Source organism: Providencia sp. PROV255, assembly GCF_028478065.1.
In the GTDB taxonomy this organism is placed as follows: domain Bacteria; phylum Pseudomonadota; class Gammaproteobacteria; order Enterobacterales; family Enterobacteriaceae; genus Providencia; species Providencia rettgeri.
In genome coordinates, this window is sequence record NZ_JAMPMI010000018.1 from 169,123 (window position 1) to 222,780 (window position 53,658).

At 41.3% G+C, this 53,658-nt stretch carries 52 protein-coding genes, 1 tRNA gene and 1 pseudogene (1 of these 54 only partly in view); 30 read left to right on the forward strand and 24 right to left on the reverse strand.

Annotation, left to right across the window (positions count from 1 at the left end):
* Positions 1–3,076 carry the 5' portion of a trifunctional transcriptional regulator/proline dehydrogenase/L-glutamate gamma-semialdehyde dehydrogenase gene (gene putA, locus PR725_RS16815; RefSeq protein ID WP_110731843.1) on the reverse strand. The gene continues 908 nt to the left of window position 1, outside the view, so only the first 3,076 of its 3,984 coding nucleotides appear in the window; it begins with the start codon at positions 3,074–3,076; its stop codon lies off the left edge, out of view.
* A 498-nt stretch (positions 3,077–3,574) separates the two neighbouring features.
* Between putA and putP the strand changes: the two genes are divergently transcribed.
* On the forward strand, positions 3,575–5,059 hold the full coding sequence (gene putP / locus PR725_RS16820; RefSeq protein WP_110731844.1) for a sodium/proline symporter PutP: 1,485 nt from the start codon (positions 3,575–3,577) through the stop codon (positions 5,057–5,059).
* A gap of 69 nt (positions 5,060–5,128) precedes the next feature.
* On the opposite strand, the gene cycA is transcribed toward putP, so the two are convergent.
* On the reverse strand, positions 5,129–6,529 hold the full coding sequence (cycA, locus tag PR725_RS16825; RefSeq protein WP_109911099.1) for a D-serine/D-alanine/glycine transporter: 1,401 nt from the start codon (positions 6,527–6,529) through the stop codon (positions 5,129–5,131).
* 255 nt (positions 6,530–6,784) lie between these two features.
* On the opposite strand from cycA, the gene PR725_RS16830 reads away from it, so the two are divergent.
* Positions 6,785–6,860 (forward strand) — tRNA-Lys (locus PR725_RS16830).
* 14 nt (positions 6,861–6,874) lie between these two features.
* Here PR725_RS16830 and PR725_RS16835 read toward each other — a convergent pair.
* From PR725_RS16835 to PR725_RS16845, 3 genes and pseudogenes are all read right to left on the reverse strand, one after another.
* A pseudogene (locus PR725_RS16835) lies at positions 6,875–7,069 on the reverse strand (integrase); the annotation flags it as partial.
* 116 nt (positions 7,070–7,185) lie between these two features.
* A complete protein-coding gene (locus tag PR725_RS16840) occupies positions 7,186–8,181 on the reverse strand; it encodes an acetyltransferase (protein ID WP_227024184.1) in 996 nt (331 codons plus the stop codon).
* Between the two features lie 482 nt (positions 8,182–8,663).
* Positions 8,664–9,116 (reverse strand): hypothetical protein, encoded by a 453-nt coding sequence (locus PR725_RS16845; protein WP_004909821.1) that lies wholly within the window; start codon positions 9,114–9,116, stop codon positions 8,664–8,666.
* Positions 9,117–10,763: 1,647 nt separating this feature from the next.
* Between PR725_RS16845 and flhD the strand changes: the two genes are divergently transcribed.
* From flhD to PR725_RS16910, 13 genes are all read left to right on the forward strand, one after another.
* Positions 10,764–11,114 (forward strand): flagellar transcriptional regulator FlhD, encoded by a 351-nt coding sequence (gene flhD, locus PR725_RS16850; protein ID WP_004909823.1) that lies wholly within the window; start codon positions 10,764–10,766, stop codon positions 11,112–11,114.
* Positions 11,111–11,701: a flagellar transcriptional regulator FlhC gene (flhC, locus tag PR725_RS16855; protein ID WP_004909826.1), complete on the forward strand. Its 591-nt coding sequence runs from the start codon at positions 11,111–11,113 to the stop codon at positions 11,699–11,701. The genes flhD and flhC overlap by 4 nt, the downstream gene beginning before the upstream one ends.
* A gap of 97 nt (positions 11,702–11,798) precedes the next feature.
* Entirely contained in the window at positions 11,799–12,686 is an 888-nt protein-coding gene (motA, locus tag PR725_RS16860) for a flagellar motor stator protein MotA (RefSeq protein WP_004909829.1), read from the forward strand.
* A gap of 7 nt (positions 12,687–12,693) precedes the next feature.
* The gene (motB, locus tag PR725_RS16865; protein ID WP_004909832.1) at positions 12,694–13,611 is read left to right on the forward strand and encodes a flagellar motor protein MotB; all 918 of its coding nucleotides are present in this window, start codon (positions 12,694–12,696) and stop codon (positions 13,609–13,611) included.
* Between the two features lie 103 nt (positions 13,612–13,714).
* The gene (cheA, locus tag PR725_RS16870; protein ID WP_109911152.1) at positions 13,715–15,784 is read left to right on the forward strand and encodes a chemotaxis protein CheA; all 2,070 of its coding nucleotides are present in this window, start codon (positions 13,715–13,717) and stop codon (positions 15,782–15,784) included.
* Between the two features lie 16 nt (positions 15,785–15,800).
* Complete coding sequence (gene cheW, locus PR725_RS16875; RefSeq protein ID WP_004909833.1) at positions 15,801–16,298, forward strand: chemotaxis protein CheW; 498 nt, start codon at positions 15,801–15,803, stop codon at positions 16,296–16,298.
* 104 nt (positions 16,299–16,402) lie between these two features.
* Positions 16,403–18,088, forward strand: a complete 1,686-nt coding sequence (locus tag PR725_RS16880; RefSeq protein ID WP_109911153.1) for a methyl-accepting chemotaxis protein — start codon at positions 16,403–16,405, stop codon at positions 18,086–18,088.
* A 116-nt stretch (positions 18,089–18,204) separates the two neighbouring features.
* A complete protein-coding gene (locus PR725_RS16885) occupies positions 18,205–19,773 on the forward strand; it encodes a methyl-accepting chemotaxis protein (protein ID WP_272569884.1) in 1,569 nt (522 codons plus the stop codon).
* 133 nt (positions 19,774–19,906) lie between these two features.
* Entirely contained in the window at positions 19,907–20,743 is an 837-nt protein-coding gene (locus tag PR725_RS16890) for a CheR family methyltransferase (protein ID WP_004909839.1), read from the forward strand.
* Positions 20,743–21,810: a protein-glutamate methylesterase/protein-glutamine glutaminase gene (locus PR725_RS16895; RefSeq protein ID WP_004909841.1), complete on the forward strand. Its 1,068-nt coding sequence runs from the start codon at positions 20,743–20,745 to the stop codon at positions 21,808–21,810. The genes PR725_RS16890 and PR725_RS16895 overlap by 1 nt, the downstream gene beginning before the upstream one ends.
* 41 nt (positions 21,811–21,851) lie before the next feature.
* Positions 21,852–22,244, forward strand: a complete 393-nt coding sequence (gene cheY, locus PR725_RS16900) for a chemotaxis response regulator CheY (RefSeq protein WP_004909843.1) — start codon at positions 21,852–21,854, stop codon at positions 22,242–22,244.
* Positions 22,245–22,268: 24 nt separating this feature from the next.
* Complete coding sequence (locus PR725_RS16905) at positions 22,269–22,907, forward strand: protein phosphatase CheZ (RefSeq protein WP_109911155.1); 639 nt, start codon at positions 22,269–22,271, stop codon at positions 22,905–22,907.
* A gap of 86 nt (positions 22,908–22,993) precedes the next feature.
* The gene (locus tag PR725_RS16910) at positions 22,994–23,311 is read left to right on the forward strand and encodes a helix-turn-helix transcriptional regulator (RefSeq protein WP_249215141.1); all 318 of its coding nucleotides are present in this window, start codon (positions 22,994–22,996) and stop codon (positions 23,309–23,311) included.
* Between the two features lie 51 nt (positions 23,312–23,362).
* Here PR725_RS16910 and PR725_RS16915 read toward each other — a convergent pair whose 3' ends face one another.
* Positions 23,363–23,920, reverse strand: a complete 558-nt coding sequence (locus tag PR725_RS16915) for a hypothetical protein (RefSeq protein WP_110731848.1) — start codon at positions 23,918–23,920, stop codon at positions 23,363–23,365.
* A 15-nt stretch (positions 23,921–23,935) separates the two neighbouring features.
* Complete coding sequence (locus tag PR725_RS16920; protein WP_227024189.1) at positions 23,936–24,076, reverse strand: CcdB family protein; 141 nt, start codon at positions 24,074–24,076, stop codon at positions 23,936–23,938.
* Positions 24,077–24,359: 283 nt separating this feature from the next.
* On the opposite strand from PR725_RS16920, the gene flhB reads away from it, so the two are divergent.
* The 3 genes from flhB (at position 24,360) to PR725_RS16935 (ending at position 27,986) form a co-directional block, all read left to right on the forward strand.
* Positions 24,360–25,511 carry a flagellar biosynthesis protein FlhB gene (flhB, locus tag PR725_RS16925; protein WP_109911158.1) on the forward strand — a complete coding sequence of 384 codons (1,152 nt, stop codon included), beginning with the start codon at positions 24,360–24,362 and terminating at the stop codon, positions 25,509–25,511.
* Positions 25,504–27,603: a flagellar biosynthesis protein FlhA gene (gene flhA / locus PR725_RS16930; protein ID WP_004909858.1), complete on the forward strand. Its 2,100-nt coding sequence runs from the start codon at positions 25,504–25,506 to the stop codon at positions 27,601–27,603. The genes flhB and flhA overlap by 8 nt, the downstream gene beginning before the upstream one ends.
* 191 nt (positions 27,604–27,794) lie before the next feature.
* Positions 27,795–27,986 (forward strand): hypothetical protein, encoded by a 192-nt coding sequence (locus tag PR725_RS16935; protein WP_231136804.1) that lies wholly within the window; start codon positions 27,795–27,797, stop codon positions 27,984–27,986.
* Positions 27,987–28,160: 174 nt separating this feature from the next.
* Here the strand turns inward: PR725_RS16935 and PR725_RS16940 are convergent, their stop codons facing one another.
* The 3 genes from PR725_RS16940 to flgA all read right to left on the reverse strand — a co-directional run bounded on the left by PR725_RS16940 (position 28,161) and on the right by flgA (position 29,953).
* A complete protein-coding gene (locus PR725_RS16940) occupies positions 28,161–28,601 on the reverse strand; it encodes a flagella synthesis protein FlgN (RefSeq protein WP_109911332.1) in 441 nt (146 codons plus the stop codon).
* Between the two features lie 11 nt (positions 28,602–28,612).
* The gene (gene flgM / locus PR725_RS16945; protein WP_004909864.1) at positions 28,613–28,915 is read right to left on the reverse strand and encodes a flagellar biosynthesis anti-sigma factor FlgM; all 303 of its coding nucleotides are present in this window, start codon (positions 28,913–28,915) and stop codon (positions 28,613–28,615) included.
* 369 nt (positions 28,916–29,284) lie between these two features.
* A complete protein-coding gene (gene flgA / locus PR725_RS16950) occupies positions 29,285–29,953 on the reverse strand; it encodes a flagellar basal body P-ring formation chaperone FlgA (RefSeq protein ID WP_123382092.1) in 669 nt (222 codons plus the stop codon).
* 206 nt (positions 29,954–30,159) lie between these two features.
* On the opposite strand from flgA, the gene flgB reads away from it, so the two are divergent.
* From flgB to flgL, 11 genes are all read left to right on the forward strand, one after another.
* Complete coding sequence (gene flgB / locus PR725_RS16955; protein WP_004255669.1) at positions 30,160–30,573, forward strand: flagellar basal body rod protein FlgB; 414 nt, start codon at positions 30,160–30,162, stop codon at positions 30,571–30,573.
* Between the two features lie 5 nt (positions 30,574–30,578).
* Positions 30,579–30,983 (forward strand): flagellar basal body rod protein FlgC, encoded by a 405-nt coding sequence (flgC, locus tag PR725_RS16960; RefSeq protein WP_004909868.1) that lies wholly within the window; start codon positions 30,579–30,581, stop codon positions 30,981–30,983.
* Positions 30,984–30,995: 12 nt separating this feature from the next.
* Entirely contained in the window at positions 30,996–31,853 is an 858-nt protein-coding gene (locus PR725_RS16965; RefSeq protein ID WP_004909870.1) for a flagellar hook assembly protein FlgD, read from the forward strand.
* Between the two features lie 27 nt (positions 31,854–31,880).
* Positions 31,881–33,149, forward strand: a complete 1,269-nt coding sequence (gene flgE / locus PR725_RS16970) for a flagellar hook protein FlgE (protein WP_004909872.1) — start codon at positions 31,881–31,883, stop codon at positions 33,147–33,149.
* A gap of 15 nt (positions 33,150–33,164) precedes the next feature.
* Positions 33,165–33,920, forward strand: coding sequence for a flagellar basal body rod protein FlgF (locus PR725_RS16975; RefSeq protein ID WP_109911160.1), 756 nt, complete (start codon positions 33,165–33,167; stop codon positions 33,918–33,920).
* An 18-nt stretch (positions 33,921–33,938) separates the two neighbouring features.
* Entirely contained in the window at positions 33,939–34,721 is a 783-nt protein-coding gene (gene flgG / locus PR725_RS16980; protein ID WP_004909875.1) for a flagellar basal-body rod protein FlgG, read from the forward strand.
* A 70-nt stretch (positions 34,722–34,791) separates the two neighbouring features.
* On the forward strand, positions 34,792–35,574 hold the full coding sequence (locus PR725_RS16985; RefSeq protein ID WP_004909879.1) for a flagellar basal body L-ring protein FlgH: 783 nt from the start codon (positions 34,792–34,794) through the stop codon (positions 35,572–35,574).
* 35 nt (positions 35,575–35,609) lie between these two features.
* Positions 35,610–36,713, forward strand: coding sequence for a flagellar basal body P-ring protein FlgI (locus PR725_RS16990; protein ID WP_109911161.1), 1,104 nt, complete (start codon positions 35,610–35,612; stop codon positions 36,711–36,713).
* Positions 36,713–37,693 carry a flagellar assembly peptidoglycan hydrolase FlgJ gene (flgJ, locus tag PR725_RS16995; protein WP_004909883.1) on the forward strand — a complete coding sequence of 327 codons (981 nt, stop codon included), beginning with the start codon at positions 36,713–36,715 and terminating at the stop codon, positions 37,691–37,693. Before PR725_RS16990 ends, flgJ begins: the two co-directional genes overlap by 1 nt.
* Before the next feature lie 141 nt (positions 37,694–37,834).
* Positions 37,835–39,478: a flagellar hook-associated protein FlgK gene (flgK, locus tag PR725_RS17000; RefSeq protein ID WP_110731852.1), complete on the forward strand. Its 1,644-nt coding sequence runs from the start codon at positions 37,835–37,837 to the stop codon at positions 39,476–39,478.
* 28 nt (positions 39,479–39,506) lie between these two features.
* Positions 39,507–40,442, forward strand: coding sequence for a flagellar hook-associated protein FlgL (gene flgL, locus PR725_RS17005; RefSeq protein WP_109911164.1), 936 nt, complete (start codon positions 39,507–39,509; stop codon positions 40,440–40,442).
* A gap of 929 nt (positions 40,443–41,371) precedes the next feature.
* On the opposite strand, the gene fliR is transcribed toward flgL, so the two are convergent.
* The 13 genes from fliR to fliF all read right to left on the reverse strand — a co-directional run bounded on the left by fliR (position 41,372) and on the right by fliF (position 52,327).
* A complete protein-coding gene (gene fliR / locus PR725_RS17010; protein WP_117162049.1) occupies positions 41,372–42,151 on the reverse strand; it encodes a flagellar biosynthetic protein FliR in 780 nt (259 codons plus the stop codon).
* 2 nt (positions 42,152–42,153) lie between these two features.
* Positions 42,154–42,423 (reverse strand): flagellar biosynthesis protein FliQ, encoded by a 270-nt coding sequence (gene fliQ, locus PR725_RS17015; RefSeq protein WP_004255630.1) that lies wholly within the window; start codon positions 42,421–42,423, stop codon positions 42,154–42,156.
* Between the two features lie 22 nt (positions 42,424–42,445).
* Positions 42,446–43,189: a flagellar type III secretion system pore protein FliP gene (gene fliP / locus PR725_RS17020; RefSeq protein ID WP_004909893.1), complete on the reverse strand. Its 744-nt coding sequence runs from the start codon at positions 43,187–43,189 to the stop codon at positions 42,446–42,448.
* A gap of 13 nt (positions 43,190–43,202) precedes the next feature.
* The gene (gene fliO, locus PR725_RS17025; protein WP_272569885.1) at positions 43,203–43,661 is read right to left on the reverse strand and encodes a flagellar biosynthetic protein FliO; all 459 of its coding nucleotides are present in this window, start codon (positions 43,659–43,661) and stop codon (positions 43,203–43,205) included.
* A 22-nt stretch (positions 43,662–43,683) separates the two neighbouring features.
* Positions 43,684–44,100, reverse strand: coding sequence for a flagellar motor switch protein FliN (gene fliN / locus PR725_RS17030; RefSeq protein ID WP_004255621.1), 417 nt, complete (start codon positions 44,098–44,100; stop codon positions 43,684–43,686).
* Positions 44,093–45,100, reverse strand: coding sequence for a flagellar motor switch protein FliM (fliM, locus tag PR725_RS17035; RefSeq protein WP_004909898.1), 1,008 nt, complete (start codon positions 45,098–45,100; stop codon positions 44,093–44,095). The genes fliN and fliM overlap by 8 nt, the downstream gene beginning before the upstream one ends.
* A 5-nt stretch (positions 45,101–45,105) precedes the next feature.
* Positions 45,106–45,585, reverse strand: a complete 480-nt coding sequence (gene fliL, locus PR725_RS17040) for a flagellar basal body-associated protein FliL (protein ID WP_109911167.1) — start codon at positions 45,583–45,585, stop codon at positions 45,106–45,108.
* Between the two features lie 162 nt (positions 45,586–45,747).
* Entirely contained in the window at positions 45,748–47,115 is a 1,368-nt protein-coding gene (locus PR725_RS17045) for a flagellar hook-length control protein FliK (RefSeq protein ID WP_123382089.1), read from the reverse strand.
* Positions 47,116–47,559, reverse strand: a complete 444-nt coding sequence (fliJ, locus tag PR725_RS17050; protein WP_004909907.1) for a flagellar export protein FliJ — start codon at positions 47,557–47,559, stop codon at positions 47,116–47,118.
* 11 nt (positions 47,560–47,570) lie between these two features.
* Positions 47,571–48,935, reverse strand: a complete 1,365-nt coding sequence (gene fliI, locus PR725_RS17055) for a flagellar protein export ATPase FliI (RefSeq protein WP_004909909.1) — start codon at positions 48,933–48,935, stop codon at positions 47,571–47,573.
* The gene (gene fliH / locus PR725_RS17060) at positions 48,932–49,660 is read right to left on the reverse strand and encodes a flagellar assembly protein FliH (RefSeq protein ID WP_109911169.1); all 729 of its coding nucleotides are present in this window, start codon (positions 49,658–49,660) and stop codon (positions 48,932–48,934) included. The genes fliI and fliH overlap by 4 nt, the downstream gene beginning before the upstream one ends.
* Positions 49,653–50,645, reverse strand: a complete 993-nt coding sequence (gene fliG / locus PR725_RS17065; protein WP_004909913.1) for a flagellar motor switch protein FliG — start codon at positions 50,643–50,645, stop codon at positions 49,653–49,655. Before fliG ends, fliH begins: the two co-directional genes overlap by 8 nt.
* Entirely contained in the window at positions 50,642–52,327 is a 1,686-nt protein-coding gene (fliF, locus tag PR725_RS17070) for a flagellar basal-body MS-ring/collar protein FliF (protein ID WP_164528946.1), read from the reverse strand. Before fliF ends, fliG begins: the two co-directional genes overlap by 4 nt.
* Before the next feature lie 246 nt (positions 52,328–52,573).
* On the opposite strand from fliF, the gene fliE reads away from it, so the two are divergent.
* Positions 52,574–52,885, forward strand: coding sequence for a flagellar hook-basal body complex protein FliE (gene fliE / locus PR725_RS17075; protein ID WP_004909916.1), 312 nt, complete (start codon positions 52,574–52,576; stop codon positions 52,883–52,885).
* A 438-nt stretch (positions 52,886–53,323) separates the two neighbouring features.
* On the opposite strand, the gene PR725_RS17080 is transcribed toward fliE, so the two are convergent.
* Positions 53,324–53,455 carry an entericidin A/B family lipoprotein gene (locus PR725_RS17080; protein ID WP_109911171.1) on the reverse strand — a complete coding sequence of 44 codons (132 nt, stop codon included), beginning with the start codon at positions 53,453–53,455 and terminating at the stop codon, positions 53,324–53,326.
* Positions 53,456–53,658 lie beyond the last annotated feature (203 nt).

Consider the following 53,658-nt stretch of genomic DNA (forward strand, 5'->3'; position numbering starts at 1 on the left):
CAAAAATCTCTTTTTTCAGCTCACTAACATCATCAAGTTCTATCAATGTCGGCTTAACATAGGTTCCTTCCATTTGTTCTTGTTGATCATCATGATTTTCAAATGCGGCTTGGAAGACGACTTTCCCTTTGCTGCGCATTTTTTGAATATGTTGATCGATATTTTCTTTTGCTTCACGGTCAATCACCGGGCCAATATCAGTTGATAAATGTTCTGGATTCCCCATGCGGCACTCTTCCATTGCGCCTTTTAACATACGAATTGTTCTATCTGCGACATCTTCTTGGATACATAGAATGCGCAGTGCTGAACAACGCTGACCTGCGCTATCGAATGCAGATGCGACAACATCAGTGACAACCTGTTCTGTTAATGCAGAAGAATCAACGATCATTGCATTTAATCCGCCCGTTTCTGCAATCAGCGGGGTTGGTCGGCCCTGTGCATCTAAGCGTCCAGCGATATTACGTTGAAGTAATCCTGCAACTTCAGTTGACCCCGTAAACATGACTCCACGAACACGGCTATCACCAACGAGTTGGGCACCAATCGTTTCACCTTTACCCGGTAAAAATTGCAGTACATCGCGTGGAATACCCGCTTGATGCAAAATGGAAACCGCAATAGCACCGATTAATGGTGTTTGTTCTGCCGGCTTCGCGAGTACGGTATTTCCTGCCGCGAGAGCAGCTGCAATTTGGCCTGAAAATATTGCTAACGGGAAGTTCCATGGACTAATACAGACCACAGGCCCTAAAGGACGGTGCGTATTGTTATCAAAATCATTCTTGACTTGAGTTGCATAGTAATTAAGAAAATCTACCGCTTCTCTAACTTCCGCAATTGCATTGTTGTAGGTCTTACCCGCTTCACGAACTAAAATATCTAATAGTGGCTGTAACTGTTGCTCCATAAGGTCAGCGGCTCGTAATAAGATAGCTGCTCGTTCAGAAGGCGGAGTTGCGAACCAGATAGTACCCGCATCGTTAGCGGTATTTAATGCATGTTCAGCTTCTTGCTCTGTTGTTTCACGAACATGGCCAACAATATCTTTATTACAGGCAGGGTTTATAATTGGTGTTGCTTCAGGTAACGTTTGCGAAGCTTGGAAATTGCCCCCTAACAGCGGTTCTGCTATTTTTTGCTGCATACCCGCACTCAGTAGGGCACTTGATAAAGAAGCGAGTCGATGTTCGTTTGATAGGTCAAGCCCCATCGAATTTACTCGTTCTTGGCCGTATAAATCACGTGGTAACGGAATTTTTGGATGCGGTAAGCCAATTTGACCTTCAGTTTTAGACAGTTCTAAGACATCTTTAACTGGGTCAGCAACTAATTCATCTAGCGGAATAGTGGCATCAGCAATACGGTTTACAAATGAAGTATTTGCACCATTTTCTAATAATCGACGCACCAGATAGGCAAGTAGTGTTTCGTGAGTACCGACAGGTGCATAAATACGGCAAGGGCGGTTTAGTTTGCCATCAGCGACTTTACCAACCACCTGTTCATAAAGTGGTTCACCCATTCCATGTAGACATTGGAATTCATATTGGCCTGGGTAGTAGTTTTTACCTGCAATTTGGTAGATAGCAGAGAGAGTATGTGCGTTGTGCGTTGCAAACTGCGGGTAAATTAAATTGGGAACCGACAACAGTTTTCGTGCACAGGCAATGTAAGAAACGTCAGTATACACCTTACGCGTATAAACTGGGTAACCTTCTAGCCCATCCATTTGCGCGCGCTTGATTTCACTGTCCCAATAAGCCCCTTTTACCAGACGGATCATTAAACGACGTTGGCTGCGTTCAGCTAAATTTATGATTGAGTCAATCACAAATGGGCAGCGTTTTTGATAGGCCTGGATAACAAAGCCAATCCCATTCCACCCCGCGAGTTGTGGTTCAAAACAGAGTTTTTCTAGTAAATCTAAAGAGATTTCTAAGCGGTCGGCTTCTTCTGCGTCAATATTAATCCCTATATCGTATTGATGCGCTTGTAATACTAGGGATAACAGGCGTGGATAAAGCTCTTCCATTACGCGAGAGTATTGTGCACGGCTATAACGTGGATGTAATGCTGATAGCTTAATTGAAATACCAGGGCCTTCATAAATACCGCGGCCATTTGATGCTTTACCAATCGCGTGGATAGCTTGTTGGTAAGACACCATGTAATCTTGTGCATCTTTTTCCGTTAATGCGGCTTCGCCCAGCATGTCGTAGGAATAGCGGAAGCCTTTATCTTCGAGTTTTCGTGCGTTAGCGAGCGCTTGGGAAATAGTTTCGCCAGTAACAAATTGCTCTCCCATAAGGCGCATCGCCATATCAACGCCTTTGCGTACCAGCGGTTCACCACTTTTACTAATGATGCGATTAAGTGAGGTTGAGAGTTTAGCTTCATTATGCGTAGAAACTAGCTTACCCGTAAATAGCAGACCCCAAGTCGCAGCATTGACAAACATTGAGCTACTTTGGCCAAGGTGTGATTGCCAATTCCCATTGCTAATTTTATCGCGGATGAGCGCATCTCGAGTTGCTTTATCAGGAATGCGCAGTAAGGCCTCTGCGAGACACATTAATGCGACACCTTCTTGAGATGAAAGTGAAAATTCTTGGAGTAGACCTTGAACTAAACCTGAGCGGCCGATGCCATTTTTTTGATTGCGTAGTTTTTCAGCTATTGAATAAGCTAATTTATGAGCGGCTTCAGCTTGTTCTGTAGGGAGCTGTGCTTGCTGTAACAACATTGGCACGGCTTGTGTTTCAGGAATTCGGTAAGCAGAAGTAATTGCAGAGCGTTTTACAGATTGTGGTAAAATGTGCTCTGCGAAATCTAAGAATGGTTGATAGTTAGATTCAACGGTGGTGTCTTCATCAGAAGTTTGATTTTCTTTTACATCGATACCCGGTGAGAGCTCTGGAAAGGCTTGGCCATTATCGAGTTGTTCTAGGTAATTATAAATAGCTTGTTTGATAAGCCAATGTGATGTGCGGTCAAGACGCTGAGCGGCATTTTTAATGCGTTCACGAGTTGCTTCATCAAGTCTCACACCCATAGTTGTAGTGCTACTCATCTTAATTCCTCTAGGTCACGAGTCATTTTAATCAAAAAGTTACACCACATTATCTTAATGTTGCAACTTTGTGCAACATTGTTACGTGTGATTTCTGAAAGAAATGTGAAACATATCGAGTTTTTTGAGTTCTAATAATTTCAATTAAATTGGTATTCATTTATTTATTATATTTTACATGTAGTTATATTTATCATCTTTAGATGAGGCGATTAAACATCTGATTGTGAATTTAAGTTTAAATTTTAACATTTGTGATATGGATTCTATTTATGCAATAAAAAATAGTTAATTTCTTGTTAATTTAATACGACTCTGTCTAGGATGTGGCAGTTAAGATATTAAGTTAGTGCAACACAAACAATCACAACCTATTTGGTGTTTGCGCAGATAAATTAAATATGTGCAATAAAGTGCAACACCATGAAGTTACAAGTTATCAGCGGTCACTTATAAAGATAACTAATAATTTTAAAGCTACTCAATGGAGAAAACAGGATGACTGTAAGCACTCCGATGATCATTATGTTCGTCGTATACATTACTGGCATGTTATTAATTGGTTATATGGCCTATCGCTCAACGAAAAACTTTGACGACTATATTCTGGGTGGGAGAAGTTTAGGCAGTGTTGTAACTGCATTGTCTGCTGGTGCCTCAGATATGAGCGGTTGGTTACTCATGGGGTTACCAGGTGCGATTTTCTTGGCCGGGATTTCTGAAAGTTGGATTGCTATCGGTTTGAGTCTCGGTGCATATCTTAACTGGTTATTTGTTGCTGGGCGTTTACGTGTCCAAACAGAAAAAAATAATAATGCGTTAACATTACCGGACTACTTTACTAGCCGTTTTGAGGATAACAGTAAGATTTTACGTATTATTTCTGCTGTTGTTATTTTAGTTTTCTTTACGATTTATTGTGCGTCAGGTGTGGTCGCAGGTGGCTTGTTATTTGAAAGCACATTTAATATGAGCTATGAGAAAGCGATGTGGTTAGGTGCACTCGCGACGATTGCTTACACGTTTTTAGGTGGTTTCTTAGCTGTGAGTTGGACCGATACTGTTCAAGCTTCATTAATGATCTTCGCATTGATTCTTACACCTATTGTTGTGATCCTTTCTTTAGGGGGAATTGATACCTCTATTGAAGTGATTAAATCTAAGAATCCTGAATACCTTGATATGTTTAAAGACATGAATATCATCGCAATTCTGTCATTATTAGGTTGGGGATTAGGCTATTTTGGGCAACCTCACATTTTAGCGCGTTTTATGGCAGCAGACTCTGCTCGTACTATTCGTTCTGCTCGACGTATTAGTATGACATGGATGGTGTTATGCCTAGGTGGAACGATTGCGGTTGGCTTCTTTGGTATCGCTTATTTTGAAAATAATCCGGCTTTAGCGGGTTCGGTCATGCAAAATAATGAGCGTATATTCATGGAGTTAACGGGGCTTTTGTTTAACCCATGGATCGCTGGTATTTTATTATCAGCCATACTAGCCGCGGTAATGAGTACGTTAAGTTGCCAATTATTAGTTTGTGCGAGTGCGCTAACGGAAGACTTGTATAAGCCTTTTATTCGTAAGAGTGCTAGCCAAAAAGAGTTAGTATGGGTCGGGCGTTTTATGGTGTTGTTAGTCGCTGCAATTGCCATTTACATTGCTCGTGATCCAAATAATAAAGTTTTGGCATTAGTGAGTAATGCATGGGCTGGTTTCGGTGCCGCATTTGGTCCTGTTGTTTTAATCTCTGTAATGTGGAAACGAATGACGCGTACGGGCGCACTCGCAGGAATGTTAGTTGGTGCAGTGACAGTACTCGTTTGGATAAAATACAAATGGTTTGATTTGTACGAGATCATCCCAGGTTTCTTATTAGCAACAATCGCGATTGTTGTTGTCAGCTTGATAACTAAAGCACCAAGTGCAGCTGCGCAGGCTCGTTTTGATGAAGCCGAGGCAGAATATAAAGCAAGTTAATCGAGCGAGTTTATAAACTAAAAAGGCCGAGTAACAATACTGTTATTCGGCCTTTTTGCTTATTTTTCATTAATGGTTCTTTTTGCGCTTAGCGAATTGGTAACCAATGAAGAGCAAAATAAACCAAACTGGTGTTGCTATTAAGGCTTGTCTTGTATCGTGCTGAAATGCCAATAAAACAACCATAAAGGCAAAAAAGGCGAGGCTTAACCACGACATCACAATACCCGCAGGCATTTTATAATGGGATGCTTTGTGCATCTCAGGTCGCTTTTTACGGAAATTTAAATAGCTATATAAAATCATGCTCCAAATAAACATGAAAAGAATTGCAGACACGGTTGTGACTAGTGTGAATGCATGCATGATATCAGGAATAAAATAGATCAGAACAATACCAAAACTGAGGCAGATACAGGTAAAAATTAACCCAGTAGCGGGTACGGCTTTTTTCGATAATTGGCTGAACTGTTTTGGTGCATCCCCTTCTTTTGAAAGCCCAAAAAGCATTCGACTGGTGGAAAATACACCACTATTTGCAGAAGAAGCTGCAGAAGTTAAAACGACAAAGTTAACAATACTTGCTGCTGCAGGTAAGCTTATCAGGACAAACATTTCTACAAATGGGCTTTTATCGGCCAATATGGTTCGCCATGGGGTAACTGCCATAATCACAATTAAAGATAACACATAGAATGCAATGATCCGGATAGGTATCGCGTTGATAGCTTTCGGTAAAGATTTTTCTGGATCGCGTGTTTCAGCGGCTGCCGTTCCGACTAATTCAATCCCAACAAACGCAAAAATAGCAATTTGGAAGCCAGCAAAGAAGCCGCTGATCCCCATCGGAAACATTCCACCATCATTCCAGATGTTGCTTAAAGATGCCGTATGACCCGCAGGGGATTGAAAATTCATGGCAATTAGTGTGCCACCTACTGCAATGAGAGCCACTATGGCAACAATCTTTATCATAGCGAACCAAAATTCGAGCTCACCGAAAAGCCTGACAGAAACCAGGTTGAGTGTTAATAAGGTGACTACGCAGATAAATGAGGTTACCCATTCAGGAAAATCAGGAACCCAAAAGCTCACATAGGCTGTTATGGCAATGATATCGGCAATACCTGTGATAACCCAGCAAAACCAGTATGTCCAACCGACAAAGAAACCTGCCCATGGGCCGATAAGGTCAGCAGAAAAATCACTGAATGATTTGTAGTCCAGATTAGAAAGTAGCAGTTCACCCATTGCGCGCATCACAAAAAATAGCACAAAGCCGATTATCATATACACAAAGATAATTGATGGGCCCGCAAGTGAAATGGTTTTACCAGAACCCATAAATAAGCCTGTACCAATTGCGCCACCAATAGCAATAAGTTGTATATGGCGGTTACTAAGACTACGTTTTAGCTGATTACGATCAGCGTTGGGTTGTGTTGATAGTGAATTCGCATTTTCTTCCATACTAAAGATGTCCGTAGTGGTTTGTGATAATTAGCCACAGTCTTTTTTATAATTTTGTGGTTATGTTTGCGTGAAATATTGTGACACAAATCTCAATTAGAGTAAGGAAAAGTTATCTTGTTAGAAACGAAGTGATGTTTATTCAAGCGATAGTTTTCTTAAATTTTACATTCGTAACTTTAAATTAACTTAGATAATAAAAATAGCAGAATCATATTGACTGTAGCAATTGTAAGGCGTTAAATAATTTGTATCGGGTTGTTAGCTCAGTTGGCAGAGTAGGTGACTCTTAATCATTAGGTCGGGGGTTCGAGCCCCCCACAACCCACCAAGATTTTCAATGAGTTATGAGCATTCTGCGGAACCTATACTGACTGTATGGGACGTATTTGGGACGCAAGCATTAAATATTGCATCAATTTGCTTAGCATGTTTGGCTAAGTGATCTGGGGCTCAGTGAGCATATCGCAGAACCATCTCAATACTTTCCTAGCCGCCCATTTTTTGAAGATCAGACAGCGGGACGCCGGATTGAACTAACTAGGATTGCAAGGAATTTAAACAGCGTTTCAAACTAACCTGCTGAGGTGATTTTTTATCTTTTTTAATTAGTATTCAAATAGCATTGATTGTTTATGAGTTAGGCTTTTACCTCATTATTTCAATTTATTAGAGTAAAAAATAGGATCTATAAACCAATGAATAATTGGAATTGATGCTAATAAAAGTGCTATACAAATGGTTAGTAGAGTAAATGTTATTATTAATAATAAATTAAGCTCTATACCTAAAAAAACTAATGTTTGTAATATAATAAAACAAATAATTGGGTGGATTAAATAAACACCTAAAGCATTGTTTGATGTTTTCGCATATTTATCAGTTGATAAGGCAAAGTAAATAATGCTTGACCCTAACACTAGACTTATAGAAAAATTTAAAATATGAATAATAAATTCGTTGAAGAATAAATAGGAGTTGATACCGCTGAGCATTTCACTTAAGAAAGCATCTCGATAATGAAGGAATAAAATAGCTGAAATTGTAATACAAAAAATTACCATGGTAGGTTTTTTTCTTAACGAAGATATACTTTTATTATTAATAAAATAAGCGATGACAAAAAATGGAAAATATAGAATAATTGAGAAGAAACTAGAAAATGGCATAAGGTAAGTTTTTGTTATATAAGAAATTATCAATGATAATGTTAAAATTATAGAGAGGTAGAATTTATTTAATTTAAAGCTTTTCGGTAATAATAAAAAAATAGCTTGCCAGATAGGCGTTGCTAAGAAAAACCAAACTCCGTATTGAGGAGAAAGTAAATAGGTTCTTAAAGTTAACTCACCGGTGAAATAAAGTGGGATCATATCGATTGTTTGGAACGTAAAATAAATGATAACAGCAGGAAGAAGATGAGATTGTAACCCTTTCCATGTCGTATTTTTTGTTATAAATGCAACTATAAATACAAACATAGGGATTAATGTTAATTCAAAAGTATTAATAAGCAACGCATATTTGTTTTTATCAACTAAATTTAAATAAAAATCAAAAACAATTAATGAACTCAATATAAGCTTTAGTGTAGGCCAGTATGGTTGGTTATTATCTTTTATATTCGAGATTAAGTGATTTTCATTTTTCATACATATACCCTATATAAAAACTCACTTATTGTACCTCATTGAGATTTTTATTTAAAATAAATTATTTTAGGGATTATGAAAGGGAAGGTAATACGTCAAATATTGATGAGTCTTATTAAGTTAAATGTTACTCTTAATTCGAGTTAACTCATGATTTAGTAACCGGATATAAGGCTACAATATCCTTTATTCATCATTTAAGAGTACGATAAAAATCACAGATGCTTAAGACATGAAACGTGATAGACACCCCAAGGAATCTGTATTGGGGTGGAAAAGTATGATTTGGTTGAATTGCGAACAATTTAAAGAGACTATTTTTTAATATGGAATGTACCTAAGAAGTGATTGCAATTACAGGGTTTGAGACATGAGGAAAATAAAATTAACTCAAGTCTCTGCCATTTCATCAACGCCTAACAATCAGTATAGGTAAATAAAGGTGTTTCAGGCTATTTCGGCGCTATTCTTATCAATGATGATCAGTTCATGCTGTTATCAACCAATTTTTGGGTGATTGTAATTGAAGCTTCAACGCCTAATATATATAAAGCCTGCTCTAAAAGTTCAATTTTAGATGCGTAATGAATATCGAGTAAGCGTTCTATCTGTTGTGCATTGATGTTCAGCCTGCGAGCGAGGTCGATGCGTTGTGTTGCAGAATTGAGAATCGCGTTATGCAAGGCAATTTTTAAGCAGCAGATTATGGGTAAATAAACAGTAAAGGTTGCTTCACTTTTTGTTTGTGTTGCTAATGGAATAGGTTTTCTGAGTTCAATTAGTTCAGCAAAAGAAGCGAGCAAAATTTCTTGGGCTTCTAACTCAACATCTTCTTTACAATAGCTAACGCCCTGTAGCCCAGAAAAATCACTAAAGTTGATTTCATATACGTTTTCTTCCTCAATGAAGTCTACAGTTGCTTGATAATTGAACATGCTTTTCCTTAAAATTATATTTTAGTGTGCTCAGTGTTGCATTGGTGCATGAGGAAAACAAGTTTATCACTTCACTGGCCTTGTCATTTTTTCATCATTTTGTCTATATTGATCCTACATAGGACTTAGAGAGCATTGTAAGCAATATTAATGTGATCTTCTTAACATAAATATATCAATGAGAGTATCGTTTTATTCGGAAATTATTGAGAAACAAAGAAAACAAGTGTGAAGACTGTCGCAAATTGGAGAATATTTTTGCTCATAAAAAGCACAATAAATTTGTTTGTTTTATAAGCAAGCTTCTCACTGAATTATTTTAACTAAAAGTCATTTTTTTCTATTCCTTCATTATTGGATTAAGCAATTTTACTTAAGTTAGGATGATGATTAGGGTATTTTGTTAAAATAAAAGTATATAGTAATCAAAGGTTACTATAACCTTGGTTAATCAAATTTGTTGTCATTGCGTGAAAACAGCTAGAACGGATAAGCATGAAGACATGTAATAATACGCTTAGTCGTTTTTATTTTAAGTGCCAATCGAATGTTTTAAAAGTGATATGAAAAATATATATAAAATGGAATGTTCTTAATTGAAACCTTCATTTTTCACCCTTAACACAAAAGTGATTGGTTAACGTAGGTTGATCTTTTTATTAAAAAAAATGAAATCTCAGCTACTTTATATAAAAAAACAAATATTAATTAATCAAAAAAAATTACTTTAATGAATTAATAACAAAGTGATTACTTAAAATATTAAAAAAACAAAAATAACCAGTAAAAGTATTTAAGCTAAATAGTTTTTTATTATTGGTAATTTATTTAAATTTTATTAATTTTATTAATATTACGAGATGATGACATTATAATCATTGTTTAATTAATCTAATGAGAATTGAGGGCGGATACTTAATATGTATGACAATATAGTGAGAGTTTGTATGATAACTACGATTGAATAATTTTGAACGATGGTTGTAATGTAGATTAAACTTATTGAAAATTAATGATTAAGTTTTATTCCAATAGTGCCGATAACGGCTTATTACAGACATGGGTAACTCAGTTTCTTAATACTAAAAATTGATTTGGATCAATATGTTGTTTTTGATGTTGTGCTTGGTTTTTTTCGCTTGGTAATCACATGTAAAGAGTGAATGCTTTGATTAAAATCCTGCCATTTTGCTTAAGGTGACTAAAAATGTTGTGGATATTTAGGATAAAGTAATAGAAGATAAAGAGATAATGAAGATTATTTAATGAATTAAGGGGTAATCATCCCATTGGTATAAAAAGAAACATAAGTACCTTGAATAGTTAATTTAGTGGTGCATAATAATTAGCGACTAATAATGACATCAGCCATTTCTGATTTTTACGGGAACCGCTAATTTTTTAGTCATTCTTTATTGTTGTAGGTATTCAGGAAATATCTTTAATTTAAGTTTGGAAATTTGTGTGTTTATACTCCAAATTGGGTACTTTTGAATGGATGACATGGGAAAATTAATGGAATTGTATTTACCCAATTTAATTACTTTTTAAATTTAATAATTTGATTACACAATACTTTCAAATTTATATTTGTTCTTTTTGCACACAGATCGCACAGATGTTGATAATTTTCGGAAAGGAAAAAAAATGAGCTCGACGACAGATTTTCTGAAGCATATATACGATATTAACCTCTCATATTTGCTATTAGCCCAAAAACTCATCTCCCAAGAGAAAGCCTCTGCGATGTTTCGTTTAGGTATCTCTGATGCAATGGCAACTACTTTAGCAGACCTTACACTCCCTCAATTAGTCAAATTAGCAGAGACAAACCAGCTAATCTGCCAGTTTAGATTTGATAATAGTGACACAATTGAAAAGCTAACCCGTGATTCAAGAGTTGATGAATTGCAACAAATTCATACAGGTATCTTACTTTCGACCCGATTATTGCAAACGCATAATGAGGGCGACACAGAAATAGCGAGAAAAAGATGAGTACCGCAGCTGAAAAAAGTATAGTCCAAGAAGCGAATGATATTCGATTAGCCATGGAACTAATCTCTTTAGGCGCTCGCCTTCAAATGTTAGAAAGTGAAACTCAAATTAGTCGTGGTCGTTTAGTTCGTTTATATAAAGAGCTAAGAGGCTGCCCACCACCAAAAGGCATGCTACCTTTTTCTACAGATTGGTTTATGACGTGGGAACAGAATATTCATTCATCCATGTTCTATAATGCTTATCAATTTTTACTTAAAAGTGGTCAATGTCGTGGTGTGGATGCCATATTAAAAGCCTACAGGTTATACCTTGAACAGTGCATTCCAGAACCTGGTGAGGAGCCTTTGTTAGCTTTAACACGCGCTTGGACATTAGTCCGTTTTGTGGAAAGTGGCATGTTACAAAGTTCACAATGTAGCTGTTGCCATGGTTCTTTTATTACTTACGCACATATTCCTGAAAATAGCTTTACTTGTAGTTTATGCCAACCGCCATCACGTGCAATAAAAAAACGTAAACTTTCCGAGCATCTAGCCGATATTACGGTATATCGACAGGATGGCATTACTAAAGCGGTAATGTAATTGGATTGATTTGGTTAACAGGCAAAGGTTTTTGCCTGTCACTCCTAATATTCCCTTTGACTGCCATCTGTTAACCAACGGAGTGAAAGGGAATATTGTGTTAATACTCATCGGGTATATCATTGTTACAGTTGCGGTTATAGGCGGATACTTAATGGTCGGTGGCCATTTGGGTGCGCTTTATCAACCTGCTGAATTTGTTATTATTTTAGGTGCAGGTTTAGGTGCCTTTGTTGTTGGTAACAGTGGCAAATCCATCGTCGCCTTGTGTAAAGTATTACCAAAACTCTTTCGTCGTTCCTCTTACAATAAAACAATGTCAATGGACTTAATGGCGTTGTTATTTCAATTACTTAATAAATCACGCCAGCAAGGGTTACTTGCACTTGAAAAAGATATTGATAACCCAAGTGAAAGTGAAATTTTTTCCCAGTATCCCCGTATTTTAAAAGACGAATCCACCATGATGTTCATCGTGGACTACTTACGTTTGATGGTAAGCAGTAACTTACAAAGCCATGAAATTGAAGCATTAATGGACGAAGAGTTAGAAACTTTTCGCCAAGAAAATGAAGTACCGGCTTCGGGGTTAAATATGGTCGGTGACTCTATGCCTGCATTTGGGATCGTTGCGGCCGTTTTGGGTGTCGTAAATGCCTTGGGCTCAGCGGATCGTCCTGCTGGTGAATTGGGTGCTTTAATTGCTCATGCTATGGTGGGAACATTTCTAGGTATTTTAGTGGCTTATGGCTTCATTTTACCTTTGGCTGCACTAATAAGACTACGCAGTAGTGAGCAATTGAAAATGATGGAATGCATTAAAGTGACTTTCCTTTCAGCATTGCAAGGCTATGCCCCTCAAATTGCAGTGGAATTTGGCCGCAAGGTGTTATTCAGTGCAGATAGGCCTTCATTTGTTGAACTTGAAGATAAAGTTCGAGAAGTGAAAGTTGGTGCCCGCTCACAAGAAACAACTGAGGAGTAACTAACGGATGGCAGCCAATACACCGCATGTTATTCGGGTTAAAAAACGCAGTTCGCATCAGCAAAACGGGCATGGCGGTTCATGGAAAATTGCTTATGCCGATTTTATGACGGCGATGATGGCATTTTTTTTAGTGATGTGGCTAATCTCAATTTCAAGTCCTCAAGAATTAACTCAAATTGCCGAGTATTTTCGTACTCCCTTAAGTACAGCTATCAACCCAGGAAGTAAAAGTGGAGATGCCACAAACCCTATTCCAGGTGGTGGTAAAGACCCTATTTTCCGTGATGGGGATGTGATGCCAGAACCTAATAATATTATTGATGGAAATGCAAACTATCGTTTTGAAAAATTAAAAGAGTCACTTGAGCAGGCCATTTTAAAAGACCCACGTTTGAATGAATTAAAGCCACATTTACTGATTGATATGATCAACGATGGGCTACGAATTCAAATTGTAGATAGTGAAAATCGCCCAATGTTTAAAGTTGGTTCGGCAATGGTTGAACCGTATATGCGTGATATTTTGCGAGCAATAGCACCACTTCTTAATGATGTTCCCAATCGAATTAGTATCTCCGGTCATACTGATGACCTCGCTTATGCCAACGGAGCCAATTACAGCAACTGGGAGCTTTCATCTGATCGCGCGAATGCTTCACGCCGTGAATTGATTCGCGGTGGAATGGATGAAAATAAAGTCTTACGCGTGGTTGGAATGGCATCAGCTATTCATTTAGACAAAGATGATGGCTTTGCTCCGATCAACCGCCGGATAAGTATCATTGTTTTAAATGATGAAGAAACAAAGCAGATCCTCCGTGAATATGATGGCGCGAAGCCGATCAATGATGTGCTGAATAAACCGCAAAAGCCCACACCAGAAACGTCCGTGGGTGTTGTCGCTGCGGTGAAAATACCGTGATGAATTGCTGTTATTTGAATTTATTACATAACATGTTTAGTTGCCTGCCGGAATGTCCGGCAGTCAGCGTTAAGTGAAACTTAAGCGAAATTGGATAAAAACCATGGATATTACCGAGTTTTATCAAACATTTTTCGATGAAGCTGATGAGTTGCTCAGGGATATGGAACAACATTTACTTGAGCTTGATCCTTTTGACCCGGATAGCGAGCAGCTAAATGCCATCTTCCGCAGTGCCCATTCAATAAAAGGAGGGGCTGCAACCTTTGGTTTCACTCAGTTGCAGAATACGACTCATACATTGGAAAACCTTTTAGATAAGGCGCGTCATGATGAGTTAACACTCACACCTGACATTATTGATGTTTTTCTTGATACTAAGGATGTCATGGCATCACAGTTAGATGCCTATAAAAATGATTCTTTGCCGGATGAAGAGACCTTTAAGCGCATTTGTGAGGTGCTTAGCCGGGTTGAAAATAGAGCAGAAGAGGTCACTGAAACAACGGCTGCGTTACCTGAGACTAAAGTTGATGTTGCGGTTGTTGAAGAAGCTCCCGCAGAGCAAGGTGAATATTCACACTACTTTATGATCTCGTTAAATCAGCTCAAAGAAAATGAAGTTGATTTACTGGCAGATGAGCTCAGTTTATTTGGGCACTTGTATCATACTGAAAAAACAGCAAATAGTTTGCAAGCATGGCTTGGTACAAACACTGATATTGATGATATTAGTGGCGTATTATGTTTTGTGGTGGATGAATCACAGATTGCTCACCAAGTCGTATCATTTGCGGATTGCCTCGCCTTATCTCCTGAAGAAGTCATCACGGATGGCTCCGATGGCACAATCGAAATTAAGATTCCTGAGCCGGAGAAAGAAGCAAAACCTGTAACTGTTTCACCAGCGGTAGCTGCGCCTGCAAATACATCGAAAAAACCTGCAATCGCTAAACCGAAAGGGGATTCGAGCAGTATTCGTGTGGCTGTAGAGAAAGTTGACCAGTTGATCAACTTAGTCGGGGAGTTGGTCATTATTCAATCAATGCTGACCCAACATAGTCAGCATGTCGATCAAAATGAATACAGTGATTTATTAAGCTCAATCGTACAGTTGGAGCGTAATTCTCGCGCCTTGCAAGAATCCGTTATGTCAATTCGCATGATGCCAATGGATTACGTATTTAGTCGTTTCCCACGCATGGTACGGGATATAGCATCGAAATTAGGTAAAAAAATCGAGCTGAAAGTGGAAGGAAGTTCAACTGAACTCGATAAAAGCTTGATTGAGCGCATCGTCGATCCCCTGAATCACCTTGTTCGTAATAGCCTCGACCATGGGATTGAAAAGCCAGAAGTTCGCGTGGCAAATGGTAAGCCAGAAGCTGGCACATTGACCTTAGCGGCAGCACATCAAAGTGGCAATATTTGCATTGAAGTTCGTGATGATGGCGCAGGGCTAAACCGTGAACGTATTTTGGCAAAAGCGAAGTCACAAGGCATGAACGTGCATGATGGTATGAGCAATGATGAAGTTGCGATGCTGATTATGGCTCCAGGATTTTCAACCGCAGAGGTAGTGACAGACGTTTCGGGACGCGGTGTTGGAATGGATGTGGTGAAAAGAAATATCCAAGACATGGGCGGTCGTATTCAAATCGGTTTTACCGAAGGCAAAGGCACCATTATCCGCATCTTATTACCGCTCACTTTAGCGATTTTGGATGGGATGTCGGTGAAAGTAGCGGAAGATGTCTTTATCGTGCCATTGAGTGCAATTATCAGCACGTTGCAGCCTCGACAAGAGGATATTTATCGCTTGGCTGGAGAGGAAAAAATGCTGCTTGTGCGAGGTGAATATCTACCGCTTGTTGAATTACACCACGTATTTTCCATCGAAGAAGCCGAACGAAATTTAGATAACAGTATTGTGCTGATTATTCAGAATGCAGGTCATCGTTTTGCATTGTTGGTCGACAAATTAGTTGGGCAGCAGCAAGTGGTGGTGAAAAACATTGAAAGTAATTATCGCAAGATCCCCGGTATTTCCGCAGCAACGATTATGGGTGATGGTTCTGTTGCATTGATTTTAGATGTGGCTGAACTACAAAAAATGAATAACAGCATTTTGATTAAAAAGAAACAGCAGGTTTCTCAACCTGTCGTGCACTAAATAGAGGCCATACACCATGTCTATGTTAGATGATGATTTAAATAAACACGAAGAAGAAAAAAACGGCGAAGGCTACCTCATTTTTACCTTGGGTGAAGAAGAGTATGGCATTGAGATCTTAAAAGTGCAGGAAATTCGTGGTTACGAACAAGTGACTCGTATCGCGAATACCCCTGATTTTATCAAAGGAGTGACTAACTTACGTGGGGTCATCATTCCGATTATTGATTTACGGGTGAAATTCTCCCATGAAAACGTGGTGTATAACGATAACACGGTCGTTATCGTAGTGAATTTAAAAGATCGCGTCGTTGGTATTGTCGTCGATGGAGTTTCGGATGTACTGGTCTTGAATGAAGAACAAATTGCACCACCACCTGATTTTGCCGTGACATTATCAACACAATATCTGACAGGGCTCGGAACATTAAACGACCGTATGTTGATTTTAGTCGATATCGAAAAATTATTAACAAGCGATGAAATGGCGCTGATTGACAGCATGGCTGAGTAATTCTCAGCCCCAACAATTGTTCAAATAATAATAAGTCATTAACTAAAGTTTTTGGTTGGATGACCGATATCCAAAATACAACAAAATTATGTTAGTAAAACGTCATGTACAGTCGAATTAAAATCGTATCGGGACTTTTGTCCGTCATTTTTATCTTTATTTTGCTGCAACTGGTATCCAGTGGGTTGATGTTTACCAAACTGGGCGATAACAGCGACAGCATCAGTTATTTGAATTCATTACAACGCCAAAGACAAGTATTAACGGAAAGCTGGGTCAATTTGTTACAAGCTCGAGCTAACTTAAACCGCTCTATCAATGCCTATTTACTTGAAGGTCGTAAAATTCAAGACGATGCAACGACAGAAGATTTGATTAAAGCCGCTAAACGTAACTTTAAATCAGCGGATGATGCCTATGCACGTTATAACAAGCTGATGCAAAGTTCGGATTATGATAAGGCCAAATTTGAAAAACTATTTAGCACCTATGAAACCTATCGTGATGCGTTAATCAAGCTAGGTGAATTCGCTGAAAAAGGTGACCTTGAAGGCTTTTATGCACACAGAACCTCAGGGCACCAAGTAAAATTTGAAGAGCAATTTAACGCTTATTTTGCGGATATCTCAGCAGATTTTCAAGCCGAAGTCGTTAACGCAGATAATAACTATCGCCAATCTTTATATATGTTGGTGACGCTATTTATCTTACTCGCCTTAATTGGCTTCTTTAGTTATCGCTATGTTCGTAAAGGCATTATTGAACCACTCGGTATCTTAATTGAGCGTATTAAAGTCTTTGCTTCAGGCGATTTAACACCGAATGTGACAACAATTGCCAAGAATGAAATTGGTGAGTTGGCCAATGGTGTTCAACATATGCAGCAGGAATTGATTAATACCGTTCGTGGTGTGCTAGATGGTAGCGAAACTATTTACCAAGGTACAACCGAAATTGCAGCAGGTAACAATGACTTATCTGCACGAACTGAGCAGCAAGTTGCTTGCTTAGAAGAAACCTCAGCCAGTATGAGTGAGCTGACTGCAACCGTAAAACAAAATACGGAATACGCCCACCAAGCGAGTGAATTTGCAAACCAAGCTTCAGTGATAGCAAAAGAGGGTGGCAAAGTGGTATCGAATGTGGTCAGTACCATGCTGAACATTGCCGATAGCTCACAGAAAATCTCTGATATTACTGCGGTTATCGATAGCATCGCCTTCCAAACCAACATCTTAGCGCTAAACGCAGCGGTTGAAGCGGCGCGAGCAGGTGAGCATGGTCGTGGTTTTGCTGTGGTGGCTGATGAAGTGCGTAATTTAGCACAACGCAGTGCTGATGCGGCTAAAGAGATTAAAACGTTAATTGAAGATTCAGTGTCAAGAACTGGGACAGGCGCTCGCCAAGCAGAAGATGCGGGCGAAACAATGACCAAGATTGTTGAGTCTGTCACACGTGTCACTGACATTATGACGCACATTGCAACTGCATCAGACGAGCAAAGTAAAGGAATTGCACAGGTCAGCATCGCTGTTGCAGAAATGGATAAGGTTACACAGCAAAATGCGTCGCTGGTTGAGCAGTCTGCGGTTGCAGCCAATGTATTGGAAGAACAAGTGGCAAAATTGTCGCAATTGATTTCCATCTTCCGTTTACCACCATTAAAACAAAGCGAAATACGCAATATTCAGCCGGCAGCAAGAACGGTTTCAAATATCGTTAAAACGCCGGATCTGACAAAACTGTCATCGAAAGAACATAAAGATGATGACAATTGGGAAACTTTCTAACGGTTAAGCTCAGTCTTTCGCTGCAAGGCTTTGGTTTTGCAGCGTTTCTGTGCATTAGAAAACAAGGCAATGTTTCAGAGGTTCAGTTCTCTTAGCTGGCACAAGTGGGGATTTCTATGTTTGGTAAAAATATCCGAATTTCGGTGAGTTTGTATCTACTTCTCATTTTATTTTGTGGGATGCAGATTGTGTCTAGCGGGGTTTCTGTCGGGATTGTTGTAAGTGAATTAAAATCTTTAGAGCGTATTGATTTGGGGTCTGATAAGCGAGCGATGCTTGAAGAAACCAGTAAACACCTAATGCAAGCACGCAACAGCTTAACGCAAATTGCTTTGCTGCATAAAGTGGGTGGTAACGAACCGTTGATTGAAGAAACGAGAGTAACTTTTGATAAATTACTCGAAGAAGCTGAGAAAGATTACACCACGTTTAAAAAACAGCCTCTTTTGAGTGAGAAAGAAAATCTCGCCGCTCTTGAGGCTCGGTATCAAGCCTTTGTATTGACACTCAAAGCATTAAAAACACATTTAGATAATAAAGATATTGCAGCCTATATTGAACTTCCTGCCCAAGAAAACCAGGATCAGTTGGAGCAAGTTGTCGAGGAATACCTTGAATTACTGAATGCTGAAAATGATGAGTCTCTTGCAGCAGCAAGAATGTATAACACGTTTGCGTGGAGTTCATTCGCTTCAGTGATTGTTATTATCCTTGCCGTTATTGTTTTTGTTAACTACTGGATGAAACGTAAAGTGATTAACCCATTGAAAAGTATGGGAGAGCACTTTGCATTAGTGGCTGATGGTAAACTCAATCAGAAAATTGAAGTCACTACCCGTGATGAAATTGGTGAGGTGTTTGGTAAGTTAAAAGACATGCAGGAGTCTCTAGCGACTTCAGTAACAGCGCTACGTTCAAATACGGACCAAATGTACACTGGTATCCGTGAAATCGCGTTAGGAAATAATAATTTATCTTCACGTACTGAACAGCAAGCGGCATCACTTGAAGAAACCGCAGCCAGTATGGAAGAGTTAACCGCTACGGTTAAGCAGAATGCGGATAACGCGCGCCAAGCCAGTGAACTTGCTATTAGCGCATCGAAAACCGCAACGAAAGGCGGAGAGATCACCGAAGACGTGATTGACACCATGACTTCCATTTCCAATAGCTCACAAAAAATCAGTGCCATTATTAGTGTGATTGATGGCATCGCCTTCCAAACCAATATTTTAGCATTGAATGCTGCTGTTGAAGCTGCTCGAGCGGGTGAACAGGGGCGCGGTTTCTCTGTGGTTGCTGGTGAGGTTAGAGCATTAGCTCAGCGTAGTGCGGAAGCGGCAAAAGAAATTAAAACCTTGATTGATGAATCTGTTGGCAGAGTCAGCCAAGGTTCTCAATTAGTTAATGAAGCAGGTGCAACTATGAGTGAATTGGTTGCTGCAGTTAACCAAGTTACTGAATTAATGGGTAATATTGCCTCTGCATCCAATGAGCAAAGCCGTGGTATTGAGCAAGTCGCAACAGCAGTAAGCCAAATGGACTTAGTCACACAACAAAATGCGGCGTTAGTTGAGCAATCGACCAGTGCGACGGCAGCGCTAGAAGATCAAGCGAACAACTTAGTTGATACGGTTGCATTCTTTGAATTACCTGAAAGTCAATTAAATCGTAATCGGCGTTAAGTGTTGTGAAAACTCGTTTTTGAGTTTTCGGTGGATAATCGTAACTGGTTATTTTTTCTTAGGTTATCCATCCTAAAAGGCAGCCAAATAACTGGCTGCCTCTGGGTTTTTATTGAATAGGACGACAAGTACGATGCTTTTTGTACCACAGGTAGAACCACTGACTGATGATGAGTTTGGTCGGGTTTGTCGATTTATTCATAAAAAATCAGGCATTGTCCTCACCATGAATAAAAAAAATATGGTCTATAACCGGCTGTTAAAGCGGTTGCGTGATTGTAATATCGACAATTTTTCCGATTATTTACGGATGTTAGAGCGTGAGCCTCACCATGCAGAATGGCAAGCTTTCGTGAATGCTCTGACGACAAATTTAACCGCATTTTTTCGTGAACCGCACCACTTTGTGACGCTAGCAGACTTTGTTCGCACACGTAAAAATAGCGCGATTAATATTTGGTGCGCTGCATCTTCAACAGGAGAAGAGCCATATTCGATAGCCATGACATTGAGTGATGTGCTTGGGCCAAACGCAATTAATGCCAAAGTCATTGCCAGTGACATTGACACGGAAGTGCTAGAAAAAGCGAAACAAGGCGTGTATCGCATAGAAGAGCTGAAGTCTTTAACGGCATTACAGAGACAACGCTATTTTATGAAAGGCGTTGGCGAGTTTGATGGCTATGCGCGAGTCAAGCCAGCATTACGCCAAATGATTGAATTTCGTTATTTAAATTTGAGTGACCATGATTGGCAAATGCAACATCGATTTGATGCGATTTTTTGTCGTAACGTCATGATTTATTTTGATAAAGAGATGCAGATAAAAATGCTGGAGCGTTTTGCTCCATTGCTTAAGCCAGATGGTTTGTTATTTATTGGGCATTCTGAAAATTTATCGCAGTTATCACAAAGTTTCGTTATTAAAGGGCAAACCGTCTACAGCTTGCAAGCGGCGAGGAGGGGGTAATGAAAAAAATTAAAGTGCTATGTGTGGATGACTCAGCACTGATGCGCCAATTAATGCGCGAAATTATTAATAGCCATGATGACATGATAGTGGTTGATACCGCACCAGACCCTTATGTTGCTCGTGATTTAATCAAGCAATATGAGCCGGATGTGATTACGTTAGATGTGGAAATGCCACGAATGGATGGTATTGATTTCTTAGAGAAATTAATGCGCTTACACCCAATGCCTGTGGTCATGGTTTCAACATTAACGTCGAAAGGTTCTGAAGTGACATTAAAGGCGCTGGAATTAGGTGCTGTGGATTTTGTCACGAAACCGCAAATTGGTATTCGTGAAACCATGATGAGTTATCGCGATATTATTGGTGAAAAAATTCGCGCAGCAGCTATGTCAAAAATTACTCAGCGCAGCCGTTTTGCTCGTCCGGACAAAAAGGTCAGTGAGCCAGTTTCTCAAGCCAAAGCGCTCTCTCCCTATGTTTGTAACAGCCGTGTGATTGCGGTTGGCGCATCGACAGGTGGAACAGAGGCGATACGTCAATTTCTGGAAATGTTACCTCATGAATGCCCACCTGTCGTGATCACTCAGCATATGCCTGCGGGTTTTACGCGTTCTTTTGCTGATCGCTTAAATAAGCTGTGTGTATTGACCGTAAAAGAAGCTGAACACAACGAGCTATTACAAAAAGGCCATGCATATATCGCACCAGGCGATTCGCATATGTTGATTGCCGATAAAGGCAAGGGATTTCAAGTCATTTTACAGCAAAGCGAACCTGTTAACCGGCACCGTCCTTCTGTTGATGTGTTGTTCGATTCAGTAGCTCAATGTGTTGGGCGAAAATGCATTGGTATTTTATTGACGGGAATGGGGATGGATGGAGCGAAAGGACTATTAAATTTACGTAAGCAGGGGGCAATCACTTACGCACAAAACGAAAGTAGTTGTGTGGTATTTGGTATGCCGCGTGCTGCGATTGAAATGGGAGCTGCGGATGAAGTGCAAGATATTCTCAAGATTGCCCCAAGTGTTTTAGCAAGACTTTCTTCTGTCACGGTTTAACCCGGGGCAGGAATTCACAATTGTATTTTGAAGGAGTGGTTATGGCCGCTAAAGATCTCAGTTTTTTGGTTGTTGATGATTTTTCTACTATGCGCCGCATCGTCCGTAACTTATTAAAAGAGCTCGGATTTAATAAAATAGAAGAAGCGGAAGACGGTGTTGATGCCTTAGAGAAAATTCGTGCAGGCAGCATCGATTTTGTGGTTGCCGATTGGAATATGCCAAATATGGATGGTTTAGAACTGCTCAAAACTATTCGCGGTGATGATGCATTAAAGCACATCCCAGTTTTGATGGTGACGGCTGAAGCGAAAAAAGAAAATATTATTGCGGCTGCACAAGCGGGTGCGAGTGGTTACGTAGTTAAGCCGTTCACTGCCGCTATTTTAGAAGAAAAATTGAATAAAGTATTCGAAAAAATGGGTCTGCAATAACAGTGCGTGCCAAAGGAGATTTTCATGACTGAACAAGTGGGTATGGAAGGTATTCGCAATGGTAATGATGATTTAAAACAAGTCATTACACGCATTGGTACGCTAATGAGAACCCTGCGTGAAAGTATGCGCGAATTGGGCCTAGAAAAAAGCGTTCAACAAGCCGTGGCGAGTATTCCAGACGGAAAAGACAGGCTGCGTTATATCGCACAAATGACGGCGCAAGCGGCAGAAAAAACCTTAAATGGCATTGATGTCATCAAACCACTGCAAGTGGAAATGAATAAAAATGCGCAGGTGCTGCAACAGCAGTGGCAAGAAACTGCCGAAGATGCGGTTCCTGCACAATTGCGTGAGTCAACAGAAGCCTTTTTAGGACAGGTGATCCAAGACAGCGAAACGACTAAAGCAGAGTTGTTGGAAATCATGATGGCACAAGATTTCCAAGATTTAACAGGACAAGTCATCAAAAAAATGATGGAAGTGGTTGAAGAAGCTGAAAAACAACTGCTTGCATTATTAATGGAAAATACGCCACCTGAAATGCGTGCGAAAACGCAAAACGAAAGTTTGCTCAATGGCCCGCAAATCAATAAAGAAGGCGTTAATGTCATGGCATCACAGTCTCAGGTTGATGATTTACTTGATGAGCTAGGTTTCTAATTACCGACATTTTTTTAATTAAACTACTCTAATTACATAGGATTAGGGTAGTTTTATTGTACTTGCGTTACAAGGAAGGGATTGCAATGATAAATAACGATTTAATTTCTACTTTCGTGATTAAAGAACAAAAAGAACAAGCTGATATCGTTCAAGAAAATAACGGGGATGTTGATGAGTGCTCTTCAGAATTACAAATGAGGCAAGCGTTAATCAATCAACTTAAAAAAGCGCGTTTAGCCAATAACTTAACCCAGATGCAAATTGCAGAAAAAATGCAAACTCAAAAGCAAAACGTGTCGCGTTTGGAAAAAGCGCAATTCGACCCGAAATTAGGCACATTATTAAAATATGCGGAAGCGGTTGGCTTGCGCCTTACCTTGGATTTTCCTTCTACGCCCTGAATTATATAGTGTATAAGTAAATCTATATGTATTCAGGTGAGTATTTAATCGCTAATCATGTTGATAGACTGCGATGATCTTACTGCCAAGTATTTGTGCAAATAGCTCAATAAAATCATCGCGGACATCCCAATTATGAAAACTAAAACCTAAATTACCGAATGCCCATTGCGGATCAAATTGCCACGCATTAAGTGGACCATGAAAATCGCAACAAAAACAAGCGAGGTTTTCTGGTTTTCCCTCATACCAATCAGATACCGTATCGCTCCATGCATGGCTCTGTTCGCTTTGTTCACTGGCACATTGTGGGCAGTAAATACCGAGGCCATTGCCACCTGCGTGAAAAACCGTGTGTTCAGTTACGATAGACAGGTAATTTTTTAGCATATCTTCCGGGAGTTGGGTTGGGACGATTTCATCATTAATGACGTACAAAATGGGTTCTTTGTGAGCGGGTGTAGGGCGATAAATGACTTCACCATATTCAACGCCTTGGAAATGTGGGTCAATAATGCCTTGTTCTTTTAGCCAGTCAAGCATGCGCTGGGCATGTTTGGGGGCATCTTCTAAGGAAATATCTGGGGCAACAAGGTGGCAAGTATCCATAATAACCCTTTATTGTTAAAAGCCATTAATAAGTAAGTCGATTGCGTGTTTAATGGTGTCTCGTTGGCAACTTAAGTCAACGATTTTTTTCCCTAATAATGAATGAGGGACGCAAGCCATTTGATGAGTCATTAAAATGAAAACTTGCCCGTTGATTGATAATTGTGGATTTAGGCGTACAGATAATGTTTTTTTAACAAGCCTTGCTTGCTCATAAAGTTCAGGCGCGATAGTGACACTGGCGTTTTTTTCATGCTTTGAGCCATTGTACTCATGGTATCTCCTTAATTACACGTGTTCAGGCATGTGAAATTAAGCATGCTTATTGCTCAATAGCCAAATAACCCCCTTGAACTACGTCTATTTTCCACCATTGATTTTTTTACACTCTGTCATGCTATAGCGATAACTCGTATTTTCATTAAATTTTGGAATCACGGTGTCCGACGAGAGTGATGTAGAAAAAACAGAAGAGCCCACCCCCCATAAAAAGCAAAAAGCCAAAGATGATGGGCAAATCGTTCGTTCAAAAGAATTGAGTTCGCTAATGATGATGTTAGCTGGCGTGAGCTTGCTATGGTTAAGTGGCGGACATTTGGCGGCACAACTGCGGCAAATAGCTCGTCAGGGTTTTATTTTTGATGGTCATTACTTACAAAACACAGGCTTGATGATCAGCTATTTAGGACGTGTTGTCAGTGAGGCTTTATTTGCCTTATTACCCGTGATTGGTGGGTTAGCTTTGGTGGGGATTTCTGCGTCATCGTTAGTGGGTGGGCTCGTTTTTAATAGCAAGTTGATTAAATTTGATTTGAAAAAGTTAAATCCAATCAAAGGGCTAAAGCGTATTTTTTCGATGAATGCGTTATCTGAGTTATTTAAAGCAATTTTAAAATCCTTATTTGTGGGTTTAGGGGCGTTTATTTTTCTTTGGCAAAGTTGGCCATCATTACTGCATTTAGTGATGGAATCACCGGTTACGGCGCTAAGTAATGCACTACAGAAAGTCATTTTTGCCGGGTATTTAATTGTGTTTTTGCTGATCCCGATGGTGGCTTTTGATGTTTTCTATCAGTTTCGCTCCCATTTAAAAAAATTGCGCATGAGTCGTCAGGAAATTAAAGATGAATTCAAGCAGCAAGAGGGTGACCCGCAGATTAAAGCCAAAATTCGCCAACAACAGCGTGCGATTGCGCGTAACCGAATGATGGCGGATGTCCCAAGTGCGGATGTCATCGTCACTAACCCGACACACTATGCGGTTGCCCTTAAATATGACGACAAAAAAATGGGGGCGCCAAAAGTATTAGCGAAAGGTGCGGGCGTATTGGCTCAGCGCATCAAGGAAATTGGTGAAGAGCACCGAATATTACAGTTAGAAGCACCGCCGCTTGCTCGTGCGCTATATCGCCATGCGGAGATAGGCCAAAGCATTCCTGTTGCCTTATATGCGGCGGTTGCAGAAGTTTTAGCATGGGTTTACCAATTGCGCCGCTGGCGCCGTGAAGGTGGGCTCAGACCAAAAAAACCGAAAAATTTGCCAGTGCCACCGACGCTGGACTTTGCTGGAGATAACAATCGCGATGGCTAATTTGGCTTCATTATTAAAATTGCCGAAAAATTTACAGGGAACGCAGTGGCAAATACTTGCTGGACCGGTTCTTATCTTATTGATTTTGTCGATGATGGTACTGCCATTGCCGGCATTTTTATTGGATTTACTGTTTACCTTCAATATTGCACTTTCTATTATGGTGCTATTAGTGGCGATGTTCACTAAGCGCACATTAGACTTTGCTGCATTTCCAACCATTTTGCTATTTGCAACCTTATTGCGCCTTTCTTTGAATATCGCCTCAACGCGAATTATTTTGTTAGATGGCCATACAGGGCCAGATGCAGCTGGACGAGTTGTCGAAGCTTTTGGTCACTTTTTGGTGGGCGGTAACTTTGCCATCGGTATTGTGGTGTTCATTATTCTTGTACTGATTAACTTTATGGTTATCACTAAGGGAGCAGGGCGTATTGCGGAAGTGGGCGCTCGCTTTGTGTTAGATGGTATGCCGGGTAAACAGATGGCCATCGATGCCGACTTGAACGCAGGTATCATTACGGATGATGAAGCGAAAAAACGCCGTGCGGAAGTGACTCAAGAAGCGGATTTTTACGGTTCAATGGATGGTGCGAGTAAGTTCGTGCGTGGGGATGCGATTGCGGGGATCATGATTATGGTGATCAACGTGGTTGGCGGGTTAATTATCGGTGTTGGTCAACACAATATGTCATTGGGTGAGGCGACAAGTGCGTATACCTTGCTGACCATCGGTGATGGCCTTGTGGCGCAAATTCCTGCTTTGATTATTTCAACGGCTGCTGGGGTTATTGTCACTCGAGTGGCAACCGATGAAGATGTGGGTGAGCAGATGGTCACCCAGCTATTTAATAACCCGCGAGTGATGTGGTTGAGCGCAGGCGTTTTAGGCCTAATCGGTTTGATTCCGGGTATGCCTAACTTTGTTTTCTTGCTATTTACTGCAGCACTGGCCGCCCTTGGTTGGTATTTAGTGCGTAAATCGCAACAACCCGAAAGTGCCACGGGAGATAATAGCCAATCGCAGCATTTCCAAGAAGCAAATAAAGTGGTTGAAGCCACGTGGGATGACGTGCAACTAGAAGATTTGTTGGCGATGGAAGTGGGGTATCGGTTGATTCCCTTAGTTGATAATGACCAGCAAGGTGAATTATTAGGGCGACTGCGTGGTTTACGTAAGAAATTTGCTCAAGAAGTGGGGTATTTACCACCTGTCGTACATATTTGCGATAACTTGGCGCTTTCCCCCTGTGAATATCGAATTCTGATCAAAGGTGCAGAAGTTGGGCGGGGAGAAGCACAGCCTGGTCGTAGCCTGGCTATTGACCCAGGTAATGCCGCCGGGTCGTTACAAGGCGACGTCACCAAAGAGCCTGCATTTGGTTTACCTGCAATCTGGATTGATGATGATTTACGTGAGCAAGCGCAAATACAAGGGTATACCGTGGTATCTGCGAGTACCGCAGTGGCAACTCATTTTAATCAAATTTTGTTGCAAAACTCCAGCACCTTATTTGGCCGCCAAGAAGCACAAATGTTGTATGATCGTGTGAAAAAAGAGATGCCAAAATTGGCAGATGACCTGATCCCAGATACCATTTCGTTAACCATTTTGCACCGTGTACTACAAAATTTATTAATGGAAGATGTGGTAATCCGCGATATGCGTACCATCATTGAAACCTTAGCTGAAATGGCGGGGGAAAATGGTGAGAATAAAGATACGGATTACCTGACGTCACAAGTGAGAATTGCGTTAGGTCGGGCTATCACCCAGCAATGGTTTGGTAATGCAGAAGAAATTCAAGTTATCGGTTTAGAAGCTAGTCTTGAACAGATCTTACTGCAAGCCGCTAAAAATGGCGGGGGATTAGAGCCAAACTTGGCGCAGTTTATTCAAACTCAAGCGGAGCAAGCCGTGGCACACCAAGAGGCGATGGGAGCCCCAACGGTATTATTAGTTAACCATGGCTTACGCCTAATTTTGTCGCGTTTCTTGCGGCGCAGCCTGCCACAGCTAGTGGTCATGTCGAATTTAGAAATGACTGACCACCGTAAGATCAGAATGACGTCAATGATCAGCGGCAGTTAATTCTATCGGTATTATTTGCCATTTAGCTACAGTATTAAAAAGAGGAAAATTGCCAATAGGATACGGTAATTTTCCTCTTTTTTTATTCCAAGACTTTGCTTAATTAGCATATTTTCTTCCTTAACCATGATAATTTTTACTATAGTAAAAATTATAGTGAGTTGAAGCTAACCTGTTGGTGGGGATTCATTATGAATAATAAAATAAATGAGTTACTGAAATTTGCTCAAGAAATGAAAGCAATTGGTGGTGCTGATGGCACCGCGGCTTGCCGTATCGAGGCGCGGATAAAAACACAAGAGCTTAAGAAAAAATTCACCAACCCTAAGTCTATGACAGGAGAAGACATTAAACGTATTTGTGAGCAAAATAATATTTCTTAATCTTCTCTCGCTTCGATATTAAATATGACCAAGGAAAGTGTTTCTAAATGGGAAAGAGGGGAGATTAAACCAAATGGTGCAGCATTAAGGCTACTCAAACTAATTGATGAAAAGGTGTTTATTATCTAGTACATGAAAGGGTAATCCTTTTTAGTTTAAAAATACAAAACAACCTTAAATTGAAATTTTCTTACCTAATATAGGGCGCTTTGACTCTAAGCCATCAGCACCATAAGTAGACTGGTTATTATGCTTTTTCACAAAGTTTAGGCGCTGAGCATTTAGCTCAATATGCAATTGCAGCATCTGGTGATTACGATAATTCAGCTCTTTTAGGTTGGTGGTTAAGGTTTTAATGGCTTCCCATACCCCAGCTAGTGCGTCATTGTTCTCATAAGGTGCACTAACCTCCGCTTGTGCTTCTAATGCCAAGCGGTTTGTTTCACCATGACCAATTGCGGCAACCAGAAACCGTTTTTGTTCAGTGGTTTCTTGAAAAGGCGAAGGTGGTACACGGTGATAACCTAATAATAACTCTTCATTTTTCATTACTATCTGTAATGATTGCAAGTGAGAGAGTTGTTGCTCGAGTAATATCAGTAATTCGTCAGTCATGATGGCTATTTTTATTTCATTGATAACATGCATTCATGGGCATCACGTAAAATGCCATCGGCAATTTTTTCAGCGTCCATTTTTAAGGTGCCATCTTTGATAGCTTGTTTGATTTGCTCAACTTTAGCACTGTTAATATCGCTAGCTTGAGGTTGCAATAATTTTTTTTGTAACTCACTTGGCGCAAAAGAACTCTCTTGAACGACTTCATTGCTGGACACTTTTTTGTCGCGCATCGGGGCAGCCGCATCTTGTGGGTCGCGGTTTGTCACCTGAGTCAGCGCAGAAATTGCAGATGTTTGCTCAATAGCCATAATGTATTTTCCTATTCCCGATTTTTGTCATATGTCAGTTATCGGCTTATATTGATGAATCTTTAGTGTCTATAGTGTTACAAAATATTGCATCATTCACCAGCTATACTCGTCATACTTCAAGTTGCAGCGTTGTTGACTGCACTCAGCTAGCCGAATCACATACTCATGTATGCTCATCGGTCTATCTTCACTTGTCGCCTAGCTGCAACTCGAATTATTTAGAGTATATACTCGTATTACTGCAAGTTGCAGCGTTGTTGACTGCACTCAGCTAGCCGAATCATAGACTCATGTATGCTCATCGGTCTATCTTCACTTGTCGCCTAGCTGCAACTCGAAATATTTAGCGCATCAATGGGGTTATCTTTACCTCAATACCACTTGGACACTGCCGTTTTCTAGCGCTTCCCCATTCACCACTTGCCCATTTAACAAGCGTACTCGGGTATTTTGGCCGGCAGTGGCATTATTAATGGCACGACCTTCATATTTCACTGAAAAATTATCACCATTGGCGAACACAAATACCGTTTGTCCCGCTTTTATTGCCCAAGGCTGTCTTGTCATTGATTTTGTGAATGTTTGCCCGGCAGGAATATTACGCAGGGCTATCGCACCACGTAGCGCGATTTTATCGGTGCTTGCACCTGCGGGGAGTTTATGTAATAAGCCCTTCTTGGTACCGATATCGACAAATTGTATGGATTCCCCTCTATTTATATTACGTGTTGCCACGTAATACTGACCTGTCACATTCACGGTAAGCTGAATAAACTGCTTTTTCTTACCACATTGTATCGGTAGGGAAACATTACCCATATTGCGCCCACCAACTGGGGGGGTGAGCTGGGGGTTTTCACAAGTCGGCCAACGCTCAATCGGTGTTTTAATCTCAATTGAAACTTGCTTGCCTTTCCCATGAATTTGTCGAAAGTATTGGTTGATGTCTTGAGGTAACGACGCTTGAGAAAGTGTTGGAGTAAGCCCTAATAAGCTGATTACCAAGTATAATGGCAATTTTTTAGCGTAATACATCCCTTTTATCTCCCCCAGCAAGCAAACTTTTTCACGATTGCAGTTTACGCAGCTCTGAAATAACGAATGAGCCAAATAGGTCAATTATTTTGCCTTTATCTCGCCATTAGAATTTTTCGTAGGCCGCTAAGATATGCAGGTCGAATTTTAATTTTTACTCGCGAACGTTCAAATCAGGGATCGCGTTATCTCCATTGAGGGCCACTATGATTGATAAATTAAACGCCACGTTTGCTTTCCAGCAACAGGCTTTGTCAATACGCGAAGCAAGGCAGACCGTATTAGCTTCAAACATTGCTAATGCCGATACACCCGGCTACCAAGCACGTGATATTGACTTTAATCGTCAACTTCAACAAGCCATGGATAAAGGTGTGGTAGGGGGAAAAGGTGTGACTCTTGCTGTCACTTCGAAAGGGCATATCGAAGGGCGAGGAGGCAAAGCCCCCAATATTGACCTGAAATATCGAGTTCCTTACCAAACCTCAATGGATGGTAATACGGTAGACATGGACATTGAACGTAGCCAATTCGCAGATAACACCCTGAAATATCAGGCCGACCTTACATTCATCAATAGCCGCGTCAAAAGTATGTTGGCTGTCTTACAGCAAGGGTAATCTTCATGGCTTTACTGAGTATTTTTGATATCTCTGCATCAGCATTGACCGCGCAATCTCAACGCTTGAATGTCAGTGCGAGCAATATGGCCAATGCAGAAAGTATAGCAGGGCCTGATGGCCAACCATACCGTGCAAAACAAGTGGTTTTTCAAATGGCACCACAAGGGCGCCATGAAGTAGGTGGTGTACGTGTGAGCGAGTTGATAGAAGACCCTACGCCACCTCGTATGGAATATAAGCCCGGCCACCCGTCAGCGAATGAAAAAGGCTATGTGCAAATGCCAAATGTCGACATGGTCGGTGAAATGATCAACACCATTTCAGCTTCCCGTAGCTATCAAGCCAATTTAGAAGTGATGAATACAGCAAAAACCTTGCTGCAAAAGACACTCACAATAGGCCAGTAAGGGAGCGTTTTCATGGGAATTGCAGCCACAATGTACGACCCTTTGGATAATACAACCGCTGGCCCTGAGCCAGCTGCGAGTAATGTGCCAAAGAAAAGTCAAAGTGACGATATGCGTGACACTTTTTTAAAAATGATTGTCACGCAAATGCAAAACCAAGACCCAACCAAGCCAATGGAAAACACGGACTTAACCAGCCAATTGGCGCAAATTGCCACGCTTGAAAGCATGAATAAACTCAGCGATAGCGTGAGTGGTATTTCCCAACAAATTGGTTCAGGTCAGTCATTACAAGCCACTCAGCTGGTTGGTAAGGGTGTGCTTATTCCGCGCAATGAAATCATCTTAGCGCCGCTCAAGAAAGAGAGCACAGGTGAAGACAGCAATGTGACTAAGCCATCAAACCCGCTTCCTGATGAAGGCATCAGCCCAAATAGCCCTTCAATGTTTGGATTGAGTAACAAAGATGCCATTGAAGGTGAAGAGGGCGCTGAAGAGCCGCAATCTGAATATATTTCTTCGCCGTTTGGTTTCTTTTTACCGAAATTGGCAGACAAAGTTGAAATTACTATTCGTGATAAAAACCGAATGGTTGTGCGAACCATTACCTATGATACGGAAGTTAAACCCGATATCTATGATATGGCGTGGGATGGTCGTGATAACAACGGAAACTTAGTCACAGATACAACAGGAAAATATTACTTTGATGTGAAAGCCGTCAGTTCGGGGGCTGAAATCGAAGTCACCAAACTGGGGTATACCCGTGTTAACGGTGTGACTCCAGGGGCTGACGCACCATTACTTGATGTTGGCATTGGGCAAAGTGTCCCGCTGAGCAGCATTTTCAAGGTTTATCCATCTTCTTAATTTACCCCCAATACTCATGGAGAAAATATGTCTTTTTCACAAGCAGTCAGTGGCTTAAATGCAGCCTCAGCGGGGCTTGATTCAATTGGTAATAATATTGCCAACTCCGCAACAAATGGTTTTAAAGGAGCGACAACCTCATTTGCAGATATGTTTGCAGGTTCAGGTGTTGGTCTCGGTGTTAATGTGGCCGCGGTGACACAAAATTTTAAAGATGGCCCAATCACGCGTACTGATAGAGCGACAGATGTTGCTATCTCCGGAAATGGCTTTTTCCGTGTACAAGACCAAAACGGTGATACTTATTACAGCCGAGATGGCCAATTCTTACGGGATAAAAGCGGTAACCTAGTGAATAACCAAGGTATGGTGGTCACAGGCTATCCTGCGAGTGTCGACGAAAAAGGCAATGTTACCATTCAAAGTGGTGGTGTACCTGAGGGCTTGAATATCCCAACGGATATGATGGATGCAAAAGCATCGGAGTTAGCGAAATTAACCATTAATTTGAATTCAGAAGACAAAATAAAAGATAAAGCTTTCGATGTTGATAACCCTGATGATTCCGCGACTTATAATTTCAGTACGACCATGACGGCGTATGATAGCCAAGGTAATACACATGAAATCTCTGTTTATTTTGTAAAAACAGCGGACAACAAGTGGACGGCTTACGCTAAAGATGCGAATGACACTGCAGCAACTAAGCTGGGGGATATGTCATTTGATGGTAACGGAAAATTGGTGACAGAAACGGTAACACCGGGCCCGAATCCAGGTGATGACCCTGTTGTAACGCCAATAGAAACAACGTTTGATTTTGCATACAAAGGGCTAAATGGTGCAAATGATGGCACCTTAAAAGTTGATTTAGGGAAAACTCGTCAACAAAAAGTCAGCGAATCTTCCGTCAGTGCGATTGATGTGAATGGTTATCCTGCTGGTGAATACACCACCTTTAAAATTGAAGATAACGGTTTGATTACCGCTAACTATTCTAACCAACAAAAACGTGTGGTTGGCCAAGTGGCGTTATCTGCGTTCGCAAACCCAAATGGTCTGGTATCCCAAGGTGGCAACGTTTGGGCCTCTTCTAATGCCTCTGGTAACCCAATGGACGGTGTTCCGGGTGTCGGCCAGTTTGGTAAATTAACCAGTGGTGCATTGGAATCTTCTAACGTCGATATGAGCCAAGAGTTAATCAGCATGATTGTGATGCAGCGTAATTACCAATCAAACGCGCAAACCATAAAAACACAAGATCAGATGTTACAGACGCTGGTTAACTTACGATAAAACAAGAGGGTGGCCATGGATCACGTCATTTATACCGCGATGGGGGGAGCGCGTCATGCGCTGGAAAACCAAGCGATTGTTTCAAATAACATTGCCAATGTGTCAACTGCAGGCTTTAAAGCGCAATTGTCCGCAATGCGTGCCGTTCCAATAAATGGTGACAGCGAGCAAACCAGAACGCTGGTGGTGGCATCGACTCCTGGTGCTGATATGAGCCAAGGGCCACTCAATTATACGGGTAAACAAACCGATGTTGCGTTAAACGATAAGCATTTTTTGGCTGTTGAGTTAGCCGATGGCACAGAGGCTTATACCCGTAACGGCAACATCCAAGTGTCTAGCGAAGGTGAACTTGTCATTGGCGAGCGCCGCTTACAAGGTGATGGTGGGCCGATTAACGTTCCGCCAAATGCAGAATTAACCATTGGTGCAGACGGGACAGTTACCGCACTTTTAGCCACTGACCCGCCAACGATGTTAGGGCAAATCGGGCGTTTGAAAGTGGTTGAAGCGCAACCGCAAGACTTGATCCGTGGCGAAGATGGTTTGTTCCATTTATCACCACAAGGGCAAGCGGCAAATGGCAATGCTTTGCCACAAAGTGAACGAGGAATTGTCACCGCGGGAGTCATTGAAGGCAGTAATGTCAATGCCGCGGAAGCGATGGTTTCTATGATTGCTAATGCAAGGCACTTTGAAATGCAAATGAAAGTTGTCCGCAGTGCTGATGAAAATGCACAACGGGCGAACCAATTGCTCGCTGTTAGCTAATTTCACAAAGGAATTATTATGATCCGCTCATTATGGATTGCCAAAACAGGGCTTGATGCTCAACAAACTAACCTTGATGTTATTTCCAATAACTTAGCCAACGTTAGTACGAATGGTTTTAAGCGCCAACGTGCTGTTTTTGAAGATTTAATGTACCAAAATATTCGCCAGCCGGGTGCCATGAGTTCAGAACAAACTTCGTTACCATCTGGTTTACAAATGGGTACAGGTTCACGCCCTGTTGCCACAATGCGTATTCATGCGCAAGGCGCATTAAATAAAACGGGAAATACCAACGATATCGCTATCAGAGGGCAAGGTTTTTTACATGTGCAAATGCCGGATGGTACAGATGCTTATACTCGTGATGGGGCATTACAGCCAAACCAAGATGGCCAGTTAGTGACCTCAAGTGGTTATCAAATCGTTCCTGCGATTATGATCCCCGATAACGCGAATAGCTTGTCAATTGCGCGCGATGGTACCGTGACTATCACTGTATATGGCGATAACCAACCACAGCAAATTGGCCAAATAACATTAACCACCTTCATCAATGACGCCGGTTTGGAAAGTATGGGTGAAAACCTGTATATGGAAACGGCCAGTTCTGGTGCACCAAATGAGAGCGCACCAGGTACTAACGGCGCCGGTTTACTTTATCAACATATGTTAGAAACCTCTAACGTTAACGTGGCAGAAGAGTTGGTCAACATGATCCAAACTCAACGTGCTTATGAAATCAACAGTAAGGCGGTATCCGCTTCTGACCAAATGTTACAGCGCTTAACGCAATTGTAATTGGTAAAAAATACGTAAAAATAACTCATTGCGATAGTGATGAGTTATCAATGAGAGGGATCTCTTCGTGATGATAAAACGTACACAGCAGCAAAAGAGTAACATGATGATTGAAAGCGGCACGATTTCTCAACAGCAAAAAACAGCGTTGCTAACGCATTTCATAGCGCCTAAACAGGCAGGGTTACTTGCCATTTTGGTCTTAGTTACCAGCGGTTGTGCACAAATCAAATCGCGTCCATTAGTGGACACACAAACCACTGCAATTCCAACAGCACCGACAGCACCTGCACCCAATGGCTCGATATTTCAAAGCGCGCAACCCGCTTATTATGGTTATCAACCGTTGTTTGAAGACAGGCGCCCTCGTAATGTTGGCGATATTTTAACCATTAATTTGCAAGAAAACGTAAGTGCGAGCAAAAATTCCTCTGCGAATGCGAATCGTAGTGGGAAAACAGGTTTCTTAGCTGCGATCTTACCGGGTTTCATGCAAGGGTGGATTGGCGGTAAAAACACAGAATTAGATATTAAAGGTAACAGTGACTTTAGCGGCAAAGGCGGTGCCAATGCCAACAACACCTTTAAAGGCACCATTACTGTCACAGTAGATCAATTATTGGCGAACGGTAACTTACATGTGGTTGGTGAGAAACGTATCGCGATAAACCAAGGTACTGAGTCGATTCGTTTCTCGGGAGTGGTTAACCCACGCACAATTGGTTCAGACAATCATGTGAGTTCGACACAAGTCGCTGATGCACGTATTGAATATGTGGGCGACGGCTATATTAACGAATCGCAAAACATGGGATGGCTACAACGCTTTTTCTTAAATGTTTCGCCTTATTAATTAAACATTAGCGAGAAAACAGCCGAGATAATTCAATGAAAAATAAAGTAATAATTTTGCTATCACTATTTTTTTGCTTCGCTTTTTCAGCATACAGTGAGCGTATTAAAGATTTAACTACCGTACAAGGTGTACGAGATAACGCGTTGATTGGCTATGGTTTAGTCGTTGGTCTGGATGGGACAGGTGACCAAACCATGCAAACGCCGTTTACCACACAAAGCTTGAATAACATGCTGTCACAAATGGGGATTACGGTTCCGCCGGGTACCAATATGCAATTAAAGAATGTGGCAGCGGTCATGGTCACCGCGAAATTGCCGCCTTTTGCACGTACTGGGCAGTCCGTAGATATTGTTGTTTCCTCAATGGGTAACGCGAAAAGCTTACGTGGTGGTACGCTGCTGATGACCCCCCTAAAAGGGGTAGATGGGCAAATTTATGCAATGGCTCAGGGTAACATCTTAGTGGGTGGTGCGGGTGCCAGTGGCGGTGGGAGTAGTATTAAGGTTAATCAACTCAATGGTGGCCGTATTACAGGTGGAGCGACTATTGAGCGCGAATTACCGAGCAGTTTCGGGCAAAACGGTGCGATTAACCTGCAATTAAACGAAGATAGCTTCACATTGGCACAAGATATTGCTGATGCAATTAACCGTATGGGCGGTATGGGGACTGCATCGGCGTTAGATTCAAGAACGGTACAACTACTGGTGCCTGCCAATAACCGTGACCAAGTGCGTTTTTTAGCCCGGGTACAGGAACTGAATGTACGTGCGCCAGTGGCTGAGGCGAAAGTCATTCTCAATTCGCGTACGGGATCTGTAGTGATTAACCGCAGTGTCACTTTAGATAGCTGTGCTGTTGCACACGGCAGTTTAGCGGTTACGGTAGAAAGACAAACTCAAGTTAGCCAACCGGATACCCCATTTGCGGGAGGGCAAACCGTAGTGACTCGTAATACCAATGTTGGGGTGCGTGATCAAGGTGGGGCGCTGCAAAAAGTCAATGCAAGTGTGCAATTAAACCAAGTTATTCAAGCACTGAATACACTCGGTGCAACACCAAACGATTTGATGTCGATATTACAAGCGATGGAAAGCGCAGGTTGTTTACGCGCGAAACTGGAGATCATCTAATGAGTGACATGCAGCTATTGCAAGGTGCCGCATTTGATTTACAGTCACTGGGGCAGTTAAAAGGTGAACTGAATAAAAATTCGGAGCAAGGGCTGCGCCATGTCACGCAGCAACTTGAGGCAACATTCGTTCAATTGATGCTAAAAAGTATGCGTGACGCACTCCCGCAAGATGGCTTATTTTCCAGCGACCAAACTCGTATGCTGACCAGTATGTATGACCAGCAAATCGCCCAAGATCTTTCGCAAAAAGGTTTAGGTTTCGGGGAAATGATGTACCAACAGCTCACTCGAGACCAACATACTTCAAGCGAGCCAACATCCAACAGCCTGCTACCGTTAGATGAAAAAACAGCACAATCATTACCGCCATTTAATATGGAACAAATGATGCGCCACTTTGCGCCAATGGGCGATGCACTATCGGCACCATTCCAAAAAATCAAAGCATTATCGCTTAACAGCAGCAATTTTATTAGCCGATTAATTGGCCCCGCAAAAGCCGCGAGCCAAGACAGCGGTATTTCACATTTTCTGGTATTAGCACAGGCGGCATTAGAAAGTGGTTGGGGTCAGCGAGAAATTCTGAAGTCAGATGGAAAAACCAGTCATAACTTATTTGGGATCAAAGCGGGAAAAAACTGGCAAGGGCCTGTTACGAATATTATGACAACAGAAGTGATTAACGGCAAAACCATCAAAATACGTGATGATTTCCGCGTTTATGGCTCTTATGAAGAGGCGATTGCGGATTATATCAATCTATTGACAGAAAACCCGCGTTATAAAGACGTCAAAAAAGCGCCGACACCAGAGATTGCTGCACGCCGTTTACATCAAGCAGGATATGCCACAGACCCGAGTTATTCGGACAAACTGATTACTTTGATTAATCAAATACGTGGTCATCAACCAATAGGTAGTCATTCTGCTTCAAGGGCTGTACAGGCATATACCATAGATTTGAACGATATCTTCTAAAAATACGGAATTATTGGGAGTTTGGACTAAACAATTACGCTGAATTTCCGATAACCAAATATGCTCTAAATAATTTGAGTTGCTATCGCTTTCATTGTGTCAGCCAATGGTGGCGATAAGCACCCAGAACAGGAAAAGCTTATGCTGAACAATGTAATGAATAATGCGCTCAGTGGTGTGAACGCTGCACAAGGCGGGTTAAGTGTTATTTCTAACAACTTAGCCAACGCTGGTGTGGGTTACTATCACCGCCAAAGTGCTGTTTTCGGGGAGAATCCCGGTACGATGACACCTAATGGTTATTTTGGTAACGGCACTTATTTCAGCCATGTTCGCCGTGAGTTTGATGAATTTATCAATGCGCAGTACAGCCAATCCCGCGCACGTAGTGGCGACTATGAGGCGTACGTTAAGAATTGTAATAAAGTTGATGATTTGCTTACTAATGATATTGAAGATATCTCAAGCAATATTGGTAGCTTTTTCACCGCGTTAGATGCAGCTAGCAGTGATGCAAGTGACAAAACGTTGATTGACGTTTTTTTAGGCAATTCAAATGCACTACTAAGCCAGTTTAAAGAAGCGGATCGTCGTCTGCAGGAAATGGAACGCGATACCAATCATCAGATAGAAAATAAAGTAAAAGACATCAATATCTACGCTGAAAAAATTGCCGGCTTAAACCAGCAAATTTCACGGATCCGTTCAGTAAGTGGTTCAGAGCCAAACGATTTATTAGACGTGCGTGACCGTTTAGTCAATGAAATTAACTCATTAATTGGAGTGAAGGTTATTGAGCAAAACGGTAACTATAATGTGACCTTTGCCAATGGGTTACCACTAGTCACGGGGGAGAAAGCTAATCGTCTGGAAGCGGTTCCGTCTTCTAAAGATGATAGCCGTTTTAGTATTGGCTTTGTTGGAGCTAATGGCCAAGTCCGCGAAATTCCTGACGAATCATTTCGTGGTGGGGAACTCAGTGGTATTTTGCGTTCTCGCCAAGAAGTCATGGACCCGGCTTATCAAAAACTCAATAAGTTAGCATTAGTTTTCGCGACTAAATTCAATGAAGTACATAGCAAAGGTTATGATGCCAACGGCAACACGGGCAAAGACTTCTTTGAAATTGGTAAAGGAACTGTCGTTAGCAACACCCATAATAGTGGCAAAGCGGACTTTGATCTCAGTTATAGCGATGTGTCTAAAGTCACAGGCAATAACTACGAGATGCGTTTTGACGGCAGTGAGTGGAATGTCACACGTTTACCAGAAGGTACCAAAGTACCTGTGGATTCAAATACGGCAGGGACACTGAAATTTGATGGTTTAGAAATCAAAATCAGCAATAGTACGGGTATGTCAAAAGGTGACTCATTTCTGGTGAAGCCAGTGAGTGGTGTGATCAACGGTATGCAGACCTTGGTCAGCAATGCATCCGATTTTGCGGCAGCGGGAAGCAAAGACAGTGGCCCTGGTGACAATGAAAACATTAAAGAACTGGTTAAATTACAAGACGAAAAACTGATTGATGGTAGTTCTACGTTTTCCGATTTCTATGCAACGTTAGTTAATGATGTGGGTAGTAAAACCAAACAAGCGCAAATTGATTCAGAAACACAGAACAAGATGACCGAGAGCTTCTATGAGCAAGAACAAGCTATCTCGGGCGTGAATATGAATGAAGAAAGTATTCAGATGCAGAAAATCCAACAGTTTTTCAATGCCAATGCGCAAGTGCTAAAAACGGTGGATGATTTATTTAACGCATTGATGCGTGCATTCTAAATATTAGCGATAGGATAAGGATTTAGCGATGCGTTTAAGTACCAATATGATTTATCACCAACGCTTGCAAGACATGAATAGTGCGCAAGCGCGTTGGATGGATGCAGGGAGCCAATTAGCTTCTGGTAAGCGTGTAAGCAAGCCTTCTGATGACCCGCAAGCATCTTCGCAAGCGGTGCGGATTAATCAGTCAGAAAACCGTAACCAACAATATGTAGCAAGCCGCGGATTTGCGAAAACGGGAATGACATTGCAAATGAGTATTTTGACTCAGATGACGGATGTGACGACGCAAATCGATACCACGATTATTCAGGCATCAAACCAAGGTGCTTTAAGCGATAAAGACCGCAGTACTTTGGCTGAACAGCTAACGGGTTTAAAAGAGCAATTAGTGGCGTTAGGTAACTCGACAGATGGAAATGGTCGGTATATTTTTGCGGGTTTTAAATCAGATAAACCGCCATTTGAAATTGATGCTAGTGGTGAGGTGCTCTATCACGGTGGTGATAAAGCCATTATGCAGAATGTGGCGAGTGACCGTGAGATGACAACCTATTTCACCGGTGCGCAAGTGTTTGATACAGACAGTAATGGTGTGGTCAATATTTTTAAAGCGTTGAACACGGGTATCGAATCACTGAAAAAACCATTGCAAGGAGCACCACAAGCAGATTTAGACCAAGCGCAAGCAGAGTTGGGTGAAGCGAACAGTGCCATCAAGTCCGCATTAGATCAAATTTCCAACATTGAAGCTAAGCAAGGTCTACAGCTACAGGAAATTGATAAATTAGACTTTTTAGCTGACACGCGCTCTATTCAAAATGCAGCCCGTAAAAGTGAGTTGTTAGAAACCAACTGGACTGGCACCACTACAGATTATTATAAAGAAAAAGCGATGTTTGAAGCTTCACAAAGTATTTTTAAAGACTTAAACAGCATGTCACTTTTCGGCAGCCGTTAATTATTTAATATTATTTTTACTCACCGCGCTTTGGAGTGATCCAAGCGCGGTTTTTTTGAGCTTTAAAAATGCTATGTTAGACAATATGTTATAGATTTGATGTAAAAAATTTGAATTAATGTTTTATTACGCAATAAACTTTAATAATTAAATGATAATATGTATTATTCTCATTTGAGTGTTTTGTGATATAGGAGATTTATGCGAGTTTTTAAGGTAAATACTAAATGGGTTTTCACTATTATTGTTTTATTAGGAGCTATTCCTTTAGCTGCAATATGGCTAAATGTGTTCTCAAATTCTACTGTAACTAATATTAATAACTGGTTGGGTGAGTTTCATGCAATATACATTAGCAGCATCACTTAACGAAATATTACCATGTGCTGTGAGAGCGATTCCATCGTATATCAAATTATCACGGAAACTACTATGTGGGGTAACTACCATTACATCATTCATCTGATTTCCTCTTTATGAAAATATAAATAAATTACAATATTTAAATACATTCATTAAAGAAATGAAACAATACACAAAATATAATGACACTTATTAAAAAATTATATTTTTAAATAAATAATTTTTTATTTTGTTTATTAAAATATTAATGAGAAGTCAATGATGTGATAGAATGGCTATTGTGACATGTTCAGAGCGACACTGGCATATAAATTTACTTGCGAAAATAAATTAATTTTATACCTAAATTTTAGTTAGGTTTAGTATTGGGTATTTACTGAGACTGTCATTAGATAGTTTAGAAATGTATCAAATAATAGGTGATATTTACAACTATACTAGTTGCTTTTAATATAGACTACAAATAGGAAATTAAATCAGTTTTTCTTGGGCTACTTTAATTATCAAATTCGAAAAATTACTTTGATAATCAATTAATCATTAATTAATTGATTAATTATCTATTCTCAAACAAACAAATTAAACATCAATGATAGCTGCTCAAATGCTTGGTGGATAAGCCGTTCCGTGTAGCGGGGAAGTATGGAAATAATCAACCCTAACATACTGATACCGATGGTTAATGTAAGGGGGAAACCTACCACAAACACGGATAGCTGTGGGGTCATTCGGTTTAGAATACCGAGAGCAAGGTTAAGAATGAGAAATAGTGTAATGAACGGTAGTGCTAGCATTAACCCATTAATAAATATAGTGTTAGCAAATTGAACAAACACCCAAAAACCATCACGATTTAATGGTGCGGTTTGAATTGGGATAAGTTCAAATGAATTGACCACAATATAAATAAGCCACAGGTGCCCATCGAAAGCGAGAAACAATAAAATAGTGATGACGTTAAATATGCGCCCTAAAATCGGCATATTAGGTCCACCGGTCGGGTCAAAAAAGGTGGCGAACGATAACCCCATTTGCAAACCAATCACTTCTCCCGCATGGCGCACGGCAGCAAATGCCATTTGCATTGTGAGTCCCATCGCAATACCAATCACCATTTGCTGCACGATAACCCATAGCCCCATGGCAGAAAATAGGGGAATATTTACGACAGGAAGTTGTGGGGAAACAATCAAGACGACAAAAAAAGCCAATGCGACGCGAACTTTGGTAATTGCCTGTTTTTCATTAAAAAAGGGCGCTGTACCAAGCAGCGCCAAAAGGCGTATGAAAGGGTAAAAACCTTGGCTTAGCCACAATGTGAGTGTTTCGCTGGTGATAGTTAGCATTGTTAGCCAATAATAAACGGTAAATTGCTCAACAATGACCGCATATAATCGGTAAGTAAATTCAGCATCCAGGGCCCTGCAATAATAATCACAGAAATGACCGATAAAATTTTAGGGATAAAAGATAGCGTCATTTCATTCACTTGTGTGGCGGCTTGCAGTAAGCTGATAATTAAACCCGCGGCTAAAGCGGCTAATAACAAGGGAGCCGCTAGCATCAGTGCGATTTTCATCGCCTCAGTCCCCATCGCCATCACTGATTCAGGTGTCATAGCTACTCCGAATAAAATAATCCTAATTAAAAAAGCTTTGCGATAATGAGCCAAGTAATAATTGCCAGCCATCAACCAAAACAAACAACATTAATTTAAATGGCAAGGAAACTGTTGCAGGTGGAACCATCATCATCCCTAATGCCATTAAAACACTGGCAACCACTAAGTCGATGATTAAAAATGGAATAAAAATGGTAAAGCCAATTTGGAATGCGGTTTTTAATTCGCTGGTAATAAAAGCGGGCACTAAAATACGTAACGGGACATCTTTCGCTTCTTGAATTTCACCGACTTTAGCTATCCTTGCAAACAGGGCCAAGTCGGATTCGCGCGTTTGCCCTAGCATGAAGGTTCTTAGTGGGGCTGTGCCTTTCTCTAAAGCAGTTTCCAAGCTAATTTTGTCTTCGCTAAACGGCTGGTAGGCTTCGCGGTAAACTTGGTCAGCAACGGGTGACATCACAAAAAAGGTCAAAAATAGTGCCAAGCCGAGTAAGACTTGATTCGGAGGCGCGGAGGGCGTTCCGAGTGCGTTACGCAATAAACCTAAAACAATAATGATGCGAGTAAAACTGGTCATCATTAACAATAAGGCCGGAATAAAGCCTAATAAGGTCAAAAATAATAGGGTTTGAACGGGTAAAGACCAAGTTTGTCCCCCATCTGCTAGAGAATGGCTAATAACGGCAGGTAGTGCCGCAGAAGCTGAATTCGGCAGTAAAAACAAGAGCGCAGTAATCGTGAAAAGAGATTTTAGAGGTAACATTGAGTGCTTCCGATTACTTATGCATAGATGTCACTGAAGCTGCAAATTTTGCAGCCTCTTGTTTTTTCTTTAATAAAGACTGAAATGTGAGCGGTTCAACTGGCAATCCCGTTGTGCTTTCAGGTTCTGATGAGTATTGGTGTAACAGGCTGATATTTTGTGTGGTAACACCTAATACTAAGCACTCATTATTCACCTCAACCACCACAATACGTTCTTTATTTCCTAATGAGCAGCGGCTTTTGACTTTTATGATTTGCTCATTGCCTATTTTTTTTGGCGCAAATCCTAATTTTTTCACCAACCAAGCCCCTGCTAATATCAATAAAATAATCCCCCCTAAAGTACCGGATATCTGCGTTAAGCTATCATTATGGTCAATAGCCGGCGCATTAGGTTCACTTGAGGAAACGGTTGTTGATAAAAAAGGCACAGATGTCGGTGCCTGCTCAGTTTGATTGGATATTGCCATTATTAGCGACTCACGTTGTTAATTAACGGCTTAAACGGCGCATACGTTCAGAAGGCGTGATGATATCAGTGATACGAATACCGTAATTGTCTGAAACCACGACCACTTCACCTTGTGCAATTAAATAGCCATTGATTAAAATATCCAGCGGCTCACCCGCTAAGCCATCCAGAGAAACCACTGAACCCTGGGATAAGCTCAGTAACTTTTTAATGGTCATTTTAGTGCGACCCAATTCAACAGAAAGACGCACTGGGATGTCCATGATCATATCGATATCGGACAGCTGATTTAGCGGGTTTTGTCCATCAAAGTTGTCGAAAGCCTGTGCACCAGCTGAGGCGGATTCCGCTTTTTTTTGCTGTTCCAGCGCTTCAGCCCATAGGTCTTCACTATCGTGATTGGTTGATGCATCAGGAGAGTTCTTCGCCTCACTCATTGGTACTTTCCTCATCTAGAGTGTTTAATACAGGGTTAATCAAATGTTCTACACGCAATGCATACTGGCCATTTTGAGTACCGTATTGACTGGTTAATACGGGAACACCATCAACATTAACGATGAGGCGGTCAGGTTTCTCAATTGGGATCACATCCCCTTTTTGCAGTTGCAGTAAGCGAGAAATTCGCATTGGAATGTCAACAAAGTTGGCAACCAATTCAAGTTCAGAGCGTTTTACTTGGGTAACAAGATTGGTTACCCAAGTTTCATTTTCTTGGTGACCTTGCTCCATTGGTGGGTTAATCAAGCGCTCACGCAATGGCTCGATCATGGCAATTGGAATACATATACTGAATTCACCAACGGTATTGCCTATCTCCACTAAAAACGGTGTGGTCACCACAATGTCATTAGGAGAGGTAGTGATATTGGTGAATTTGACTTGGATTTCAGAACGTACATATTCCACTTCAATATCAGCAATTGGTTTCCAAGCATCGCGATAAGCCCCTAAAGCTAATTTGAGCATGCGATTGATAATGCGTTGTTCAGTATTGGTAAACTCTTTACCTTCTTGCCGTACAGGGAAGCGACCATCTCCACCAAATAGGTTGTCGACAGCGATATAAACTAGTGCGGGTTCAAAGGTAAACAATGCCGTACCGCGTAACGGAGGCATATGAATTAAGTTGAGGTTGGTTGGTACCGGTAAATTACGCGCAAACTCATGATAAGGTTCAATTTTAATTCCGCCTACTGTAATGTCTGGGCTGCGGCGTAGCATATTGAACAAACCCATACGGAACTGGCGAGCAAAACGTTCATTGATGATTTCGAGAGACTGCATTCGCTCACGAATAACCCGACGTTGAGTGTTCGGGTCGTAAGGGCGAACATTATCTTTCCCTTGAGTCTCTGGCACAGGCGTACTGCTTGATGGCGTATCATCATTAAGCAGCGCATCAATTTCGGCCTGAGATAAAATATTATCGCTCATGAATATTACCGCAGAATAAAAGTAGTAAATAACACATCAGAAATATCCTGATCGGTATCCCCCGGGATCAGGGTAGGGGTAAGAGTTTGCTTGATATCTTTCATTAACTGCAACTTACCTTCATGCGTCTCGATATTTTTTGCTTTTTGCTCTGAAAGCAGCAGTAACATACGGCTACGTACTTCAGGGAGGTATTCATGAAGTTGTTTACGCGATTTTTCATTCGCCAGTCGCAAGGTCACATGGATATAAAGCACACGATCCGGCGCATCGGCAGCACCGGTTAAATTGACGGTAAATGGCTCTAATTCCATAAAAATAGGTTGTGGCATGTTCGGACGCTTTTCTTCCTCATTCGCCGTTTGTGTGCCTTGTTGTGTCGTCCACCAGGTATAACCCCCAAACCCTGCACCAGCAAGGGCGATAAGGGTAAGTAGAATAAGCAACCCTTTATTGGAACTTTTTGATTTTTTGCTCGACGACATTTAGCTGAATTCCTGTTTCTTGGATGCTAAACCCAAATGGGTTTTTACGTTATGATCTCTAGCATTATGGCTTGGTTGCCAAGAGTTAAAGGAGTGAAAAACGAAACAAAAAGGCGGTAACTCGGCGCTTTAGCTAGGAAATTACCGCAATTTGTTTATTTATTATGCAAAAGTGTTAATTCCACCTTGTCGTGATGCCGTTGTTATTGGTGTAACAGTGGCATTCGCTTCGCTGATACCGACAGCCCCCACGGATGGATGTGTGGCTTGAATTTGTCCATCGTGTTGGTGGGTATTTTGCTGCGAGCTATCAGATTGGTGGTTCAAGTTATCTTGGCCAACAGAGCCCTGAGCGAGATGAATACCACTTTCTTGTAATGCACTGCGTAGCACTGGCATCATCGACTCCATGGCGGCACGTACATGGCTATGTGGTGACACAAAATGCATCACCGCTTGGTTATCTTCGATACGTAAATGCACATTTAGTGAACCTAACTCTTCAGGATGCAAACGAATTTGCGCTTGAGAAACCCCTTGGCGAGAGAAAAACAGCATATGTTGGCTTAATTGCTGCTGCCATGCTTCGCTGCCTAATTGGCTGGCTAAATGCAGAGTTGGTGTAGAGGTTGGTGCATTCATCGTTGCCGCTTGGGCCGTTGATGTAGTTGGCATCATGCTAATCGGCGCAGTTGTTGTATGTTGTGACGATGTGGTAGTAAAAGCACCAGTTTCAGTTTGTAAGGTAAACGCACCTTTTGTGGTTTGGTTTAGGGTATCGCTTGAAACATTTTGTAGGTTTAATACGGGTTCTTTATCACTCACTTTTTTATTCAATGCCATAAAATCGGTAGTTAAATTTTTGCCACGTATATCTTTTGGGTTATCAAGGGGAAAAAGAGATTGGTCACGACGTTCTTCTTTTTCATTCTTAATAAATACCCCAAGCTTTGGGCTGTCTTCTTCGCCTGCCAACTGTAGCTGTGAACCCTCAAGATGCTTGCCATCATCTTGATTAATGATGCCATTCGCATTATCCGTTAGATGTTGCATTTTTTGACTAAATGCCCCTAAAGCTGGATGAGCTTCAGTTCGGATTGTAGTATTCGCCGCGGTTTGTACTTGGCCTGCTAATGACTGTTTCAAGCTATTTAACCATGCTTGCTCGTTGGCGTCTTTACCTGTCAATAAGTCAGTATTAAGGGCAGTTTGTACACTATCTGCCCGTAAGTTACGGCTAAAATTGAGCTGTTCTATGGCACTTTCAGCCGTTTTTTGTCCAGCTTGGGTTTGCTCTATCGTTTCTTTACCCGCTATTGCCAATTTGTTGTCGACAATGTCTTTATTAAGAGCTTCTTCATTAACAGGTTGATTAGTAACGTTTTGTTTTTCAATAGGTTGCTGGCTATCAAGCATGGCTTGAAAGGGAAGAGCAGGGGCTTGATTTTCATCAGCGCGCGATTCATTTTGTGGTAGATTGCCATTTTTTGTCGATGACGAAGCTGGCATATTCAGGGCGTTGATGTCCATTTATTGAGGTCTCCGTAAAGTCGCTCGTTGAGCAAACTCATCCATTTGCTTTTGTTCTAAGCGGTTTTGACGTTGGTATTCAGTATGTTCAGCGCGTTGAATTAATGTATCGAACGCATTGACACGTTGTTGTTTTTCTTGCCAGTGACGATTAGCTTCGTTAACGCGTTGCTCCCATAAATTCAGTTGCTGTTGCTGCTGCTCGATGGTCAGCTCCAATGTGACCAAAAATTGCTGATAATTCTGCCACTTATCCGATTCCATGCCTGTATGCAAGGTTTGGTTGAGTTTTTGACGATATTCGGATTGATAGTTTTCCAACATACTCAGCTGCTGCGCCATTTGTGTATGCGTTTGGCGTACTTGAGCTAACACTTTCGCCGCTTCTTCCGAGGCTTCAACAGCTAAGGTGAGTAATGTTGTTAAGGCATTATTTTTGGCCATTTATCCCCTCGTTATTCGTTGGGAACCACTTGAGTCAACTGTTCGCACGCGGTTTGATAATCACATCGCTCATCAATATCTTGCTGCAAGAACTTCGACATCCGTGGGTAATATTGAATTGCTGTATCCAACATGGGGTCACTGCCCATGGCGTACGCACCGACGTTAATTAAATCTCGGTTGCGTTGATAACTAGACGTTAACTGCTTGAAACGTTGAATTTTTCGGTAATGCTCTTTAGGAATGAGCTCCGTCATTGCTCGGCTGATGGATGCCTCGACATCAATCGCAGGGTAGTGCCCTGACTCTGCCAGTGAACGTGAAAGAACAATATGGCCATCCAAAATGGCGCGAGCCGAGTCAGCAATTGGGTCTTGTTGGTCATCCCCTTCCGTTAAAACGGTATAGAACGCGGTAATTGACCCACCATTTTTCCCATTCCCTGCACGCTCAACTAATGCTGGTAATTTGGCAAATACAGAAGGCGGATAGCCTTTCGTTGCTGGTGGTTCACCTACGGCTAAGGCAATTTCCCGTTGTGCCATGCTGTAGCGGGTGAGTGAATCCATAATCAACAGCACACTTAAACCTTTATCGCGAAAATATTCAGCGATACGAGTGGCATAAGAGGCGCCTTGCATGCGCAATAAAGGGGACACATCGGCTGGTGCTGCAACGACAACAGCACGTTTTAAGCCATCAGCCCCTAAAATATTTTCAATGAAATCTTTGACTTCACGACCACGTTCACCGATCAACCCGACTACGATAATATCGGCTTGCGTAAAGCGTGCCATCATGCCAAGTAACACGCTTTTCCCCACACCAGAGCCTGCAAATAGCCCCATGCGCTGGCCTCGACCAACCGTTAATAACGCATTGATTGCACGAACGCCCACATCCAATACACTGCTAATGGGCGTTCGCTCCAATGGGTTAATTGGTGGAGTGATTAACGGAGCACGTGTTTTTACCTCCAATGGGCCTTTTCCGTCTAATGGATTACCTTGCGCGTCAAGTACTCTGCCTAATAACTCATTACCAATGGGTAATAGGCGGCTAGTTTGCCCGTCATCGCCAGTTGATTGCGCATAAACACGTGCACCAGGAGCAATTCCTTCAAGGTCAGCAAGGGGCATCAATAACATTCTTGGGCCGTTAAAACCAACGACTTCACATACCACTTCGTCTGAACCGCCATTAATAGAGCGCTCAATAAAGCAGGTTGCCCCTAAAGGCATTTTAATACCTTCGGCTTCCATCACTAAGCCAGTGATTTTTGTGAGGCGGCCATAACGACGCACCATCGGGATCCCTTTCATCCGCGATTCTAAATCGTCCAACGAGGCAATCCAGCGTCCCAATCGTGCCGTCATGAAAAGCTCTCCGGTGCATATAAACGACACAATTCTTGCCAGCGTGTCGCCACAGTCATATCAATTTCACCGTCTTCTGCGACGACTCGGCAACCACCGATATGCAGTTTAGGGTCAGCCACTAAGCGCCAGCCATTCAAGTTGAGTAGGGAACCGAGATGCTGCTCGATTAATTCAAAATGATTTGGATTGACGTGCAGCTCAGGTTGCCCAGCAAAAATTGGTTTTTGCTGGAGTAAATGACTGATCTCTTCCAGTAATGCCGTACCATCACAGACGGTAGATTGGCCTAAGACTTGCTTAGCGGCGGTCAACGCTATCTGCAACAGCTTAGTGGTCACCACCGTATCAAAGGTATCGAGTGAATAATTGAACTCAGACAGCAATTTTTGCCATGTTTCAATTACGGGTTGTTGCATAGCGAGCGCTTGCTCACGGCCTTGCTCTTCTCCAGCACGCAAGCCTTGTTCAAAGCCAGCTTGATAACCTTCTTGCTGGCCTTTTTCATGCCCTTGTTGGTAGCCGGTGCGCTGCGCATCTTCTTTTATGTTATCGAGCAAGTTAATTTGCTCTAACACTTCTTTCGGCTCAAGGCATGGGACTTTGGGGGCGTCAGGTTCAGGAACATCGCTTAATGCAGGAATGCCTGAGTTGAGATCCCATTGATTAAGCTCACGAAGCTGCCAAGGTTGCCATTGGTCATTTGGAATTGTTGACTTAGACATAAACGTCGTCTCCACCACCTATAGCGATTTCGCCTTTTTCGACTAAACGACGAACGATAAGCAAAATGGCTTTTTGTTCGTTTTCCACTTGAGACATACGTACAGGAGAGCGAGATTCCAAATCGTCGCGTACGATTTCCGCTGCACGAGCGGCCATATTGTTGAGGAAGTGGTCGCGTAGAGCTTGGTTGCTGCCTTTGAGGGCAATAACCAGCGAGTCTGTCGAAACATCCTGCAAAATACGTTGAATGCTGCGATTGTCCACTTCGATAAGGTTTTCGAATAGGAACATTTCATCAATAATTCGTTGAGCCAGTTCACCATCGTAATCACGCATTGCATCGATAACGCTTTCTTCTTGCTGGCTTTTCATCAAGTTGATGATTTCTGCCGCGGTTCTTACGCCACCCATTTTGCTGCGCTTGAGGTTTTGACCATCCAGTAAATTGTTCAATACCTCAGTCAATTCCGCTAATGCCGCAGGTTGTACGCCACCAAAGGTGGCGATACGTAGCATAATATCGTTGCGTTGGCGCTCTTCGAATAATTCAAGTACATCTGCTGCAAGGTTGCGTTTTAAATGAACCAAAATGGTGGCGATAATTTGTGGATGTTCATCGCGAATAATATCGGCAACGGTTTGTGGTTCCATATAGTTGAGGCTTTCGATCCCTGAGGTGGTTTCTTGTTTTTCAAAGATATCTTCCAGCAGGCTCGCAGCACGTTCTTCGCCCAGAGCCTTTATCAATACAGAACGTAGGTAATCGTTGGTGTTAATATTAAGCGCCGCAAATTGAATTGCGGACTCTTCAAATTCCGTTAACACTTCCGCCAGTTCATTATTTGAGATTTGGCGCATGTTTGACACCGCCATACTCAATTGCTGAACTTCTTTAGGGTTCAGGTGCTTAAACACTTCAGCAGCCTGATCTTCACCGAGTGTCATTAACATGACGGCACTTTTTTCTGTTCCACTTAAACTCATTGGGATTTTCCTAACCACTGACGGATAACCATTGCCACGATTTGTGGGTCTTTTTCTGCCATTTCACGTATGCGTTGGCTTTGGATTTCTGCGCTAACACGTTGACGAGTTAGACGACGACGCGTTTGCTCATCCATATCTTCATCAATCACTTCATCAACCACGAGAGGGGTTTTCATTTGTGTTGCAACGAAAACTTCAGCATCGGCTTGAGCTTGCTGTGTCTTACGGTATTTAACCCATTGTGGTTTGATACCAAAACGCCACATAAACCAAGCAATAATGGCAATAAGCAGTATTTTTCCGTAATCCAGAAGCTGAGCAATAAATTGTGGGCTTTCCAGTAACGATGGTTCTTCCTCAACAGGCGTCTCATTGGTAAACAATGAATTAGTAATGTTGAGGGAATCACCTCGTGCAGTGGAAAAACCCATGGCTTCGCGTGTCAATGCTTCAATTTGTTGCAGCATTTCTGGCGGCAATGGCTTCATTTCTGGACCATTTTCGCCATCTTGTGAATGGTAATTAACAATAACTGCGACCGAGAGCCTATCAACGACACCAATTTGCCGTTGGGTATGGCTAATTTTGCGATCTACCTCGTAATTCGTAGTTTCATCGCTTTGTGAGTTTGAGACACTATTACGGTTATTTGCTGTTTGAGTGCCGTCTTTATTGTCTTTATTGGTTTCAATTGGTGCATTTGGTGCACTAACGGGTTGATTTGAAAGCGCTCCTGGTACTCCACCTGTTCCACCATTGTTATTTTGCATACTTTGGCTATTTTGGCGGGAACGAATAGCAGCGCTATCTGGCGTTTGGTTAGGCTTATATTCCTCTGAAGTTTGCTCCACTTTAGAGAAATCCATTTGCGCGGTAACCTGTGCATGGATATTGGCGCGCCCCACGAGAGGGGACAAAATATCTTCAATACGCTGTTTGAGATGCGACTCCATCTCTTTGGTCATTTTTATTTGCGCACTATTAACCGACTGCTGGCTATTATCATTATTGGTCAGTAAACGGCCCGCTTGGTCAACAATAATGACATTGCTTGCAGTTAATCCTGTGACACTGCTGGATACCATATGCACAATGGCGCTAATTTGCCCCTCATCGAGCATTCTTCCTGGTAATAAACCGACCGTCACCGAAGCTGTTGGCAGCTTTTGCTCACGCACAAATAAGGTCGGTTTAGGAATCGCTAAATGTACCCGAGCACTTTGTACTGGGCTTAATGATTCAATAGTTCGAGAGAGTTCACCCTCTAGCGCACGTTGGTAGTTGATTTGTTCACTAAATTGGCTAATACCAAATTGTTCTTTATCTAATAATTCAAAACCCGTATTGCCACCTTTAGGTAAACCTGATTGAGCGAGCTTTAAACGTAATTCATGCACTTTATCTGCAGGAACTAAAATAGCGCTACCATTATCAGCAATTTGATATGGCACATTCATCTGAGTTAGCTGGCCAACAATATCGCCACCATCTTTAGCACTTAAATTGCTAAGAAGTACACGGTAGTCAGGGCTGCGTAACCAGAGGAGAAGGGCGACAATAATTGAAACAGCCGCAGCCGCCGCAATCATTAACGGTATTTTAGGATCAGCTTTAATCCTTTCAACTATAGAGGCAAAACCCTTTTTGGCCTCCCCCGTGTCTTTAGATGCGGCACTCATAAATATTCCCTGCTTGGCAGACTACTAGACGGATGAAAATACTTTTGGTGAAACAATGTTATTTCCCTCTTCGTAACGTCACTTTTTCACTTTGCTATTATTTCTTGTCTTGCGGGAATCTAATGACGGAATCAGCCTATAAAATTGGTGTTATTTATCGGCTTCAAGTTAAAAAGGGTGTGATAGGGTAAGCTGGCCAATATAGGTTAGTGAAAAATTCACAATAATTAATAAGAAGAGAATCGAATGACAGTTCAAGCCATTGAAGGGGTTATTTCACAATTAAATGTCGTGGCAACCCAAGCCACTAACCCAATAAAACCAGCAATAGAGCCAGTTGGATTTGCTGACCATCTGGTTGCTTCTGTAAATCAAATTAATAAAACACGTAATGATTCTGCCAAGCAAATTGAAAATTTCACGTTAGGAAAGCAAGATATTTCCTTGAATGATGTAATGGTCGATATGCAAAAAGCCAGTTTAAGTTTACAAATGGGTATTCAAGTGCGTAATAAGCTGGTGGCGGCGTATCAAGAAATTATGTCAATGCCAGTGTGATTGGTTTATCTATTTGAATAAGGTCAAGTCGTTGATAGTGATGGCCGTATATTAACGTGTGTTAGAAAACATGGGCGTGGGAAACTGCGCTTGAGCAAATTCGGCAGGAATGTGAGAAAAACATGGTTCCACTTTAAAAGTGGCATTATTAAAATCTGATTTTTTTGTAGTTTCTTAGGCCTTCAGTTAATAGCTGATGGCTTTTATTTATAGAAAAACTGAAAAGCAAAGAAAAGCCCCAAATATCAAGGAAAAATAAACTGATACAATAGGTTAGAGTACACTATCAGCATAGACTCTTTATAAAGGATTTACATGAATAAAGTGTAAGCAATACAGAAAATAAAATACAAATTAGAGTCTCGTTAAATGAATAAGGAATACTAGAGGATTCAAAATAAATATACCCTCTAGCATTTGAAATAAGAGCATTAATGTTTATTGGGCCGCTCTTTGTATTGCTTCTCCTCCTGCTTCTATATCTTCACCAACACCTTTAGTGGTATTACAGGCAGTTAATGTGAAAGCAACAACTAATGAGCAAATGAGGAAATTGATTTTTTTTAACATATTATCTTCCTTTCAAGTTTAAAGTTATAAATTACAAAAGGTCATCTTTAATTATAGCAGAACAAGTCGATGACTATTTTTAGCTGTATACTGCAGTAAGGTTAGGATTAAACCCTCATATTTTTGTGGAATTAGTATTGTTAGTGATACCTGACAAATGAAAATGAGCTGCTATATTTTAAGTGTTAGTACTTATTTTGGGT

What these genes read in the sequence shown, in the direction of transcription:
- putP (WP_110731844.1), top strand. Translation starts at nt 3,575, where the DNA reads ATGACTGTAAGCACTCCGATGATCATTATGTTCGTCGTATACATTACT.
- cycA (WP_109911099.1), bottom strand. Translation starts at nt 6,529, where the DNA reads ATGGAAGAAAATGCGAATTCACTATCAACACAACCCAACGCTGATCGT.
- PR725_RS16840 (WP_227024184.1), bottom strand. Translation starts at nt 8,181, where the DNA reads ATGAAAAATGAAAATCACTTAATCTCGAATATAAAAGATAATAACCAA.
- PR725_RS16845 (WP_004909821.1), bottom strand. Translation starts at nt 9,116, where the DNA reads ATGTTCAATTATCAAGCAACTGTAGACTTCATTGAGGAAGAAAACGTA.
- flhD (WP_004909823.1), top strand. Translation starts at nt 10,764, where the DNA reads ATGAGCTCGACGACAGATTTTCTGAAGCATATATACGATATTAACCTC.
- flhC (WP_004909826.1), top strand. Translation starts at nt 11,111, where the DNA reads ATGAGTACCGCAGCTGAAAAAAGTATAGTCCAAGAAGCGAATGATATT.
- motB (WP_004909832.1), top strand. Translation starts at nt 12,694, where the DNA reads ATGGCAGCCAATACACCGCATGTTATTCGGGTTAAAAAACGCAGTTCG.
- cheA (WP_109911152.1), top strand. Translation starts at nt 13,715, where the DNA reads ATGGATATTACCGAGTTTTATCAAACATTTTTCGATGAAGCTGATGAG.
- cheW (WP_004909833.1), top strand. Translation starts at nt 15,801, where the DNA reads ATGTCTATGTTAGATGATGATTTAAATAAACACGAAGAAGAAAAAAAC.
- PR725_RS16880 (WP_109911153.1), top strand. Translation starts at nt 16,403, where the DNA reads ATGTACAGTCGAATTAAAATCGTATCGGGACTTTTGTCCGTCATTTTT.
- PR725_RS16885 (WP_272569884.1), top strand. Translation starts at nt 18,205, where the DNA reads ATGTTTGGTAAAAATATCCGAATTTCGGTGAGTTTGTATCTACTTCTC.
- PR725_RS16890 (WP_004909839.1), top strand. Translation starts at nt 19,907, where the DNA reads ATGCTTTTTGTACCACAGGTAGAACCACTGACTGATGATGAGTTTGGT.
- PR725_RS16895 (WP_004909841.1), top strand. Translation starts at nt 20,743, where the DNA reads ATGAAAAAAATTAAAGTGCTATGTGTGGATGACTCAGCACTGATGCGC.
- cheY (WP_004909843.1), top strand. Translation starts at nt 21,852, where the DNA reads ATGGCCGCTAAAGATCTCAGTTTTTTGGTTGTTGATGATTTTTCTACT.
- PR725_RS16905 (WP_109911155.1), top strand. Translation starts at nt 22,269, where the DNA reads ATGACTGAACAAGTGGGTATGGAAGGTATTCGCAATGGTAATGATGAT.
- PR725_RS16910 (WP_249215141.1), top strand. Translation starts at nt 22,994, where the DNA reads ATGATAAATAACGATTTAATTTCTACTTTCGTGATTAAAGAACAAAAA.
- PR725_RS16915 (WP_110731848.1), bottom strand. Translation starts at nt 23,920, where the DNA reads ATGGATACTTGCCACCTTGTTGCCCCAGATATTTCCTTAGAAGATGCC.
- flhA (WP_004909858.1), top strand. Translation starts at nt 25,504, where the DNA reads ATGGCTAATTTGGCTTCATTATTAAAATTGCCGAAAAATTTACAGGGA.
- PR725_RS16935 (WP_231136804.1), top strand. Translation starts at nt 27,795, where the DNA reads ATGAATAATAAAATAAATGAGTTACTGAAATTTGCTCAAGAAATGAAA.
- PR725_RS16940 (WP_109911332.1), bottom strand. Translation starts at nt 28,601, where the DNA reads ATGACTGACGAATTACTGATATTACTCGAGCAACAACTCTCTCACTTG.
- flgM (WP_004909864.1), bottom strand. Translation starts at nt 28,915, where the DNA reads ATGGCTATTGAGCAAACATCTGCAATTTCTGCGCTGACTCAGGTGACA.
- flgA (WP_123382092.1), bottom strand. Translation starts at nt 29,953, where the DNA reads ATGTATTACGCTAAAAAATTGCCATTATACTTGGTAATCAGCTTATTA.
- flgB (WP_004255669.1), top strand. Translation starts at nt 30,160, where the DNA reads ATGATTGATAAATTAAACGCCACGTTTGCTTTCCAGCAACAGGCTTTG.
- flgC (WP_004909868.1), top strand. Translation starts at nt 30,579, where the DNA reads ATGGCTTTACTGAGTATTTTTGATATCTCTGCATCAGCATTGACCGCG.
- PR725_RS16965 (WP_004909870.1), top strand. Translation starts at nt 30,996, where the DNA reads ATGGGAATTGCAGCCACAATGTACGACCCTTTGGATAATACAACCGCT.
- flgE (WP_004909872.1), top strand. Translation starts at nt 31,881, where the DNA reads ATGTCTTTTTCACAAGCAGTCAGTGGCTTAAATGCAGCCTCAGCGGGG.
- PR725_RS16975 (WP_109911160.1), top strand. Translation starts at nt 33,165, where the DNA reads ATGGATCACGTCATTTATACCGCGATGGGGGGAGCGCGTCATGCGCTG.
- flgG (WP_004909875.1), top strand. Translation starts at nt 33,939, where the DNA reads ATGATCCGCTCATTATGGATTGCCAAAACAGGGCTTGATGCTCAACAA.
- PR725_RS16985 (WP_004909879.1), top strand. Translation starts at nt 34,792, where the DNA reads ATGATAAAACGTACACAGCAGCAAAAGAGTAACATGATGATTGAAAGC.
- PR725_RS16990 (WP_109911161.1), top strand. Translation starts at nt 35,610, where the DNA reads ATGAAAAATAAAGTAATAATTTTGCTATCACTATTTTTTTGCTTCGCT.
- flgJ (WP_004909883.1), top strand. Translation starts at nt 36,713, where the DNA reads ATGAGTGACATGCAGCTATTGCAAGGTGCCGCATTTGATTTACAGTCA.
- flgK (WP_110731852.1), top strand. Translation starts at nt 37,835, where the DNA reads ATGCTGAACAATGTAATGAATAATGCGCTCAGTGGTGTGAACGCTGCA.
- flgL (WP_109911164.1), top strand. Translation starts at nt 39,507, where the DNA reads ATGCGTTTAAGTACCAATATGATTTATCACCAACGCTTGCAAGACATG.
- fliR (WP_117162049.1), bottom strand. Translation starts at nt 42,151, where the DNA reads ATGCTAACTATCACCAGCGAAACACTCACATTGTGGCTAAGCCAAGGT.
- fliQ (WP_004255630.1), bottom strand. Translation starts at nt 42,423, where the DNA reads ATGACACCTGAATCAGTGATGGCGATGGGGACTGAGGCGATGAAAATC.
- fliP (WP_004909893.1), bottom strand. Translation starts at nt 43,189, where the DNA reads ATGTTACCTCTAAAATCTCTTTTCACGATTACTGCGCTCTTGTTTTTA.
- fliO (WP_272569885.1), bottom strand. Translation starts at nt 43,661, where the DNA reads ATGGCAATATCCAATCAAACTGAGCAGGCACCGACATCTGTGCCTTTT.
- fliN (WP_004255621.1), bottom strand. Translation starts at nt 44,100, where the DNA reads ATGAGTGAGGCGAAGAACTCTCCTGATGCATCAACCAATCACGATAGT.
- fliM (WP_004909898.1), bottom strand. Translation starts at nt 45,100, where the DNA reads ATGAGCGATAATATTTTATCTCAGGCCGAAATTGATGCGCTGCTTAAT.
- fliL (WP_109911167.1), bottom strand. Translation starts at nt 45,585, where the DNA reads ATGTCGTCGAGCAAAAAATCAAAAAGTTCCAATAAAGGGTTGCTTATT.
- PR725_RS17045 (WP_123382089.1), bottom strand. Translation starts at nt 47,115, where the DNA reads ATGGACATCAACGCCCTGAATATGCCAGCTTCGTCATCGACAAAAAAT.
- fliJ (WP_004909907.1), bottom strand. Translation starts at nt 47,559, where the DNA reads ATGGCCAAAAATAATGCCTTAACAACATTACTCACCTTAGCTGTTGAA.
- fliI (WP_004909909.1), bottom strand. Translation starts at nt 48,935, where the DNA reads ATGACGGCACGATTGGGACGCTGGATTGCCTCGTTGGACGATTTAGAA.
- fliH (WP_109911169.1), bottom strand. Translation starts at nt 49,660, where the DNA reads ATGTCTAAGTCAACAATTCCAAATGACCAATGGCAACCTTGGCAGCTT.
- fliG (WP_004909913.1), bottom strand. Translation starts at nt 50,645, where the DNA reads ATGAGTTTAAGTGGAACAGAAAAAAGTGCCGTCATGTTAATGACACTC.
- fliF (WP_164528946.1), bottom strand. Translation starts at nt 52,327, where the DNA reads ATGAGTGCCGCATCTAAAGACACGGGGGAGGCCAAAAAGGGTTTTGCC.
- fliE (WP_004909916.1), top strand. Translation starts at nt 52,574, where the DNA reads ATGACAGTTCAAGCCATTGAAGGGGTTATTTCACAATTAAATGTCGTG.
- PR725_RS17080 (WP_109911171.1), bottom strand. Translation starts at nt 53,455, where the DNA reads ATGTTAAAAAAAATCAATTTCCTCATTTGCTCATTAGTTGTTGCTTTC.